This is a genomic window from Microcoleus sp. LEGE 07076, assembly GCF_015207455.1.
In the GTDB taxonomy this organism is placed as follows: domain Bacteria; phylum Cyanobacteriota; class Cyanobacteriia; order Cyanobacteriales; family Microcoleaceae; genus Microcoleus.
Genome location: NZ_JADEWV010000001.1, coordinates 1 through 57,671, shown reverse-complemented (window position 1 = coordinate 57,671; position 57,671 = coordinate 1). Strand labels below are relative to the sequence as shown.

Below are 57,671 nucleotides of genomic sequence, written 5' to 3'. Positions count from 1 at the left end.
AACCGTCTTCCCAACCGGAAGTCATTCCTCTGGCGCGTGTGGAACTTTTGGCGTGGGCTGCATCTCCAATTAAGATAACGCGCCCGTCATAGATTTTTGGTAGGGGGTCAATGTCGTAGGAAAAACGACAAACAATGTTTTCTAAAGGGGTTGATTCTATCAGTTTTCTGGCATCTTCTGGGAGTTTTGCTAGTTCTTGGGGAGGCATGGTAGTATTGGTAGGTTGCAGTTTCCCGAGTTCGGAGCTGCTGCGCTCTTTTTCTATAAAGAAACCCCAATGGGTTCGACCTCTACCTATGTGAAAGAAGTTGGCATAAATTCCTCTACCGCGTACATAAACAAAAAAGTTTCCTTCGGGACAGAAGCTATTATCTTCGACTATTCCTCGCCAGACGACATCGCCTAAATAAAATAGTTCTACATCTGGAACTATAGATTGACGAACTTTTGAGAGGATTCCATCGGCACCTATTAACAGATCGCCTTCCCATTTAGTGCCATCTTTAAAGTGGGCGATCGCACTGCGATCGGTTTGGGCGATCGATGCTAATTCCCCATTAAAATGAATGCAGTCAGCCGGTAACTCGTCGAGGATTGCTTCTAAAATAGCTTTGCGGTGTACCAGCATTCCGGGGAGTTCATTTTCTTCGTAGGTGACGGGTTCGGAATTGATGACACCGCCGCGGAGGTTGCGAAACTCGAATACTTTGACAGCATCGCCTGAGTCGATAATTTTTTGGGTAATTTTCGGGTTTCCTTGATGCAGTGCTTGCATACCTGCTTGCACGATCAGGATACCGCAGCCGTCGGTGCGGGGATGGGGTGCTTTTTCAAACAAGTCAACTTGAAACCCTTGTTGAATTAGCAACACTGCTAGATAAGCTCCTGATGTTCCGGCGCCGATAATACCTATCCTGCTTTGGGACGGAACCATTTGTGCTGCTCCTGATTTTAAGATTGCGATCGCTCTTCAACCAATATTATAATTACATAAAATAAGATTTGGGCTAGGTCTGGATGGGCGATCGTCTTCTGCAAGCTTCGCTAACGAGCTTTTGCTGATAGCGACAGGTTTCAAGCTGCCGCTCAAATCAGTATCGTTGGCGAGCCAAAATTAATAATTAATATCATGTCAGCTCTAACGACAATAATAAAATTTGTTCGCTCGTTCGGACTTTAGTCCGCATCAAAGAGAGGACTGAAGTCCGAACGATCGAACCGTTACAGATTGTGGTCAATTGACCGGACATAATATAATGGGTGAGTTGAAAATTTTCGCCTTCAAAAATTAAGCATACTTTAAGCTTCAGTATTTTTAATTAAAGCCAATTCAATTTTTTCATCAGGCTTTTGACTCACTTGTGCGTGCAAACCGGGTCCAAAAAAAGTGGCTATTTTTTCTTGCTTTTCTTTCCAGACTTCGATCGCTATCAGCGGCGAATAAAACTCTAGAATTAACCCGTAAGCACCATCCACATCTACTTCCCGCAACCCTTGGAGGACAGGCCGTTCCTCGTCTGTCGGGGCCAGCCCCAAGCGCTCGAGAGCATCATCTAAGTGCGCGGGTTGGCCGTAGCGAAATCGGGTGATATCTTTGCGGACTTGGTTTTGAGTATCTGTGGCCTGACTTTCTCGCAGCAGGAGAACTTCGGGAGGAGTTGGTTGGGTAAACTCCGCTGGTTCTAGTTCGGCGGCTTTCAGGGCCAATCCTCCCAACAACAGCGGAATTCCATAAAAAAACCCGGCTAGGTTTAGGGTTGGTTTGTCGGTGAAGTAGGCATAGAACCCGACTACTGCTAGGATACCGCCCACAACTAAGGCTAGGCTTGCTAAAGAAGTTTTACGTAACATATTCGTGAGGTAAGTAGTCGGACAGAAACAAGATACTTTAATTATTATCGGCCAATAAGTCTTGAATAAATTTAGTTTTTTGCCAAAATACTTGTAAAAACTGCTAGCGTCAATGAGGGCGGGAGCCCTGTACTCGCACAATTTTGCTTCTGGCTGCAAAAACTTATCCCGCCGGCGAGACGCCCCGCAGGCCACTGGCAAATATCTGTGTAAATTGTGCGGCGCCTGTTCCAGAAGGCAATCGAGATCGGCAGTATGATTAAATTATAGAGAGTTGAACCCGCGATCGACCATCTTGCCCTTTCAACCAATTTTCGGACATGATCGAAGACGAAGACAGAAAAACTGCGGTCACAAACAAGTCGGTTCTAGAGCAGATTAACTCGCTCAAACGCGAAGATGAAAGGCTTTATAATATCTTAGCGATCGATGTCTGGGCCCTAGCCAAGACGATGGATGAATATCAACCGGGATTTTGGTCGGCTTTTATGAAAAACCGTGAGAAGGCTCTGAAGCGATTTTTAACCGAAGTGATGAAAAATAAATCTGCAGATAGTAAACGTCCGCCTTTTCTGCGCTGAAGATTGGCTGAAGTTTTGATGTAAGATCGAACTATAGCACCGACTCAAAAACTCTGAGCAAGTTCATCACTTACAATATGAAAACAGTGAGGGCTCTGCCCAGAAAGGTATGTAGGTGAATTAAGAATCCTCGTCTGTTCGCAGGGGGGGGGAATGTCAAATATTTTTGTAAATAGTAGCAAAGGCAGAAAACAATGGATGCACAGACAATCAAAGAACGCGTAGCAGAGATCGAGATCAAGCGGGAATCTCTCCTGCTGCTGTTGGACCGCTCGGACTTGGGAGCTCTGAGAATCGATGTCAGTCAGGCGATCGAGGAAATTGACGATTTGTTAGAAGAATTTAAGCGTACTTTTAACAGTTAAGTCGTCATTAGTCATTGGTCATTAGTCATTAGTCATCAGTCATTAGTCATTAGTCATTAGTCATTAGATCGTAATCTGTTTTGCATTTAATTTGTATCGTTGGGGCTGACAGGATGCGTCGGTATCAACAAGCTTATTTAACCCGGAACCCGCCAGGGGTTTCAACCCCTAGCGGATTGTGGGAAAGCGGGTTGTTAAGTGGGCACTAAGTATCAGATGCCCACCCACACAAGTTTAAATAAACACAACTGTGAAAATTAGATGCGCGACAGCTTAACTAATGACTAATGACCAATGACCAATGACTAATGACCAATGACCAATGACCAATGACTGATGACTAATGACTAATGACGCTTGAGGGCCCGCACGCACCATCCACCGCCCCTACTGACTAACAACTAACAACTAACAACTAACAACCAACAACTAACAACTAACAACTAACAACTAACAACTAACTCAAAGCCATATCCATCAAAATTTGTTGGGAACTCACCTCCGGGTTATTCGCAGGCGGCCGCCGCTGAGAATAGTGTCCTCCAGATTGCAAATCCCAAGCTTGGCGGTTGTCCGCCAGCATCACGCCCAAAATTTCTTGTAACTCCATCACTATAGTCGGATCTTCCACTTGGACGATCGCCTCAACCCGTCTTGTGAGATTGCGCTGCATCCAGTCAGCAGAACCAATATACACCTCTTCGTCGCCACCGTTGAAAAAATAAAATATCCGCGAGTGCTCTAAAAAACGGCCGATAATACTGATAACTCGGATATTTTCGCTGACACCTTCAACGCCAGGACGCAAACAGCAAATCCCCCGCACAATCAAATCAATTTTCACTCCCGCTTGCGAAGCTTCGTACAAAGCAACAATAATTTGAGGGTCAACTAAAGCATTCATTTTAGCGACAATCCGGCCGCAGCTATCCGTGCCATTTTCGGCATTCAAGCGGCAGAATTCTACCTCGCGACGGATTAAAGCTAAAAATCGATCGCGCATATTGACCGGCGCAACCAACAATTTTCGATAAGATACCTGTCGCGAATAACCGGTTAAATAATTAAACAAGTCCGTCAAATCCGCACCCAAATCTTCGCGACAACTCAACAAACCCACATCCGTATACAGTCCAGCCGTTTTCGGGTTATAATTTCCCGTGCCGATGTGGACGTAGCGACGAATAAATCCGTCCTCGCGGCGCACTACCATCACAATTTTTGTGTGGGTTTTGAGTCCGACCAAACCGTAAACAACGTGGACTCCAGCTTGTTCTAACTTGCGAGCCCAATTAATGTTATTTTCTTCGTCGAACCGGGCTTTGAGCTCTACTAAAACGGCTACTTGCTTGCCGTTTTCCGCTGCTTCAATCAAAGAACTGACGATCGGCGAATCTCCAGAAGTGCGGTACAAAGTCATCTTAATCGCTAACACGGAGCGATCGCGCGCCGCCTCAGTAATAAACCGCTGCACCGTCGCGGTAAACGAATGATAAGGATGGTGCAGCATCACATCTCCCTGGCGGATCGTCGTGAAAATATCCTCACCATCCTCGATATCCAACATCGATTTGCCTAAAACTATTGACGATTGCGAGTTCCGCAAGCGTGGCGGCACCACCGGAGTCCAGGGGGTGTCTTTCAGTTCCGGCACTGGCAGCCCGACCAAAGACATCAAATCCTTGAGGCCTAGCAGCCCCTCTACCACGTAAACATCCTGCTCGCCGAGATCCAACTCATCTCTGAGCATATCTCGCACAGCAGGCGGCATAACCGCTTGAATTTCCAGGCGCACCGCAGAACCTGTAAACCGGCGCTTGCGGAGTTCCTGTTCTATAGCTAGCAACAAATCCTCCGCCTCATCTTCCTCCACGGTCAAATCCGCATTGCGAGTAATGCGGAACGGGTGATATTCCTGAATGTCCATCCCCGGAAACAAAGCCTCTAAATTGTGAGCGATTACCTGTTCCAGAGGTACTCCCGTCCACACAGAAGACTTGCCTTTTTGCTGCCACTGCAAATCCTCCGGTAGTGGCAAAAATCGGGGCAGCACCTGCGGTACTTTGACGCGGGCAAACAATTCCTCTCGGGTGTTGGGGTCTCTGACAACTACTGCTAGATTGAGGCTGAGGTTGGAAAGGAACGGGAACGGATGGCTGGGGTCAACGGCTAGGGGTGTGAGTACGGGAAATACTTGTTCTTTGAAGTAGCGGTGCAAGTAATTCCGCTGTTCTTGATTGAGGTCGATGTAGTCGAAAATGTGGATGCCGTTTGCTGCTAATTTCGGCCGCAGGGTTTGGTCAAAATAGGCGTGTTGCTGAGTCACCATCGGCAAAAGTCGCTTGTTGATTGCATCTAGCTGTTCTTGGGGCCTCTTGCCGTCGGAGGTCAATTTGCTGACTTTTGCTTCTACTTGCTGTTTGAGCGCCGCTACTCGCACCATAAAGTATTCGTCTAGGTTTGAGCTAAAAATAGCCAGGAATTTGAGTCTTTCTAGGAGCGGCGTGCGGGGGTCGAGGGCTTCGTGGAGCACGCGGTTGTTGAACTCCAGCCAGCTTTGTTCTCGGTTGAAGTAGTATTCGGGGTCGCTGAGGTTGATTTGGGGCTGGTTTTTGGCGGGGGTCTTTTTTGGCTTGGACATGGTTCGGGAGTCTTGGGGAGGCTCGGTGGTATCTGTACAATTTAGTATTGCAGCAGTATTGCCGTAGCGGCTCCGCAGCGGGCGATCGAATTCGCGGGCCAAGACATACAAAACCCGATCGAACCCGGGGCTTGCCTGTGGAAAACCCCTAACTATAGCAGGAGGCAGTTCGGCTTGAGGAAGAGGCAATAATAGCCATGATTTGAACACTCGAAAATGCCCGCTCGCGTTGTGGCGGTTGCTATAAAATCAGCAGTTTCAACTAAGGACGCGCTGATTTCTCGGCACTGCGTATACAAAAATAAGACCTCTTGCAAAAGTCAAATTCACCCCCCGCAAGTCCCCCCGGACGCGGGGAGAAACAAGAAGAGACCTCTTGCCTCAGTCCTTTTCATCAATTGAGCGGACGATGCTCGGAGCAACGTCCCACAAGAAAAATAACTCTTGTGGGACGTTGCTCCGAGCATCGTCCTAACTATTTTTGCAATTACGTCTAATAATCTTGTCCCCTCCCCGAACTCGCGGGGAGGGTTGGCGTGAGGTGCACTGTATTTTTGCAAGAGTTCTATACAGTAAAAATACAGTGGGGTGCGGGAACATCACATCTCCCCCACATACCGCACCCCACACCCCCTCCGGCCCGACGCGCCAGAAAGAAGCAAAAGTTAACACAAACAAAGCAACTGCTTGCGCTCGCGAGATCCCCGCCTCTGATAAACTTGATGGCTGGGAGTGCTCTAGAGCACAGGCAAGCATCAGCATTTGGGAGGATATAGTTCGTGGACAATGTAATCGGTTTAGAGATTATCGAAGTAGTCGAGCAGGCAGCCATCGCCTCCGCTCGCTTGATGGGCAAAGGCGAAAAAGATGAAGCCGATCGCGTAGCCGTAGAAGCCATGCGCGAGCGTATGAACAAAATTCATATGCGCGGCCGCATCGTGATCGGCGAAGGCGAACGCGATGACGCACCCATGCTTTACATCGGGGAACAAGTAGGTATTTGTACTCGCGAAGATGCCAAAGATGTCTGCAATCTAGATGAATTGATCGAAATTGACATCGCTGTTGACCCCTGCGAAGGTACTAACTTAGTTGCTTACGGTCAAAACGGTTCGATGGCAGTTTTGGCAATCTCGGAAAAAGGCGGTTTGTTTGCGGCTCCGGATTTCTACATGAACAAATTGGCGGCTCCTGCGGCTGCTAAAAATCATGTAGATATTCGCAAGACGCCAACCCAAAACCTCAAAATCATCTCAGATTGCCTAGGTCGCAGTATTGAAGATTTGGTGGTGGTGGTGATGGATCGCGATCGGCACAAAGGTTTAATTAAGGAAATTAGGGAAGCGGGTGCAAGAGTTCGGCTGATCAGCGACGGCGACGTTTCGGCAGCAATTTCTTGCGCGTTTTCTGGTTCCAACATCCACGCACTTATGGGTATTGGCGCTGCACCAGAAGGTGTGATTTCGGCAGCGGCAATGCGCTGTTTGGGCGGTCACTTCCAAGGTCAGTTAATTTACGATCCGGCTGTTGTCAAAACTGGTTTGATCGGTGAAAGCAAAGAGAGCAATCTCGCCCGTCTTAAAGAAATGGGCATCACAGATCCAGACAAGATTTATAATGCTGAAGAGTTGGCATCTGGCGAAACTGTGCTGTTTGCAGCTTGCGGAATTACTCCCGGAACGCTGATGGATGGAGTTCGGTTTTTTGGCGGCGGCGCTCGTACTGAAAGTTTGGTAATTTCTTCTCAGTCGAAGACGGCTCGGTTTGTGGATACAATCCATATGTTTGACCAGCCGAAATCTCTGCAATTGAATTAGTCATTAGTTAGCGGTTAGCTGTTGATGAGTGTTGACTGTTGACTGTTGACTGTTAACAGTCACCCGTGATTGGTAATTAGCGATAAACTAAGAACTAATAACAGGTGACTGTTAACAAGTAAGAAATAAATAGTGACAAATCACAGATATGAATATTGCAGTCGTAGGTCTCAGCCACAAAACAGCGCCGGTTGAAGTTCGCGAAAAGCTGAGCATTCCAGAACCGAAGATTGAAGCGGCGATCGCCCAATTGCGCGGCTACCCCCACATTCTTGAAGTTGCCATCCTCAGCACTTGCAACCGCTTAGAAATTTATATTGTTACCAGCGAGTCGGAACCTGGTGTGCGAGAGGTGATTCAGTTCCTTTCCGAATGCAGTAAAGTTTATGTGCAGTCTTTGCGCCCTCACCTGTTTATTTTGCTGCACGAAGATGCGGTGATGCACTTGATGCGAGTTGCTTCGGGCCTCGATAGTTTGGTGCTCGGAGAAGGACAAATTTTGGCTCAGGTGAAACAAACTCACAAACTAGCCCAGCAGTACAAAGGTGTCGGCAGAATTTTAGAGCGTTTGTTCAAGCAAGCTCTCACAGCAGGGAAGCGAGTTCGCACCGAAACTAGCATCGGTACGGGTGCGGTTTCGATCAGTTCGGCGGCGGCAGAATTGGCTCAATTGAAAGGTCAGCATTTAGCAAGCAGCCGCATTGCGATTATCGGTGCCGGTAAAATGTCGCGGCTTTTGGTGCAGCATTTGCTCTCGAAAGGCGCTAGCCATATTGCGATCGTCAACCGCTCTGTGCGGGGGGGTCAGGAGCTAGCAGACCAGTTTAAAGAGGCACAATTGCACCTGTATCTGCTCTCGGAAATGATGCAGGTAATTGCAGATTCTGATTTGGTTTTTACCTGTACGGCTGCTACAGATCCGCTGTTAAATAAAGCTAAGTTAGAAGCTGTTTTAGACTTGAGCCGCCCTTTGATGTTGGTGGACATTTCTGTACCGCGCAACGTTGATTCGGATGCGAAGGAACTCGCTAATGTGAAGTCGTTTAATGTAGACGACTTGAAGGCCGTGGTAGCTCAAAATCACGAAAGCCGCCGCAAAATGGCAATGGAAGCTCAGGGCCTGCTGGAACAGGAAGTGGGGGCTTTTGATGTCTGGTGGCGAAGTCTGGAAACTGTTCCTACTATTAGCTGTTTGCGGGATAAGATAGAATTGATTCGGGAACAAGAGTTAGAAAAAGCTTTGTCGCGTCTGGGCTCTGAGTTTTCAGAGAAACATCAAGATGTGATTGAATCTTTAACCAGGGGGATTGTGAATAAGATTTTGCACGATCCGATGGTACAGTTGCGCGCTCAGCAGGATATTGAGGCGCGCAGGCAAGCGATGCAGACTTTGCAAACGCTGTTTAATTTGGATGTGGATGTCAATCAGCAGTACAGCTAGTTGGTCATTAGTCATTAGTCCAACGTCATGTTTTGCTGTCCCCACTGGCGAACTTTATTAGTCATTGGTCGCTTGTTATTGTTGAAGATTATTAATGATTCCCAACTAATGACTAATGACTGCTGACTAATGACTCTTATAAACTAATGACTAATGACTCTTATAAACTAATGACTAATGACTATTAAGCGAATTTATCAATTAATTTTAGGGCTGGTAGGGCTGTGGTTATTTTTTGAGTTTTGCTCCCGCATTGCGGCAGAAATTCTCTGGTTTGAGGAAGTTGGATATCTTCAGGTTTTGCTGTTAAAGCTGAAAACTCAAGGGTTGCTGGGGACGATCGCAATTATTGTTTCTTCTGCCTTTTTGTTCGGAAATTTGGCTTTAGCTCGCCGCCTGGAACATCCGGCACAGGAAACAAAATCGCCGGTGGCGACGGCGCTATTCGCTTCACTGATGGGGAACAAAACGGGAAAGAATTACGAATCACCTGTTGCTAAATCTCCAATTAGTTTTTCGTGGCTGCTGTTGGCGGTATTCGGATTGAGTGCGATCGCCACTTTGACGGTAATTCACTGCGGGCTGTTAGCTGCAAACAGCCTCACCTATCTCGGTATAGGGGGCAATTTGCCTCCAATACCCGTACAGTTAGGCATTGAGTCAATCCAGCCTGGGGCGGTGCAGCTATTTTCTGAGTGGTGGCAGTTGGGCTTGCTGCTGGGGACAATCTTGGCTGTAGCAGTTAAGCCGGATTTTTGGCTGCGGGCGATCGCTCTTTTTCTCAGTTTGGCGATCGGGCTAATTGCCGTCAGTAGCTGGACAAAAGTCTTGCAATATTTCCGCCATGCTGATTTTAACACGACTGACCCTATTTTTAACCACAATATTAGTTTTTATGTATTTGTTTTCCCAATTTTGGAGTTGCTAAACTTAGGGCTGACAGTTGTATTTTTGTACGGTTTAGTATCTGGCGCTTTAACATATTTGCTGTCGGGAAATAGCCTGAGTAAAGGCATATTCTTGGGGTTTTCGCGATCGCAGCAGCGGCACTTGTACGGCTTAGGTGGAGCTTTCATGCTAGCCACCGCACTCCGGTACTGGCTGGGGCGCTACGCGTTGATGTACTCGCGCGGAGACGTTACCTACGGGGCGAATTATACTGACGTGACAGTGCGGTTGCCCGTCTACGGATTGTTGAGTATTTTGGCGCTGGCGATCGCACTTTTGATGCTGTACCAGGTTGGGCAATTCAAAATTAAAAATAAACTGATAAAACAGATTATTTTAACGTGGCTGAGTTTGAGTTTTTTGGGAGGTTGGCTGCTGCCAAAAATTGTGCAGCAACTGATAGTCAAGCCCAACGAATTAGCGCGAGAACAGCCGTACATCCAGCGCAGCATTGCCTTTACTCAAGAAGCTTTTGACCTCAAAAAACTCGAAATCAAAACTTTCGATCCAGCCGGGAAACTGACATATAAAGATTTAGAAAAAAATCAACTGACTGTTAGCAACATCCGGCTGTGGGACAAGCGACCGCTGCTGCAAACTAACCGACAGTTACAGCAAATCAGACCTTATTATACATTTCCTGATGCGGATATCGATCGCTACACGATCAAAAACAAAACAGCAAAAAAGGGAGATACTGAAAGCCAGCAAGTAATTCTGGCGGCGCGGGAACTAGACTATACAGCAGTTGCGCCGGAAGCTCAAACTTGGGTGAACGAACATCTGGTGTACACTCACGGTTACGGCTTTACTCTTTCTCCGGTAAACACAGTCGGTGTCGGCGGTTTACCCGATTATTTTGTTAAAGATATTGGAGTTGCAGCCGAGACAGGAGAAACTGCTTTAGATGTAACTAGCGATCGAGTTCGGGTGAGTATCCCGATCGGCAATCCGCGCATTTACTACGGCGCAGTCACAGATACAGACGTGATGACACCCACACAAGTCAAGGAATTTGACTATCCCAGCGGCGAAGAAAATGTTTACAACAATTACAGCGGTAGAGGCGGAATTGCGATCGGTTCTCTGTGGCGACGCTGGCTGTTTGCTGGGTATCTCAAAAATTGGCAAATGGCGCTGACTCGCAATTTTACGCCCGAAACTAAATTGTTGTACCGCCGCAACATTAACAAAAGAGTCCGGGCGATCGCTCCTTTTTTGCGCTACGATTCAGACCCGTATTTGGTAGTAGCAAACGCCAATCTTAATAAAGGTGATATAGAAAAAAATAACAATAATAACATTGGCAAAAAAAATCAGCAGGCTTCGTCAAAAACTAATAATCCTCCTAACTATCTTTACTGGATTATCGATGCCTATACAGCGAGCGATCGCTACCCGTATTCCGATCCGGGCAAAAACGAATTTAACTACATCCGCAACTCCGTAAAAGTAGTCATTGACGCTTACAACGGATCAGTTGAATTCTATGTTACCAATCCCTCAGACCCGATTATCGACAGTTGGATTCGGATCTTTCCCGGAGTCTTCAAACCCCTTGACAAAATGCCTCCAGCTATCCGCAAACATATTAGATATCCCATAGATTTGTTGAGCTTTCAATCGGAACGCTTGCTAACTTATCACATGGAAGATCCGCAAGTATTTTACAATCGGGAGGATTTGTGGCGAGTTCCCAATGAAATTTATGGCAGCGAACAGCAGGCGGTAGCACCTTACTATTTGATTACGAAACTGCCGACGGAAACTTCCGAAGAGTTTATTTTGCTGCTCCCATTTACACCAGTAAGTCGCAACAATTTAATTGCTTGGATTGCAGGGCGATCGGACGACGAAAATTACGGAAAATTGCTGTTATACCAGTTTCCCAAACAGCGATTAGTTTACGGGCCGGAACAAATAGAAGCTTTAATTAATCAAGACCCGGTTATTTCGGAACAAATATCTCTCTGGAATCGCCAGGGATCGAAAGCAATTCAAGGAAATTTATTAGTCATTCCAATTGAACAATCTTTGCTGTACGTAGAACCTCTTTATTTAGAAGCAGAGCGCAATAGTTTACCAACTTTAGTTAGAGTTATTGTTGCCTATGAAAACCGCATCGTCATGGCCGAAAATCTGGACTTGGCACTCAAGGCACTTTTTCAAGAAAAGTCTATCAATAAACCGGCAATTATTCGGCCTGTAGAATCAACAGCCCCGGCTGTGAATTGATGGGGGATATGTATATAGCCTTTCTCACAAAGATGAGGTGCTAGGAGTGGGAATTGGGAATAGGGAATTGGGCCTAAAAGCATCGGGCCTAAAAGCATACCTCACCTTTGTGAGAACCGCTATATATAGCCTTTCGATATCTCATATGAGGTGCCGCTGGCATCCGTGGGCATAGGCCAAACCGGGCATACGGTATATAGTAGACAAGATTGCAAAAATCCTTTTAATCAAATTTTGGGACGATGCTCAAAGTCCATCCCACAATAAAAAAAGATTTTTGTGGGATGGGCACTTTCGGAGCGGGTCCTAACTATTTTTGCAAGAAGTCTGGTATATGGTAAGCTGTTGCGGCATTTAAACTGTATGTCACAAAAAAATAAAATTATTCGGGCCCTGAATCTGCAATGTTTATTTGCGCGACAGCTTATACCTCACCAAGCTTGAGAACCGCTATATAAATTTGTGTTAATAAAGGCGGGACGACTGTGATTTTTAATAATAAATACTTGTATTAAAATCTCAAATTATGCTTGAGTTTTTGCTTCACTAACAATTGGCGGCGGCCGTTGAGAAAAAAGTTCATAAATTGGCAATTACCAACCGGGAAACAGTTATGCAAAAGTCAAAACATCTACATTTTTCAATACAATTGGTTTACTTTGCTGACGATAAACTGTAACAGTTTCTAAGTCTTTGAGTGTCATCCTACTGATTGTTCCTTGGCCGAAAAGGAGTTGCCGCAGCTACAGCTTTGGGCTGCATTGGGATTGTGGAACCGGAAACCTCCGCCCATCAAGTCTTCTGAATAATCCAAGGTGAGCTCGTCGAGATATTTTAAGTGCTGGGGGTCGATCGCAACTCGGACACCTTCAGACTCGCATACAGCATCTTCCGGGCCTGGTGCATCTTCAAAACCCATAGTATAAGATAAACCGGAGCAGCCGATCGACTCCACGCCCAGACGAAAGAAAGCATTGGGGTTGGAATGCTTTGACTTGAGGCGCTTTACTTCTGTGGCTGCTGTTTGAGTCAGATGAATCATTAATTTTATTGGGTTATTGGTTATTGGTTATTTGTTATTGGTTATTTGTTATTAGTTGGGGGTTATTAGTTCAGTCCTGCACGGGTGTCTAATGCCTCCAGGACTATGGTTATTAATCGATGCGAATAACCAATAACCAATAACAAATAACTAATAACTAATAACTCATTACCAGTTTAGATGGTTACTTCGCCTTTGTGGCTGCTGTTTGAGTCAGATGAATCATTAATTTTATTGGGTTATTGGTTATTTGTTATTGGTTATTTGTTATTAGTTGGGGGTTATTAGTTCAGTCCTGCACGGGTGTCTAATGCCTCCAGGACTATGGTTATTAATCGATGCGAATAACTAATAACTAATAACCAATAACCAATAACTAATAACTCATTACCAGTTTAGATGGTTACTTCGCCTTTTCTGTGCGGGCGTAATCGTCTTGAAAGCGGACAATATCATCTTCTCCGAGATATTCGCCGTTTTGTACTTCAATTAAAATCAGGGGAATAACTCCCGGATTTTCCAGACGGTGATTGATGCACTGGGGAACGTAGGTAGATTGATTTGTAAACAAAACTTGTTCTGTTTCACCGCAAGTAACTTTTGCGGTACCACAAACTACGATCCAGTGTTCGCTGCGGTGGTGGTGCATTTGCAGGCTGAGGCGGTGTCCGGGCTTAACTTCGATGCGCTTAATTTTATATCCCGGGCCTTCTTCAAGGGTGGTAAAGGAGCCCCAAGGGCGCAATTCTGTAGCGGCTATTCCGTTGGATGCTGCTGATGCCAGCAGAGTAGATATTTGAGAAATTTCTTGAGTTTGTACCATGATTTTCACTCCTTGAGGATTGTTTGCGGAATCCTGTGGTAAACGACGTTGGGTTTTGAGGCCAGCTAATTTGTTGTAAAAATCGCAGCCCACCCGCGCGGACGAGTTAGCGAACTCTACACTTTTACCGATAAATCTTGTCAGCCCGATCGACCCGCCTTAATAACCATAGCAAAATTACCCTAGCTGTTGTCACCCGGTATTCGATCGAACTTACCAATCTACATCAACTCTTCACAGAACTTAAGCATTTCAACATAATTGTGATTAGTCACGCAGTCAAGGCCGCGTACAGAATCTCACAATTGCTGTGGATTTAACCAGGGCGCGCCCTGGCCCCGCAAGCTACGGCTTTTTTTAGATCGAAGGACGGTTAACTCTAATCAATTTACCACTCAAAGTATCCAGGGTAGAAATAGCATCATTAATTCGGGTCGCCTGTCTTTCCCAGTTGTTATCTTGAGTACAAATAATAATACCAGCATGGTCGGGTTGCGATCGATGCAGTCGAATAAAATCCCCTCGATTGAGAGTCAAAACTGCTCGCTCATTACTCGCTGCAAAAGCCAATACATCCTCATCAGGAATTCCTAATCCTGCGTTTCCGGCTTCTTGAACTGTTAAAACATCGTGACCTAAAGGTCGCAGAAACTCAACTACTGGCAACGGATACTGTTCGTCTGCATAAATTCGTGCCATGTTTTAGGCTTCCTCATTTTCTTTAATTGCTAGTTCAATTTCGTCTGGGTAAGCATCAGCATAAGCCCAAGCATTGACTAAATCAGCCGCAGTCAAATGGGGATAGCACTTAAAAAGTTCAGCATCGCTGCATCCGAGACGGCGATAACCCACAAGTACCCAAACTTGTATGCGAGTATTGCCAACACAGGCATCGCCGCCACACACGCCGGGAGTCTTTTTAATGCCTATAGCACCAGTGCTTAAGGTTTGAAGTAAAATTTCTATAGCCGCTGCTTTATCGGCTGAATTTAAGGAGGCTAGATCGATTTTTAATTCGGTGAGTGTCATAGTTTATTCCTATTTATTGGGGAATATATGTTTAATATTTTAGCTTAAATCTAGATTTGGCGATAGCCCAAGCCCCGCAAGCTACGGCTTTTTTTCACATCGAAGGACGGTTAACTCGAATCAATTTACCGTTCAAAGTATCCAGGGTAGAAATAGCATCATTAATTCGCGTTGCCAGCCTTTCAAAATTCGGGTCTTCCGTGCAAACAACAATACCACTATGGTCAGAGTTTTGAATGTGTAATCGCATGAAATGACGGCGATTTCGCGTTAAAACTGTTCGGTAATTGCTCGCAGAAAAAGCTAACACATCTTCGTCAGGAATTTGAAGATTTGCATTCCCTGCTTCCCTCGCTGTTAATACATCGTGACCCAAAGCCCGCAATAATTCTACGACTGCTAGCGGGAAGTTTTCATCTGTGTAAAAACGTGCCAACTTTTAATAAACCTCGCTTTCTTCCATAACTTCATCATTTTCTTTAATTGCCTGTTCAATTTCCTCTGGATAAGCATCAGCATAAGCCCAAGCATTTACCAAGTCAGCGGCGGTTAGATCGGGAAATGATTCTAGGATGATAGCATCGGAAGCACCTAAACGTCGATCGCACACCAGTGACCAAACTGGTATGCGAGTATTGCCGATACAAGCATCGCCTCCGCACACACCGGGAGTTTTTTTAATGCCTAGAGAACCGTTGGTTAAAGTTTGAGTTAGGATGCTGATGAGTTTAGCTTTATCAACGGGATTTAAGGTTGAGACTTGAGTTTCTAATTCTTGTATAGTCATAAGTGCGATCGATCGGATCTGAATATATTAGTTAGATTATAGCAAATTTGCGCCATGTTTTAGGCTGCCTCATTTCTAGCGATCGCAGCTTCAATTTCCTCTGGGTGTGCCTCAGCATAAGCCCAAGCATTCGCCAAATCCGCTGCACTCAAATGAGGAAAGTCTTGCAAAATTCGCACATCATTTGCACCCAGAAGGCGATAATTTACCATCGACCAAACAGGTATGCGAGTCTTAGCAATTCTAGCATCGCCGCCACACACGCCCGGAGTTTTTTCGATTCCTTGCCAAGTATTGCTTAAACTTTGGACTAATAGCTGTATTGCCTGAATTTTTTCAGCGGGAGTTAAGGCAAGGAGTTGTTTTTCTAATTCTTTCAGTAGCATTATTTACAATCTCAATCATTTTTTCTAATTGTTTGTTCAATTTCGTCTGGGTAAGCATCAGCATCAGCCCAAGCATTTATCAAGTCAGTGGCGGTGCGATCGGGAAATGATTCTAGAATTATAGCATCGGAAATACCTAAACGTCGATCTCACACCAGCGACCAAACTGGTATGCGAGTATTGCCGATACAAGCATCGCCTCCACATAGCCCAGGAGTCTTTGACTTGTGATATAATCTCATATATGTAGTCAACTCTTCCAAGTAGTTATGAGTTTAACAGCCAAAATACAAGAAACTAAAAAAATATTAGATGCTCAAGATTACAACAAGGAAGAACACAAAAGTTTAATATTAGACAAGTTTACAGATACCCCTTGTATTCATGTTTCAGGGTATGACAGAAAAACCCAGTATGGCTATACGACAAATGTAAGATCGCACTTTCGTTCAACTTATACGGGAGAATTTCCTCTAGATATTGAATTTTCTGATGAGTATTTTAAAAAAGGCGAAAAATACTCACCAGGGGAATCAGAAGAACACCGAGAAGGCAAACGATGGATAGCTGAAAAGGTAGAAGAATTATCGAAAGGTTTTTTATCCAAAGAAATTTTGGAGTTTGAAAAGTTACTTAAACTGGAAAACGGCAAATATAGAATCTGCGATGTAGCTTTTAATTTTCCTGGCGGAGAACTTTTTGTTTTTGAGTGTCAATTATCTGCAATTACTCCAGAAACGTTAGAGTCACGGTCTGAAGATTACCGCAGTTTAGGTGTTACTTTTGACTGGTTGTTCGGAAAAAGTGCCCATACAAATGATAATATTAGTTGGTATTATAACTATTTTGGCAAATATCCCTACATTTTAAATTTTGAAAGAACCATACAAGACTCGGAGATTACATAAATGAAAATTTCCTTAAACACTCATTTCTTAAATTTAGGTAATTTAGAAATACAAGCTACTCGTGACGAGACAACATTAAATGTAGTTAAGGAACCACTTTGGATTGAAAAACCTATTGATTGGTGCGTTCCATTTTTAAAACACTCTATTGTATATAAATCTAACTTTTTAGAATTTAGTGACTTACTTTTTGACGATCTTGGTTTTTTAAGGACTCTTTATAAACAAGAAAAGATTCACGGTGTAATTAAGTATCTAGAGAGATTACACCAAAATTATTATTATAATTTTTGTAATGAGGATAAAAAAAAGAATGGCGTGTACGAACCATCAGTAGTTAACTTATGTTTTTATTGTACTGTTTATCAATTAATACAAAATCAATGGGTTAAGAGTTGGGAATTTTATGAGCTAGATAAAAAGCAAACTAAAGCTGTGTTATCACTTTCGTCTGTCGAAGCATTAAAAAAGTATTGCATGAAGCTGATTTGCGAATTAACATCCAATTATCATGAAGTCAAAAGAATTGATTTAAAGTTAAGTCTAACACATACAGGTAACGTGACTTATTTTGAAGACTTGAAACCTTTAGATCGTGATGTATTTTATATTGATACCCAAAAATTAGTTTTAAATTTGTTTCAAGTATGGGGGAGTTTAAATTATCAACAAATATTGAGAGGACTTAAAATCTCTGATAAACCGCAAGCTGTTTGTAGTGAGATTCAAACCTTAGAAAAAACCGGAATAATCAAGAGGACTGCTGGGTTAAAAATTAAGGATGGTCATTGGGAATTGGGAGAACTTAGTAACATAGACAATCTCCCTATGTACAAAAAAGAACAGGTGCAAATCTTAGACCAAAACAGAATCATAGCAACTAAACTTAGAGCTAGGGAGCTTACCTTAAGGTAGATTTATATACACCCATCTTCACTGGCTATTTGAACCAAACCCTTAGCTTGCGGGGCGGGACACCATCGCCCATCTCCACCGAACAGCGAAAAATGTGATATAATGTCAATTAAAAATATAAATAATCAACAATTATGCAATTAGAAGATTACTTTAAATTTTCAACACCAGAAGATATCCGCATCAAAGGAACCCGCGTCGGTATCGAACACATTCTCTACGAATACATCCACCGCGGCCAAACTCCAGAAGCCATAGCTCAAAAATTTCGGACAGTGACGATGGCTCAAGTTTATGCTACGATTTTGTACTATCTGGAAAATCCAAAAACTGTAGGTAAATATGTAGGAGATTGGTTAGAATATTGCCTCAAAGCTGAAGCTGAATACGATCGCAATCCATCACCTTTTGTCTTGAAAATGCGTCAGCTTAAAGAGCAAAATCAGAAATCTCAACAACTGGATCGAGTTTATTAATGAGTGTTAAATATCTGTTAGACGAAAATATCGATATATCAGTTATAAGAGCTGTATACTCTGCTCTCATGCAATTCCTCTTCTTGGCTAAACTCAGCTAATTCCTTGAGAATTTCACGGCGCTTAACACTACGCTGCTGTTTGTATGCGATCGCACTTGCCAAACTAATCCGCCGCTGGTTTCCTACTTTTCCATAGGTAATTTCCCCGTCATCGTTTCTTCAACAGTCATATCTTGCTCAATCGGCACTAAAGATACTGCTTTATCAGCCGCCATCAAATGTGCAGCTTGACACAACAATTGATAGAGAGATTCAGGAAGTGCGATTTCTTCCCCGCCCACTTCCACAAGTTTTACTTTTAATGTCTCAGAATCACCATTTTCTATCTTGATGCTTAACATTTTATCCAACAACTTGATAGCAATTGTTTCTGCTTCTGTCGGTAAAACCGGATCTAGGAGTATTGTTTTCCCGTTCATAAAAATGATGCAAGATGTCAGTTTAAATCCTAATTATTTCTCTCTCTTCTCTGACTCTGCGTTCTCTGCGTTCTCTGCGGTTAAATCATTCCAATCTAGACGCGCTAATAATTAGATATTTTTTCAGCATAAATATTTAGCCCAGAATTCCTAACACTTAACTCATCGATTGTAACTATTTTTGCACGATCGATCGCACTAGCTTTAATTTTTTCGCGCACCTACCCAATGTAGTAGATCCACATATAATAAATGATACTAGATCGATCGCCATCCCGCGCTCTGCTCTAGAGCGCAATTTTTTGATCACTTTGAGAGACTTATCCAAATGAATAGCAACGGATTGCCACAAAAACAAGGCCTGTACGATCCCCAGTTCGAGCACGACGCTTGCGGAGTCGGATTCATTGTACACGTCAAGGGTAACAAATCTCACGAAATAGTCGAACAGGCACTGACAATTCTACTGAATCTCGACCACCGAGGTGCGTGTGGCTGCGAGCCCAATACCGGAGATGGCGCGGGCATTTTGATGCAAGTGCCCCACAAGTTTCTCAAGAAAGCAGCCGCAGCCGAAAACATCGAACTTCCAGAAGTCGGCGAGTACGGCGTTGGTGCAATTTACTCATCGCGAAATCAGACGGAACGGGAAAACGGCAAACGCATTTTTGCCGAAATCGCAGCCGAAGAAGGCTGTCCCCTGCTAGGTTGGCGCGATGTCCCCACGGATAATTCATCCCTGGGCGATACCGCCAAAGCCAGCGAACCCTTCATGCAGCAAGTGTTCGTCAGCCGCCCCGCAGCTATGGACGAGGCGGCTTTCGAGCGGAAACTTTACGTGATCCGCAAACGCGCCCACAACGCCATCCGCAGGACGGAAGTAGACCCCTACTGGTATAATTCCACACTCTCCTGCCGGACGATCGTCTACAAAGGAATGTTGATGCCGGTGCAAGTGGGAGATTACTATCCCGAACTGCACGACCCCGACATGGAAAGCGCCTTAGCCCTGGTTCACTCGCGCTTCAGCACCAATACTTTTCCGAGTTGGGAACGATCGCACCCTTACCGCTACATCGCCCACAACGGCGAAATCAACACGATGCGCGGCAACATCAACTGGATGCACGCGCGGCAATCGATGTTCGAGTCGGAACTTTTCGGAGACGATTTAAAGAAAATCCCGAATTTAATCAACATCCAAGGTAGCGACTCGACAATTTTTGACAATGCTTTGGAATTGCTGTATTTGGCCGGGCGTTCTTTACCCCACGCCGTGATGATGATGATTCCCGAACCTTGGACAGCCCACGAGTCGATGAGTGACGAGAAAAAGGCTTTCTACGAATACCATTCTTGCTTGATGGAACCTTGGGATGGGCCGGCTTCGATCGCATTTACCGACGGAACATCGATCGGCGCTGTACTCGATCGCAACGGTTTGCGTCCTTCCCGTTACTGCATCACCAAAGATGACTTAGTAATTATGGCATCGGAAGCGGGAGTTTTGCCGATCGCCCCAGAACAAATTCTCTCAAAAGGTCGCTTGCAACCGGGCCGGATGTTCTTAGTTAATACAGCAGAAGGCCGCATCATTTCTGACGAGGAAATTAAACATCAAATCGCTTCGGAACATCCGTACCGCGAGTGGATTGATAAACACATGGTAGAAATTGCCAAACTACCAGATGCGGAAGTAGTGGCAGAATCTCAACCCGAAACTTTATTGCAGCGGCAAATGGCTTTTGGCTACACCTTTGAAGAACTGCGGATGCTGTTAGCGCCGATGGCAAACAATGGGGTGGAAGCTGTCGGTGCGATGGGTGCGGATACGCCGCTTGCTGTTTTATCGAACAGGCAAAAGTTGCTTTACGAATATTTCCAGCAACTTTTTGCTCAAGTTACGAATCCGCCGATAGATTCGATCCGCGAAGAGATTGTCACTTCTGCGGAAACGACGATCGGATCTGAACGCAATTTGCTCAAGCCTGAACCAGAAAACTGTCATTTAATTGAGTTGAAAACACCAATTCTCAGCAACGAAGAACTGGCGAAACTAAAACAGGTAAATCAGGGTAATTTCAAGTCTATTACTATACCGATTTTGTTCGATCCCAAAACTGGTGTAAAAGGTTTGGAACAGGCGTTAGAAGATGTTTTCGCAGCCGCAGACAGTGCGATCGCCTCTGGGGTGAATATCATCATTTTGTGCGATCGGGGAATCAATGCCGAAAATGCCCCGATTCCGGCGCTGCTAGCAGTTGCAGGCTTGCACCACCACTTGATCCGCCAAGGTACGCGGACGCGGGCGGGACTGGTGCTCGAATCCGGCGAACCGCGCGAAGTTCACCATTTTGCAACTTTAATCGGCTACGGTTGCGGTGCGATCAATCCGTATTTGGCTTTTGAGACGATCGCAGATTCGATTCGCGAAGGTTTGCTGGTAAACGTTGATACCAAAACAGCTTGCAAAAATTACGTGAAAGCCGCAACCAAAGGTGTGACCAAAGTTGCGTCGAAAATTGGGATTTCCACAATTCAAAGTTACCGCGGCGCGCAGATTTTTGAGGCGATCGGCTTAAACAAATCCGTAGTCGATAAATACTTCACTTGGACAGCATCGCGAATTGCCGGAGTTGGCCTCGAAGTCATCGCCCAAGAAGCGATTTTACGCCATACCCACGCCTTCCCCGATCGCCCATCCAGCGGACACACCCTCGATGTCGGCGGCGAATATCAATGGCGCAAGGAAGGCGAAGCCCACTTGTTCAGTCCGCAAACAATTCACGCCCTGCAACAAGCCGTGCGCGAAGGAAGTTACCCGCTTTTTCAAAAGTATTCCGGGCTGGTTAACGAACAAAATCAACAGCATTTCACCCTTCGCGGTTTGTTGCAATTCAAGCAGCGAGAATCGATTCCGATTGAAGAAGTCGAACCAGTTGAAGCTATTGTCAAACGCTTCAAAACCGGGGCGATGAGTTACGGTTCAATTTCCCAAGAAGCCCACGAATCTTTAGCCGTGGCGATGAACCGCATCGGTGGTAAATCGAACACTGGTGAAGGTGGCGAAGATCCCGATCGCTATACTTGGACAAACGATCGCGGTGACTCAAAAAACAGTGCGATCAAACAAGTTGCTTCCGGGCGTTTCGGCGTTACCAGCTTGTATTTATCCCAAGCGCGGGAACTCCAAATCAAGATGGCGCAAGGGGCAAAACCCGGAGAAGGCGGACAATTGCCTGGTAAAAAAGTATACCCGTGGATTGCCAAGGTACGCAACTCGACTCCGGGTGTGGGTTTGATTTCGCCTCCGCCTCACCACGACATTTATTCGATCGAAGATTTGGCCGAATTGATCCACGACTTGAAAAATGCCAACCGGGAAGCGCGGATTAGCGTCAAACTCGTGTCGGAAGTGGGAGTTGGGACGATCGCGGCTGGGGTTGCGAAAGCCCACGCCGATGTCGTACTGATCTCCGGCTACGACGGCGGTACCGGCGCGTCGCCGCAGACTTCGATCAAACACGCCGGTTTACCTTGGGAGTTGGGATTGGCGGAAACTCACCAAACCCTGGTACTCAACAATCTCCGCAGCCGGATTGCGGTGGAAACCGACGGACAACTGAAAACCGGCCGCGATGTAGCAATTGCTGCATTGCTTGGTGCTGAGGAATTCGGTTTTGCGACTGCACCGCTGGTAACTTTGGGCTGCATTATGATGCGGGTTTGCCATCAAAATACTTGTCCTGTGGGCGTTGCGACACAAGATCCCCTGTTGCGGAAAAACTTTACGGGAGATCCGCAACACACGGTAAACTTTATGACTTTCGTCGCCCAAGAAGTCCGCGAAATCATGGCGCAATTGGGCTTCCGCACGCTGAATGAAATGGTGGGGCGCACCGATGTTTTGGAAGCGCAACAAGCGGTGGAACACTGGAAGGCTAAGGGTTTGGACTTCTCGAACATCCTGTATCAGCCGGAAGTTGGGGCGGATGTCGGGCGCTATTGTCAGATGGCGCAGGATCACGGTTTGTCCAAGTCGATCGATCTCAGTGTACTGCTGGATTTGTGCAAAAGTGCGATCGAAAACCGCGAACCAGTCAAAGCAACTCTGCCAATTACCAACATCAACCGCGTTGTCGGCACAATTCTCGGCAACGAAATCACCAAACGCCACTGGGAAGGTTTGCCCGACGACACCGTGCACCTGCACTTCCAAGGCAGCGCGGGGCAAAGCTTTGGCGCATTCGTACCCAAGGGAGTCACCCTAGAGCTCGAAGGCGAAGCCAACGACTATCTGGGCAAAGGCCTCAGCGGTGGCAAAATCGTGCTGTACCCGTCGGCAGCTTCTACCTTTGTCGCAGAAGAAAACGTAATTGTCGGCAACGTAGTGCTTTACGGAGCCACCGCTGGCGACGTTTTCATCCGAGGGATGGCGGGCGAACGTTTTGCGGTGCGGAATTCCGGCGTCAACGCAGTAGTCGAAGGTGTGGGCGATCACGGTTGCGAGTACATGACTGGCGGCAAAGTTGTAGTTTTGGGCGCGACCGGGCGCAATTTTGCAGCGGGAATGAGTGGCGGCGTTGCTTACATTTTGGATGAAGCGGGGGATTTTGCAACTCGCTGCAATATGTCGATGGTGGATTTGGAAAAACTGGAGGATGCTGAGGAGATTAGCGATTTGCGGGAGTTAATTCAGACTCATTTCGATTTGACTGGAAGTGCGAAAGCATCGAAGGTTTTGGCAAATTGGGAGTCGATGCTGCCGGTGTTTGTGAAAGTGATGCCGCGGGATTATAAGCGGGTATTGCAGGCCATTGAAAGGGCGATCGCATCGGGTTTGAGCGGTGATGATGCGCTGACGGCGGCGTTTGAAGAAAATGCTCGCGATGTCGCTCGAATTGGGGGTAGTTAGGGTTCTGCGTTAGAATTCTACTCATGTAACAAGGGTCTCTCTTGTTTGTAGCGAAGTCTAGATCCCCCCTAACCCCCCTTAATAAGGGGGGGACAAGAGCATTCTCTCAAAGTCCCCCTTCTTAAGGGGGATTTAGGGGGATCTAGACTTTGCATAAAAGCGACATTTATTGTGGGTTTCAGTCTTAAATTTTCACCGTTCACTATCAACTACAAATTACCATGTCACAAAAGTTACCACTCTCACAAAATATCAGTATTGCTGTTGTTGGCCATACAAACACCGGAAAAACTACTCTGATTAGAACTTTGATGAAAACTTCTATTGGAGAAGTTGGAGATTCAGCTAATGTTACAAAAAAGGTCAATCTTACTTTTTTGAAGGTCTCCAAGCAACATTTATAGATACTCCAGGATTTCAGTATGCCTCTAATTTAATGATGCACCTTGACTTATTGAAGGAAAATCCCGACTTCAAGACGTCACAGAGTTGGCAAGAAAAAATGGTCTACGATTTAGACGCAATAGCTTCCATAGAATCCACCGATGTAGTTTTATATGTAGCCAGTCTAACGATTGTACCTGATGATAATTATAAGGAGGAGATTTCACTTATTCTAAAAAAATGTTCAAAAGTTGTAGCGGTTATTAATCAATACAAAAAGGAACTAACAGCAAGCGATAAAAAATCTGTTAACGACAGACTAACTCAATGGAAAAATCTCTTTCAAGACCACTCAATTGATGTGATTGTTTTTGATGCCCATTGGGATAGTCCTGTCAAAGTAAAGGGGATTTATGACAGTATTCTCAATATACTTGATTCCGAGCAAAAATTGCGTTTTACGGAGGGCTTAAAACGATTTAAGGAGAGAGAGTTAGAAATCAGGAAAGAAGCTTGTAATTTGTTATCGGTTTTTATTATTGAACCCTATCAAGAAAACCAAATTTTGACTATTCCAAAGGCAGATTGGAATAATGAGTATAAACTGGAAATAGCAAGGCAAAAAATCGCAGACAAGATCGACAAATCTTTTGCTACATTCCTTCATAATATCACTTATCTATACAAGGTAGCAGCAGACAATCCCACTACTCCTAAAGATCAGTTATGTTTAGATTTCAAGACAGATAATAAGTTGATGAATCGGGTAAGCCTTGGTTCTGCAATGGCAGCAGTTGGAGCAGGTTTTGGTTCTTTTTTGATGGCTATTGTTGGAGCAGGAGTTGTGGGTGTATTGACTGGCGGTACAGGTATTGTAGCTGGAGCAATGACAGGGGCGCAGATAGGAGCATCTGTGGGGGCAGTTATAGGTAGCTTTGCTATTTTTTATGAGGCTGAGGATACTGTGAATATCAACATTCAAGTAGAGCAAATGAAAATTCTTTTAGTTAAAGGAGTTGCTCTTATATGGGGCTCGTCAAATAATGGTTATGGACGAGGTAAAAATCTTACAGCTAATGAGGCTGAGCAAATTGAAAAGCAAGTTTCTCAAATACAAAATTTATGTCCTCAAATAAACTTAGCTAGGGCTGATAAAAACACTATCATAAAACATTGTGAGAAAATTCTTGACCAGCTTGAAAACGAAATTGAGTAATTGAGCAAGCTATGACTACAGCAGCTTTAACTGGTTCACAGGCTCTGCCTGGGAACCGATGTCCAGAGGCTCTGCCTCGCTGGCAAGCAGGAAAATTGGAGGCAGAGCCTCCGGATCTGCGTTACCAGGCAGAGCCTGGGAACGAGTAAAATTCACAGGTTCAAGTCTAACTAACTCAGATTAAAAATATCTTGGATGCTAATTATGAGTGATTGTCAATCTGTAGATTCTCTACTCTCAGACAATGGTGCCGATTACACTATATTACGCAATTTTTTAGCAGAGGGAAAGTTTAAAGAAGCCGATCGCGAAACCAAGAAAATTATACTTTGGGTAGCGTGCTGTGAAAAATTAGGTTATTTAGAGTATTCAGATTGGAGAAACTTTCCTTGTACCGACCTCCAAACTATTAACCACCTTTGGGTGCAATACTCAAATGGGCGTTTCGGATTTTCAGTACAAAGGTCTATTTGGCAACAAACAGGCAAAGATTATAACAAATTCTGCGAATACGTTAAATGGGATTCTATTAGTAATATTAGAATGACCTATGAACTCCGCGCTCCCCTCGGTCATCTCCCCCATACTTTTGTATATTGGTTGGGATATAAAACAGTCATGGTTCCTGGTGGAAATAGCTGGGGATTGGGATTAAAATGGCTTGATTCAAAACTATCTGCTTGTCATATATAGAAGACTCATATACTACTGTTAACTCACGCCGAGTACAATAAGTAAAACTGGGAAAATGACGATTACTTTTGATGCAGATATTTGACTGTAAGTGCGATCGCATCGAAGGTTTTGGCAAATTGGGAGGGTTCTGCGTTATAATTGTACTCAAGTAGCAAGGGGCTTAAAGCCCCTTGCTAGGTGACAGAGAAAGAGGATTATTGAATGGTAGACAAAGAATGGGAAACTGATGAAGATGAACTAATTTATCATTTGGAAGCTCACAAAAATTTGATTGGATGGGTTATGGATAAATTGCAAGCAGCAGGAATTCCCTGCGAAAGAACCAGAGGACGTAACCCGCATGGAGATATTCTTTACTATAGAGCAGAAGATGAAGCACAAGTCAAGGAAATAGTTCGCGAAATCAATGCCAACTACAATCAATTGTAAATACCAGACAAAAATATAGGGATGCCATACATTGAAGTCAAAACTCGTAAAAAGATCGGTCTGACTTTAGCGAGAAAAATAGTAAATAAAGGCAATGTATCTGCCGTTTTGACTACTGGAGAAATTACAGACAGAGCCAAAAAAATGTTTAATGAAAATGACATCGCCTATGCCGAAAATATTCCAGATACCGAATTTATGAGCTGTGAAGCTGAGGAGGACTAATGTTAGATATTGCATTTTACTCGCAGGATAAAGAAGAAGCCGAAGCTATTGAGGTTTCAAACGATTTTTACGAATGGCTAGCTCGTTCCGAATTTGCTAGAATTGGCAAATCCGAAGTAAAGGAGATGAAAGTTGATGGAGAACCCGTAGAAGTTCCTGTCATCGCATTAGAAGGAATCAATCGCCGTCAGCTTAGCGACTTCTTTCGCAATGCAATTGTGGAGGAGAGTGATGCCATGTTGGAGCAATTAAGTAGCTCTCTATCCAAGGAGGAATATCAAGACGTTACCCACAGATTGTTCCTGCTGCAACAGTTGCGGAAGCAAATAGAAAACGAGCAGTACAAATATCTACAACGCTATTGAACGCGATCTATGATGAACGATCGAACTTTATTCAGATGTCATTTTGTTGTGCAACCTTCCTGAAGAAGAACTTTATGCCGGTGATATACGAAAATGGCAAATGCTACTTCGCAGCCCCCGATTCGAGAAGTCTGGCTGAAGAATATAACAATCATTACCAGCAAGGAATATTGGAGGTAATAATAGACAAGCAAACCTACGAGATAACATTTAAGCCACTGGAAAAATTATATCAGGGCGGCCCAAGTATTGAACTAGCAATCCCGCAGAATCTTTTTCCCATTTTGAATCAGTTTCCGAGAATCCTAAAACAGCAATAGTTGACTATGAATCAAGAAGTTTGGAACTCGATCGAATCCAAGTATCCACTTGGAAAACTCATATACGGCAAGATTGAATTTCATGCACCTTTTGGAGTATTTGTCAATCTTGGCGATGCAGAAGTAAAAGGACTTATTCAAATTTCCGACTTTCTTGATACGGGATCGATGACACCAGAAATGTATCCCGATATTGATTCGCCTGTTGGTGCTGTTGTCATTGGCTACACTAAAGACGATCGCCAACAAGTTTGGTTGAGCGTTAAACCCAGTGTTTTACAAAAAGCCCTTGTCAAGTTAAAAATTCCTGTGGCAAATCAATTATGAGCAGCCACGTTAGGATTATTGTTATAGTACCGGAACATACTGACATCGATCGCGATGATGACCCCACTGAAACAGTCCTTGAAGGGATTCAGCAAGGCTTCCATGAGGCAATTACCGGACAAACTCTCCCTTTGTCTCAACTGTGGGATGGCATTGATGACAGCGGAACAACCCATTGCTGCTGAACTGCCGGGACAGAAACTTGTAGCTGAGAGGAAATAGTACAATGGATAAATTAACTGAGTATCCCAAGCTAATCAAACGGATTTTAACCGAGTATGTAGAATTGTCTAATCGCCGTCCTCAAGCAGACATCGAAACATTCTTAATTACCGATGAACAAAACGGTCATTATATGTGGATGAATCTGGGCTGAAAAAAGGGGAAAACGTATTACTGGTATGACTGTATATATTCGGATTCGCGATCGCAAATTCTGGATTGAGGAAGACTGGACAGAAGATGGGATTGCAACGGATTTGGTGCGTGCAGGAGTTCCCAAGGAAGATATTGTCTTGGCATTTCACGAGCCTGGAATGCGGCAATACACAGATTTTGCAGTAGCTTCCTAGCAGTTTATGAAACTTTGAATTGCTATCAAGCTACCCGTGCGATATAATGTTGTTACTAGATTGTAGAATAGCAATCAAAAAAAAGGATAATTATGACTGTCGAACAAGCCATTTTGGAAAATGTGAAGGTCTTATCGCCAGATCAGCAACAAGAAGTCTTAGCTTTCATCAAATTCTTGCAGTCCGATAAATGGGAAGATATCTATAAAGGACGCTTCAAAGAACTCCAGCAAGAAATTCGTCTGGGAATGGATGCGGCCGGGAGGGGTGAAGTAATCGATGCTGAAGATATGTTTCGGAATTTGCGCTTAAAGCTACAACAACGTCGAACGCAAGCAGATCAATGAATCAGATTTGTAGATTTACAGTTCCGGCAAGTCGGGATATAGAAAGCATTATGGACTATATTGCCGATCGCAGCGGTTTTGATGCAGCAGAAAGCTTTCTGGAAAGAATTAACAATAAGTGTCAAACTCTCTCAAAGTTTCCGAGTATGGGACGCAATCGGGATGAGTTAATGGAAAATGTACGGAGTTTTCCGATCGACGATTACCTCATTTTCTACAGTCCGATAGAAGCAGGAATTGAAGTTCTGCGGGTTGTTAGCGGCTACCGAGATTTAGAACATTTATTCTCTGAGTGAATGGACAAACTAACTGAGTATCCCAAGCTAATCAAACGGATTTTAACCGAGTATGTAGAATTGTCTAATCGCCGTCCTCAACCAGACATCGAAACATTCTTAATTACCGATGAACAAAACGGTCATTATATGTGGATGAATCTGGGTTGGCAAAAGGGCGAACGTATTACCGGGATGACTGTATATGTTCGGATTCGCGATCGCAAATTCTGGATTGAGGAAGACTGGACAGAAGATGGAATTGCAACGGATTTGGTGCGCGCTGGGGTTCCCAAGGAAGATATTGTGTTGGCATTTCACGAACCTGGGATGCGACAATAGACAGATTTTGCAGTAGCTTCGTAGTATTTTATGAAACTTTATTCTGATGTCATTTTGCTATGCAACTTTCCAGAAGAAGGACTTTATGCCGCCGATATCGGTACGGTTGTAGAACAGCATCACGTTAAAGGACTAGAAACAGGTTATAGCGTTGAGTTTTTCGATTTGTTGGGAAACACTGTAGCTGTTGCGACGCTACCTGGAAGTTATTTGCGATCGCCCACAAGTGCAGGCATACCTACAGCCACGATATTATCCGAAGGCGATGACCCCTAAAATATTTACAAAACTCAAGGAGATTTTACGAAGAAATCGGGTTTCTGAGCCCTGCGCGATCGTGCGATTTGAGCAAACTCCCCGCATCGGGCCCAGCGGGGATAATGCAGCCGGGATTCAACGGAAACAAATTGCCATAATAATCGCGTTTTACAGCCTCCAAATCGCAAGTATCTGCAACTCTTGGTAATTGATACAAATCGCGCAAATAAGCCCCCAAATGCTCGTAATCCTCAATGCGGCGCACATTGCATTTGAACAAGCTGTAGTAAACTGCATCAAAACGAAATAGAGTAGTAAACAGCCGCACGTCTGCTAATGTCACCCGATCGCCACAAAGGTAACGACTCATCAACAGCGATCGATCGATCTCGTCCAAAACAGCAAACAATTCACTACAAGCCGAGTCATAAGCAGCCTGAGATTGGGCGAAACCGCAGCGATACACACCGTTATTCACCGATTGGTAAATCTTGTCATTCCACTCGTCAATTTGCGATCGCAAATCCACAGGATAAAGATCCATTTCAGGATTGCTAGCAAACTCGTTAAACTCCGAGTTTAGCATCACAATAATTTCCGAACTTTCGTTATTGACGATCGTCTTTTTTGAGTCATCCCACAGTACCGGTACCGTACATCGCCCCTGATAGCCCGGTGATGCCAACTGGTAAATTTGCGGCATCGTATTGCAGCCAAAAGTCTCCGACTCCAGCACCCACATTCCCCCTTCCGAAGGATAGACAACCGAAACCGATATCGCATCTTCCAGTCCTTTAAGCGCCCTCGTCACCAAAGTGCGGTGCGCCCAAGGACACCCTTTACCCACAAACAGGCGATATCGTCCCGTGGCGGGCCCGTAAGGGTTGTCTGCTTCTGTGCCGACAAAATTGCGGAAACTGCTGCTGGGGCGAATGTATGCTCCGGTGCGATCGGGCGGTGCTAGTTTTGACATCATCAACTGCCACATTGATGTCCAGACAAATTTGCCCAGCTTGACTGTTAGTGATGGAGGAAGCGATTTGTTTTTCACGGCGATTTAAACAGTAGACAGTTCACAGTTGGTAGTTAGTAGTTGGTAGTTGGAATTTAATACTGCGGACAATTATCAATTGTTAATTATTTGCTGTTAAAGTGGTTTGCTAAACATAATCTGCTTATTTTAACTCATTCTTCCTTAGAAGATTGGCAAACCATCCTGAAATACCAGCAATTGTCCTGGTTGAATTTGCGTCCAAATTTCGTTATCTGTAAGTGGCAAAGTAGCAATAACCGCCACCCGATCGCCCTCCTGTGTCAGTTCCCGGAAATCGACAGTCACATCTTCATCGATCGAATGAGCGCTAGCAAAAGGTGCTTGTCGCACAATATAATGCAGATTAGTAGAACAATGTGCAAATAAGTGTTCTCCATCCGAAAGTAAATAATTAAAAATTCCGTGGGCTGCCAAACTTTTAGTAATTTCATTCAGTACCGCGTAAATTTCCGTCAAAGCAGGCTTGTTTAGAGGAAAGCTCGATCGCAATTTTTCTAATATCAAACAAAATGCTTTTTCACTATCCGTTTTGCCAACCGCTTGATAAAATCCAGTGCTTTCAGGATGAAAATTCTCCAAATTTCCGTTGTGAGCAAACACCCAATAGCGTCCCCAAAGTTCCCGAATAAAAGGATGGCAGTTTTCCAGAGCAATTTCGCCTTGAGTAGCTTTGCGAATATGAGCAATCACATTAGTTGAATGAATGGGATAGCGGCGAACTAATTCAGCAACCGGAGAAGCAATAGCAGGTTTGGAATCTATAAAAACGCGACATCCCAAACCTTCAAAAAAAGCAATTCCCCAACCGTCTTGGTGAACATCCGTTCTGCCACCTCTTGCAGAAAAACCCTCAAAAGAGAAGCAAATATCTGTTGGAACATTGCAGTTCATTCCTAGTAATTGGCACATAGGTTTTACATTTCTGAAGTTTGGATTGATATCAAGTCCGGTTGCACTCCTCCGGAATTGTTTACTGTTTACTGTTTACTGTTGACTCGCGGATCGAAAAAATGAATAGTTGAGTGTTAAATGTTGACTCGACTTTATGATTTCGATGCCAGCGAAAACGATAAAATGCCGCAGCTACTGGTAGCTACAGATTGGCTATGATAGTATTATAGTATAAATTGATTTAGCATCCTAAAAAAAAGAATAAATTGGAATTTTTACCGCAATGCTACTGAACTTAAAAAATGCGTGAATCGAACCCTTCCGGTTCGGTGAAGGGCTGGGTAAGGAATCGCCCAAAATTCGATCGCCTTCCCCGGAAAAAAGTCTTCATCGTTCCATTTGTCAGGCAATTTTTTTATTAACTTCCTGTAATATTAAATTTTATGGGGGGAAATCAGAAAATTGTTTGAGGTTGTTTAAAACTATTTGAGGCTTTCCTTTGTATTGTTCTACCTTGCCGCTGACATACACATATCCCCGTCCCCTACCCGCATAACGCTTCTCGATTAGTCGCTTCAAGGGAGCCATTTCATCAGTTTCAGCATTAGGTATCCACAAATCTAATTTATGATACGATGAACCCGCATAAATCACAGCATGGCTGCCTATCCATTTATTAATTCCCGCCTGCAAATCGCAAAAAATAGTAATAGGTTTAGCCGTTTCAGCAGCCGCTAATATTTTCGGGTAATCCAACCTCACAGAAAGCGCTCCTGCTGTTGCTTCCGCCAAGCGAAAATCTTCAACAATAGAGCCGCGCATCGACCACCAAGGCAGTAAATTAGCATAGTTGCGACAGGGAATTTTGGCATTGGTAATCGGATTCCAAATCATCAGGTTATAAGCTTTTGCCACCGATTCTGCCTCAGTCATTTGTCGGTGATACAATCGGGAACGCCCGTATTTCAAAAAGTAGGGACTCCAGCCTTCTACAATCAGTTTAAGATTGTAATTTTCTCCATCTTTATGTACGTAACACAGCAGGCGACCGTAGTTATCGCGGTGTTTTTCTACAGCAATTTCTATGGGGTCATCTGTATCAAATTCAATGTCAACTTTAGCAAGTCCACCATCTGCTGTCGCAAAATATTGTTTAGCCATTTCCGAAGCTGCTTTCCCCGCCACAGTTACAGGTTTGGTTCCTCCCGAATGACTTTCTTCAGTATCGACGCAAATCAGGCGCAGAGACTCGGTTTTGCCGTGGAGAGAAATTTTGATGCTGTCGCCATCAACTACTTTAGTTACTTGCAGGTTCTGAATTCTGGTTGCCATATTTTCAACCCTGTTACACTTGACATTTAATGCACCTATTGGCTATATTCTACATGAGTTAGCTGTCTGTTGACACTGATATATGTATTTTTATATTAATTTTTGCAAATTGTTGCACGATCGATAGTAAAATACGTCTATCAAATCTTTTTGCTTTAAATAGTAGAGAATATTAGTGCCATACAACTATTATTTTAGTTATGATAAATTTATTCAATAATTAACTAAACTATCGCTCAGTTTATGACTGACATAATTTCCGAACTAGATCCAGAACAAAAAGCTCTCATTCCAATTTATATGAAAAAGTGGGAACGGATCGTTCTTTCTACAAAATCTATTGACTATCAGAAAGCTACAGAAGCTATCAAACTTGCTTACAGCATGGTGGGGAGAAAAAAACCTATAATTATTTTTTGTACTAGCCCTTTTACTGCTTTGTCGCGAATTATCGAAATTCAACTATCAATTCAGTTTGGTCATCGCTTACAAGCATTGACAGATATATACTTCGATCCATACTTCCAAGCAATGTTTAGAGTACGTGGAGAAATGGACAAATTAAACAGAAAAAATGATAGGGATATCTGGTCATTAATGGAATGGCACTATAAACTTTTATCAAAAATACAACTTTTATATAGATTGAAAATGAAGAAGAAACTCAAAACAATACCTGAATATGACCTCAACTTTTACTTAGATAAATATCGTAAAAACTCAAATATAATTCCAATAAATTGTGCGGGGAATTATATAAGTGGAAAAGTAGAGTTATGGTCTGGATCGATTGATTATTGTGTTGATGTTTTGAATTTGTACGATCGCACAAAATGGCAAGTCATTAGATCATTGATTCAGGAATGTGGCTGGATTTTCGCTTTTGAAGAGATTGCAATTGTCTGCGATCGCCCGCTAAAAATATCTTTTGACATTAATAACCACCTCTATGGAGAAAGACAATATGCTATTCAGTTCGCCGACGGCTATGGTCTGTTTTTTATAGGGTATTAACGCTTGAATTTTATTGCAGAATTTATCAATTCAGGGAAAAAAGCTTGAAAATTCAATTCCATTATACCGAAAATTAAGCCGCAGATAAACGCGCCTTGGCAGAATGTTACAGCACCATGCCAAGACGACTTCCCCAAAGTTGAACGTGCAACAAAAAAGTAGTTTAATTCGGAAATTAACAGCGATGCCGTTCATCTGTGGCGAGGTAAATAAGCTGTTTTTGCTATAACCGTGAATCTTGGATAGCACAAGAGCGATCGTCTAACTGTAGTATGCAGGCGATCGCATCACCCACGCTCACATCATGTCCGGTCATATAACCATCATAAAAATGGTTTGTAGTGAGGACTTCAGTCCTTCTTCTGTCAAGGACGTGCATTCCGATGCGGAGAACATTGTACATCGCGGGTAATCGATCGGACATGATATCAAATATTGCTTGCGATCGGCTACATCTCTCGACGGAACGCTCTAATAGCTTCCCCAGTATCAGTTTCCGCCATCAAAATGCAGCGTTTCAGCAAATCTAGATCGAGATTGCTAAGTCCGGGTAGCTGACTGCGATCGCTCTTTTCATAGCTACCGTCATGGAGATGATATATCTTCAGTAATCCATCTTCCCAAAACCAAACCTCTGAAACACCCAAAGCTTTATAGCGCTCTAACTTACTGATTCCTCCACTGGTAAAGACAACTTCGATCGACAAATCCGGCATCGGTTTTACACTCTCAATGCAGTATGATTCGTCTGCTTGCACAGAGACAACTCCCGATCTTTCCTGCGTCATTGCCCCTGTAGGCTTGAAGAAAATTCCCTGTTCGACGAGAAAAGTAGTCACTAAGTAACCGATAATATGAGCAAAAGTTTCGTGGTCTTCTCCAGGCATCAGAATCTCGATCGTCCCATCATAGTAAAATAGTCGCACTCTAGGGGAGCCTTCAAAGCCTTTTTGGATAAATTTAAACCGTTCCCACATTCCATGATGAACAATTTGCTGATCTGTGGTTTTGCTAAGTAGTGGAGGCATCGCGCTCAGATCCCATTCCAGAAGTTATGTTGATTGTAGCTTATATTTTTAACGTTCAACCAATAACCGTCCGTTCTTCCAACACGATAAAAGTTCTGGATAAGTCATAAACGAATGCGAATATCTCCCTCTTTAGCATAGATAACAGCTTGCATAGGAGTCAGAAAATCCATCCCTAACAAACCGTCTACAAAAGTAGTCGCAGGTAACGTGTAGGCAACTATAGGAAAGTTTTCTAAACGCTCGCCCAAACAATTAAACCAAGGCACAGCTACTACTGGTGCTTCGACAATACCGCCACCTGCTGATCTCCTAATTCTGCGTAGAGGATTTTGGATATCGCAACCAAGAGCTTCTAATATATTTACCCGCAAGACGGTATAAGTTGAGCCTGTATCAACTAATAATCTGAATTGTCTGACAGTATTACTTGTGCTAGAGGCAGCAGCTTTTAAGACGAGTAAATTTCCGTAACGCGAGCACCGATAAAGTCTTTGTGAAGTCACGAGATCACTGAATAGTCATCAGGAATAGGGCCAGTGTATTCTATAGAAATTGACCGGACATCTTTAAACTTTGTCAAAGCTTGGTCTATTTCCTCTCGCTCCGGTGAATGAGCTAAGACTTCACCGCTAATCACATTCCATAAATCGTCGGATTCAGTGTCAGCAATTAGAACCCACTCGCGGGGATAGCGATCGCGTATTTCTGCGGCAGTCAAGATTTCCCCTGTGGGTTGGTAATCCGATCCGTTGTTATTTTGGATCGGGACTTGAGAGGGTTGGTTGGTTTCTGCTTGAGTAATTTCTTCATTTAAGAGTTGCCAAAGTCGGCGTTTTTCTTCGAGTTTGAGGGAGGCGATCGCATCTACTAGGATTTGAAAAGGAATTTGCAACTGTACGGTTTCTGGGAGCATGGCGTGTCTCAAGGGATGTTGAGGTAATTTCTATGTATAATATTCTAACAAAACCGCATATAAACCAGACTATTATCCACGTTAGCCTGCGTTGATCTGCGGTTAAACAATCGCCCTCACCTCAAGTGTACCGTTTAGCAATTCTCAAAGACGAACAGCATTCTGAAGCAGTCGAGGATGACTACTTGCTAGAAGATTGGCTGCAATTAAGGTCGCAAATCAACAGCGATGCGGTTCATCTGTGGCGAGGTAAATAACGGAATTAACAATTAAACCGCAGATCAACGCTGATGTAATTTTATCTGCGTTCATCTGCGTTAATCTGCCTATATCTGCGGTTGCAAAAAGACCCCTAAGAATCAGCCCGCAACTTATCCAAAACAGTCCGATCTTCCAAAGTAGAAGTATCCCCCGTCACCTCCTCTCCAGCCGCCAAAGAACGCAACAAACGCCGCATAATTTTGCCGCTGCGAGTCTTCGGTAAAGCATCAGTAAATCGAATTTCTCCCGGACGGGCGATCGCCCCAATCTCCTTAACAACGTGCTGCTTCAATTCCTTAGCCAATGCGTCGCTAGGTTCCTGCGAGTTGTCCAGCGTTACAAATGCCACAATTTCCTCACCCTTAATCTCATCCGGTTTCCCCACAACCGCAGCTTCCGCCACCGCTGGATGAGACACCAAAGCCGATTCAACTTCCATCGTACCGAGTCGATGTCCAGCCACATTAATTACATCATCAACGCGGCCCATTACCCAGAAATAACCATCTTTATCCTTGTGCGCGCCGTCCCCTGCAAAGTAGACAAATTCCCCATCTTTTGGGTGCAAATATTCCCAATAAGTGCGACGGAAGCGGTCTGGATCGTTGTAAAGAGTTCGCATCATTCCCGGCCAAGGATGTTTTACAACTAAATAACCCCCGCTTTCATTAGTTACCGGTTCACCTTCTTGGTCAACAATATCAGCAACAATTCCGGGAAAAGGAAGGGTTGCAGAACCTGGTTTTGTCGGAATTGCACCGGGCAAAGCGGTAATCATAATGCCGCCTGTTTCGGTTTGCCACCAAGTATCGACGATCGGACAATTCGAGTTACCAATTACCTGCTGATACCACATCCAAGCTTCGGGATTAATCGGTTCGCCGACAGTTCCCAACAACCGCAAAGATGACAAATTTCGCGCATTTGGCAACTCTTCTCCCATCTTCATAAACGTGCGAATTGCAGTGGGTGCAGTGTAGAAAACAGTGACACCATATTTTTCAATGACATCCCAAAAACAGCCGGGATTTGAAGGGCGGGGAGCACCTTCATACATTAATGTTGTCGCACCGTTGGACAGCGGCCCGTAGACAATGTAACTGTGTCCGGTAATCCAGCCAACATCAGCAGTACACCAGTAAACATCGGTATCTTGAAGGTCGAATATCCACTTGGTTGTCATGTGGGTATAAAGGTTATAACCACCCGTTGTATGGACGACACCTTTCGGTTTGCCGGTACTTCCAGAAGTGTAAAGAATGAACAGCATATCTTCGCTATCCATCGGTTCGGCGGGACAATTTGCCGATGCACCTTTTTGCAATTCATGCCACCAAACATCGCGCCCAGATTCCATGTGAATCTGCTGTTTGGTGCGCTGAACTACGAGGACGTTGGTAACGCTGGGTACGGCGTTATTTGCTAATGCTTTGTCTACTTGTGTTTTGAGACCGACGGCGGTATCTTTGCGGAAGCCACCATCAGCGGTGATGACGAGTTTTGCTTCGCCGTCGTTGAGGCGATCGCGCAATGCTTCTGCACTAAATCCGCCAAACACAACGCTGTGTACTGCACCGATTCTGGCACAGGCTAACATGGCGATCGCAGCTTCGGGAATCATCGGCATATAGATACCGACGCGATCGCCCTTTTGGACTCCCAAATCCTTGATGACGTTAGCCATTTGGCAAACTTCGCGGTGGAGTTGCGCGTAGGTGAGGGTGCGGGAATCTCCGGGTTCGCCTTCCCAAATTAAGGCGGCTTTATTTTTTCGCCAAGTTGTCAAATGTCTGTCCAGACAATTGTAAGAAATGTTAATTTTGCCATTGACAAACCATTTCGCAAAAGGTGGCTGCCAGTCGAGCACGGCATCCCACTTTTGGAACCAGTCCAATTCCTGTGTAGCGAGTTCGGCCCAGAATGCTTGGGGGTCTGCTTTGGCTTTGTCGTAGAGGGCTTGGTACTCTTCTCGGCTTTTGATGTGAGCTTTTTCGGAGAATTCAGCGGGCGGCCCAAAGAGGCGTTTTTCTTGGAGGATTGATTCGATCGTATCTTGTGACATGGTTGTTAATTTTAATTTCGGTTAGTCTTTGTAACTATTGTTTGCATAAGTTGGGGCAAAAGAATGTTTATTTTCCTTAAGACTGGGGGGATTTTGTCAATCTTGGAACGGCGCGATAAATTATAGCACTGGGAAATTGTAAATTCTATCTTGGTACTCATTATCAAATGACGCTTCATAAATCAGAAGCAGTACCTCAATATTTTGACCGATACTTAACTTGGCATTCAGGATAAATATTCCTGGGATATGGCTATTTTGCTCTAAATGCTCTGTTAAATGAACTGGCATAGAGCGGCGGTTGTTGGTAACAAGAATGAAATTGTGGATTTCACACCAAATAAGAATTTCGGGGTCGAGAGTCCCTTTAAAAGGTGCTGTTAGTTCTCCCACTGCTAGAACAACTATATCGGGATTGCGCCTGCGAATTTGGTTGACATACGCAGGATCGACATTTTCATCAAAGAGATACTGGATTGGCATCAGCTTTGCTCCTTGCATCTCTTTCTGCTTTAAATTTGCGGAGTTTTTCTGTCACTGGAGGAGGATTGCGACGTTGTTCTTCTCGCATTTGATCGCCCCATTCCAGCCACTCGGTTATGTACTTACCGACTGCTTCTTTGTTGTGCAGGTAATACAAAATTGTCGCATAAACTTGTTCGAGGGTGAGAGATGTATAAATGTTAGCAATTTCTTCAGCAGTTCGAGCGCGAAACAGGTATTCATAAAGAATGGTTTCGATGCCAATGCGGGAACCTTTGAGCCGAATATCGTCAGGTCTTAGGAAGTTGAAATAGTCTTCAAGTTGCATAGCTGGTTCGGGGTGATATCTGGTATCATTGTATCACATGAATAGAAGATGGTTTGAGTTTTAGGATGTTAATAAACAAAACTTACGCATGGGAGCCAGAAACCGGGTTTTTCGCCGAATCTGCTGCCTCCAATGCGTCTTTTCGTGAAAACCCGGTTTCTAAACACTCGCGCATAAGTCCTATTTTATGAGAATTGTTTTATAATATAGTTGAATGGATAAGCCACACTAAAGCCATGAATCAAAATTTAGAAGCAAGCCAACTTTCGCTAAATGACGTTCGCCGCCTTTTCAAACTCGAAGAGTTAGAAGGAGAGGGCTTCAGTGATTTTTTCTCTCTGGAACCGCTGACACAATCCGAACAGCAGGAACTATTGAAACTTAGAAATGACTTTCGACGATACCTATCCGCCGGAAAAGTTTCAGAAGAACTCGTTAAGTTTTTATCACTTTCGCCGTTGATGAGATTGACGGGATTTTTTAAGGTTCCTGTTGTATTGACAATGGAGGATAGCATACCCATTGAGGTGGAGGATGGGGATACTTTAATTAAAGGGCGGTTGGATATTTTAGCGGTAAACCAGCCGGATGCGGAGATAGGGGCGGCGCATTTCTGGATTTTGGTGGTGGAGGCGAAAAATAGTACGATCGCCCCTTTGGTCGGTTTGCCGCCACTCCTGACTTATACTTATAAAAGTTTGCAGCAGCAATCGTCTGTTTGGGGATTGACTACGAATGGGGAAAGTTATCGGTTTGTGCGGGTGACGCGGGGGAATCCTTGTACTTATCAGATTTTACCGGAATTGAATTTGATTGATAAAGAGCGATCGCTCTTATTAGCGCAAGTCTTGAAAGCGATTTGGCCAGTTGCAGAACGTGCAGTTACAATTGGCGTAAAATGATACAATTGGTGGCCGATCAGTTATCTTGTGAATAGGTGACGTTTTGACGAATTACTAAGTTGAGTTTAAGCCGAAAGCAGTCAAAAATTTAGAATCTTTGCCAGCAGAGGTACAAAACCGAGTTTTGACCAAAATTGAGTTAATCCAAAATAACCTAGCAGGAGATGTGAAACGCTTAACTAATTATACGCCCGAATATCGGTTGCGGGTAGGAGATTACCGAGTTTTGTTTGAAATTGAGGGAGATATTTTGGTAATCTACCGCGTCAAACACAGAAAAAATGCTTATTCTTAAACGATAGAAGGAAATACCTATGATTGAGTTACATCCTGAGTTTATTACCAAAAATGGCAAAAAGGAATTTGCGGTGATACCTTATGAAGAATTTGAAGCACTGCAAGAATTAATTGCTGATCTAGAAGATTTGATGGATTTGAGAGCAGCGAAGGCAGAAGAGGCAAATCAGCCTTATATGCCGCTAGCAGAGGTTAAGAGACTGTTAGAATTAGAGACATAAATTCGCGATCGATTCTGACAGCACAGCCAAATTGTGGGACTTGCAGAGAAATTTACTGGCGGATTTTAGTGGCTGTAGCGCCCCTAGATGATTCGCAAAATTTGTAGGGGTAGTTCCAAGAATGCCTACCACCACGGATCGGGTTCTTCAGGGGGGGGAAGAACCCTACAATAAGTTATACAAATGATTTTGTTGAGGAACGAACCCTACGCGAAACCCAACGAAATGAACCCCATAGAGTTGGGTTTCGCGTTTGCTAAACCCAACCTACGATCGGATAAAGCGATCGCACCCACGCAGATTTTCACACACATTCAAGTCAAGATTTGTTAAAAAACTACAATTGGCCGTGACATCAGGCAAACTATTATCTTACCATAAGAAACGGCTCAAATCTGAAACAAAAGGTAAGAAAATGTCTGAAATTAGACAAAATATAATTACCAGAGATTGGGTAATCATCGCGACCGAACGGGCGAAAAGACCAGACGAATTTGCTAATAAGAAAAAGTCGCTCGCAGCAGTGCCGCCGCACCGTGCCGATTGCCCGTTTTGCGTGGGAAATGAGGAAGACGGAACCTTAGAAACTTGCCGTTTGGCAGACGATTTCCTACAGGATAGTTTCGCTTTACGCACCGCATGGAAAGTCCGCGCAATTGGCAACAAATATCCCGCCCTCTCACCGACAGCAGAACCAATGAGGATATCATCGGGAATTCACCGCATCATGTCGGGAATCGGCTTTCACGAAGTAATTGTCGAACACCCGCGACACGATTTGACGACCGCTTTGTTGACCGTTGAAGAAGTAACTGATATACTTTTTGTATACCGTCACCGCTATTTAGAAATCAGAAAATATCCCTACGTTGAAACAATTGTAATCTTCAAAAATCACGGGGAAAGTGCCGGAACTTCTCTCGAACACCCTCACTCGCAGATAGCAGCTACGCCTGTTGTTCCCAACCAATTTCGCACTCGCATCGACGAAGCTATTAGATATTTTGATGACACTGGAGAATGTATGTTTTGCCGGACTTTGGAAGATGAGTTAGCGGCGGGTGAAAGAGTGATTTTTGAAAGCGAACATTTTGTTGCTTTTATCCCTTTTGCTGCACTTTCGCCGTTTCATATTTGGATTTTTCCGCGCCGACATTCGTCTTCCTTTGATGACATCAACGATGCGGAAATTACGGATCTTGCTGATACTTTAAAAACGGTACTTGCTAAGCTTTATTACGGATTGAACGATCCTGATTACAACTATAATATTCGCTCGGTTCCAACAGCCGAACGGGCAACAAAATACTTTCACTGGTATATCGCAATTATTCCCAGAGTGTCGAAGCAGGCTGGGTTTGAACTGGGTAGCGGGATGTTTATCAATACAGCTTTGCCAGAGGAAAGTGCCCAGTTTTTGCGATCGACCGCAATTCCTGGCGATCGCAATTTCGGCAAACCTAAAGTATAAAAAGTTACAACTTATCAAACAATGTCCCAGACGAGGACGGAAGACAATTTAATGATTTTCAATCATCGGTTGAAATAGACAATTTAAATCTGCAACAGCTTAATTGACGCTCAAAATTTATCAACCTACAAATATTGATAAATTTTATTAAACTCACAATAAAGCTTCGACATACTGCCAGCCGTCATCGCTAAAAGTAGCTTTCAAAATATCTCTAATTTTACTGTCGATCGACAATTTCGCCTCGCCCGACTCGCCACTCTCGCCAATTTCCCAACTCTGATCAGATAAATGTTCTTGGAGGTTGGCTACTGTATTGGCGAAATTAGCTAGAAAATAATGTTCGTCTACCCACGCCGTCGGATCGGGAATTGCTGGGTTCCCAAAAGCCTCATCCACTAAATCCTCTTTGGCAAAATCGTCAGTATGGTTTTTCATGCTGAGGTCTATTGAGATATAATTTGCAAATTACTCGCATTCTAAGCTGAATTTTGAATTATTGTGCGATCGCGATCGGTGCACCGCAGTGACAAATTTGTGTAATTTGTGCGATCGCGATCGAGGTTGTTTTGTCCGTCGCGTGCTATCATACTACCTCACATTAGGCGATCAAGAATTTTCACCTCCGGCAAAATAGACTTCGGCACCATTCCGTGAACTCCTTTTTGGGGATTGTTGACAGCCTGCGTCATCCGAAAATTTACCGCGATAGAACACAAAACATAAGCATCTTCCTCTTTCAAACCTGCAAAAGTTTGCAACCAATAAACCGTCTGTTTTACCGCCATTTCTAAGGCATCATCTAATGTTCTACCGAATCCCATAATCACAACATGAGTAGGCGTTTCAGCAAACGGAAATATCAGAAATAAATCCTGACGCAAAATGATTTTCACAGTCCCCTTCATCGAAGTCTCAATCGCAGTACCGTTAACTTCCCCATCTCCTTGTGCCGAATGTCCGTCGCCTACGGACAGTAAACCGCCGCGCACAGAAACAGGTAAAAATAACCGCGTTCCCGGTTGCAGTTCCTGATTGTCCATATTGCCACCATAGCGTTCTGGAGGAATAGAAGAACGGTTAATTTCTGGATTGGCAACCCCGATAATTCCGAAGAATGGATGCAGGGGAATCTTCGCGCCGCTACCTACGGGAAATTCCGCAGTTCTTTGCTCTAAATCTAGGGAAATAAACCGCAACTTAGATTCGGGAAAATACTCAGGTAAAACTCCCCATCCGGCGCGAATTGCATTGAATCCTACTGATAAACTGGGGTAAACCTCCTCTATCTGTATTTCTAAAACGTTTCCCGGTTCGGCATTGTTAACATAAATCGGGCCTGTTAGCAAGTGCGGGCCAGGGCCGATTTTGCGGTTGGTAGGCAAATTCTGACAAATATCTAAAAATTCGGGGGTAAGAAATTCCGGCGGGGCCTTGTCAGCAACATAATATCCTGAATAGGTTTCGATGTCGATGCGATCGCCCGAATCCACAGTTAAAGCAGGTTCGAGGTTGGGAGAGAAACCGCCTAGGTGTACGGTTTTGCAGTTAGCTTTGAGAAGGTGGCGGGTCATATCTATTTGAGATTTTAGGTGTCAGATGGTGGTAACATTTGTATGTAGCAAGTCTAAATCATTTTTGCAAAAGATTTTTTTATGAACCGCAGAGAACGCAGAGGGCGCAGAGAAAGAGAATGCAGAGATCACAAGAGGTAAAAAAAATGGTTTAAGTTTGTTAATTGTGAGATATTTTACTGATTTCTTAACTTTTTGATAACGTTGGCAGTTGATTTTTTCAAAGGCGGGGCGGGTTTATCTGTATTTGGATTGGGATTTCTGTTTGGCTGGTGAAACTCTCCCCTACAAACTAATAACTAATAACCTATGTTAACACCATTGCCCGACAAAGTAGAAATTCCCAAAAGTGAGTACCGCAATCCTTGGTTTTTTGCCGTACTCTTTCTGATTCTCCTATTACTCGGTTTGATTATGCAATTTTACCTCAACAAACCTCAACTTTTAACCGATCCGTTTCTACAACTCCCAACAGCAAACTCTGTGCGAGTTGTCTGGTTTACCGAGTTTCCCGGTACTTGCAATACTGTGGCTTATGGCGAAAAATTAAATCAAATAGCCGCTGCAAATACTACCAAGTTAAGCCGCACTCGCGAAGACAAAGACTCGCAGATATCCGATAGCATCAAACAGCGCATTACTCGCACCAATCCCCTGCTCCGCGACATCTGGCGGCACGAAGCAGAAGTCCCCAATTTAAGGCCCGGTGTTCGGATTCCTTATTCAGTCACTAGCCAAAGAAAAGACGGCACATCTGTTAGTAGCAAAGTTTTTACACTTTCTCCGATACCAGCAGCAGGAATTGGGCTGAAAATTCTCCTCACTTCTGACCATCAATTGATGCCGATGACAGCGGCAAATCTCCAGAAAGTTGCAGAAACAATTGACAAAATTGATGCGGTTTTCATGGCTGGGGATTTAATTAATATAGCCGATCGCGCTTCCGAATGGTTCGACGATTACCGAGGCCGCGCCTTTTTCCCCGCTTTGCAAGGCCGCGCCTTCTCGGAACTCGACAAAAACGGCATCAAAACATTGTACAGCGGCGGCGAACTGATCCAACACGCGCCTTTATTTCCGGCGATTGGGAACCATGAAATTATGGGGAGGTTTTCAACTACCAGTACCCTCAACGACCAGTTTAACGATTCTTTCCCCCGCGCTGCTGCAGAGAAAATATATCCATACCTCACTCAAACATATGCAGTCAAAGAGCGAGATATTTTGTTAAAAAACAATACTTTTAACAGCGATACATACAACGAAATTTTTAGCTTTCCCGCTGACAAAAATTATTATGCTTTGACTTTTGGAGACGTGCGGTTAGTGACTTTGTATGTTACCAATATCTGGCGGACTCCGAATTTAGATCCGGATGCCAGAGGCAGGTATCGGGAACGGGACGAAGACTTGGATCGCCCTGAAAAATGGGGATACGGACAGCATATTTTCGAGCCAATTTTTAAGGGTAGCGCTCAATATAATTGGCTGGAACAAGAGTTAAAAAGTGCGGAATTCCAGCAGGCAAAATATAAAGTTGTGATGTTTCACCACCCCCCTCATTCTCTGGGCGACAATATTGTACCTGCTTATACTGACCCCGTCCAAATAGTCGATCGCACTTCCGATGGCGAGATAAAAATGGTGCGTTACGAGTATCCCAAACAACAAGATTATCTGATTCGGGATGTAGTGCCGCTGCTAGAAACAGCCGGGGTGCAGTTAGTTTTTTACGGACATTCCCATTTGTGGAATCGGTTTGTCAGTTCCAGCGGAATGCACTTTTTGGAAACTTCTAATGTGGGCAACAGTTACGGGGCTTTCACGGGGGAAAAACGCCGGTTTGTGCCGCCAGGATATCGGGAAGATTACAGCGCTACTGGAGATCCCAACGGATTGGAACCTGTGGTGCCGACTGTGGCGCCACTGCTGGGAAAAGATGGGCTGCCGCTGCCGTATATTGAAAGCAACGATATTACGGCTTTTAGTATTTTTGAGACGGAGAACGGTACGGTTAGCAGCTATTATTTTGATACGCGGAAACCAAAGTCGAAAGTGGTGAAGTTTGATGAGTTTAAGTTGCAAATTCCCTAATCTGTAATCGGTAATGCGTCATAAATCATAGCTGGTAGTTAACCCGATCTCAAATTATACCAAATCTGGGTTTGTTATCTTTTTTATCGCTGGTTTATAAAGGGTATCCAAAACCCGGATTTTGTATTCCCAATCCTGCAATTAACCATTACATCGTTTCCGGTTGCATCGGAATAATAAAATCGAGTCAACAGTTAACAGTCAACCCTTCAGTTTTTCTTAACTTGTCACAAATGGGAGTGCAACGGAAATTGATATTACCTATTACCGCTATTTGAGCGTACCTCATCTTTCTGAGAAATGCTGTAAATCATTATCTACAGCCAATTGCCGACTAGAATATATGTCCCCCAAGTCTTAACCGCCTGATATCTTTCAAACAGCGATTGCTGTGCAAGATGCAGCGCTTTTGCCCTAGTTGTTCCGGGTTTTGCAAGTTCTTCGTAAAACTTTAACATCAGTTCGGTATTGGGTGTATCTTCGGCTTCCCACAAAGTTGATAAAGTGCTGCGGGCTCCCGCACGCACGGCAATTCCCGCAAGTCCTAAAACTGCTCGGTTGTCTCCTGATGCTGTCTGACAAGCACTCAAAACTAGCAGTTCAATATTGATTGACTGCTGCGGAGTTTCTACTTCAATTAAGTTGGCGATATCTTCACCTTTTAGCAACTGTTTGTAAGCGACAATATATGTTTCGTCGGGATCGGAACTAAATTCGCCGTGAGTCTTTAGGTGTACTGCGGAAAAGCTGCCTATTTGGAGTTGATTTTGAATGTTGGCTTTCGTAAAGTTTGTTTCTAGCAGGGGTTTACTGGCGGGAACTTTTGTGGCTATTCCTTCTAATTCTTCTTTTAACTTCTGAATGATTTGAAAGTTTTTACCGTCAATATTTTGCGCTTCACCTATCCCGCCTGTAAAGACTTTTAATCTTTTTTGTAACGGTTGAGGTGCAAAAAGTGTGAGTCGCGGGGAAATGGCGATCGCATATTTATTTTGTACTAAATACTTCTGTGTTTTCCGATCGTGAAGCACTGCCATTGGAATGTTTCGCAAGCTTCCATCTAACACAAATACTAATGTTTCAATTTGAGTGTTTTGTGCTAGTTCCGCTTCTAAAGGCTCAATCAACCATTTGTAAACCTTCTCCGATTCAGCTATGGCTTGAGGATTTTTCCCTGGTTCAGCCAAGTTCGATCGCAGTTTTTGCAGAGTAGTTTCTACTGTTTGGCGCGGTACAGAAGTTTCGTAATATGTCAGCGGCTGTCCGTAAACTTGCAAAATAACTGCTATTCTATCTTCTAAGATAATTGGATAAATCAGCGCGGCTCGATTGTCTGCTATGCGATCGATTGCTACGGTAGCCGACAAACTGCACCGCAAAAAGTTTTCTATTTCTGCTAGTTGCAGGGCATCTATTTCTTGAATTGCTTGTTGGAGATTATTTTGATTTGGCTGAGATTTGCCATCTGTTGTTAGCAATAAATCTACGAATTCGCGGTAAACTGGTTCGGCGTTGTCTCGGAAGGAAAACTGCACGTCTGGATTGACGGCAATTAAATCTTTTCGCAGAGATTGGAGGGTTTGAACTGATGCTTGATAAGCTGCGATCGCCCTTGTTTTCTCTCCCTTACTTTTCACCGTCAATCTTCCTAATTGCCACTGCCACCGATAGGCAATATCCGCCGCCTGGATTGACTGTGCAATGCCTAAAGCTTCACCGGTTAATTGTTTGGCATCGGATAATTGTCCGGTGATTTCGTACAATTCGCCGAGACTGCCTTTGGCATAGGATTCTGCTCGCAAATTGCCTAATTGTCTAGCATCTTTTGCTGCGGATGCCAACAGTTTTGCAACATAAATTAATTCTGGGTTTGCTGCGGTTTGAGTCTTGGCTGCGACAGCACAGTGTTGGACTGCGGGCGGCAAAGGTAGTAAGATTTTCTCGATGTGCGATCGCCCCATTGTTTGCACTTTCAAACAAGTCAGACTTTCAGCAAAGTCGATGCGGGCGTAAATAGATTCAGTAGTGACGGGCAAATTGTCAACTTTTGACTTGATTTCTGGCCACAAATTGCCGATATCTGAGTCGGGTTGAGTTTCGACAAGCAGGCTGAGTTTATTTAATTTAGCTTGTAACTGTTCGGTTGGGGCAGATAGGGCGATCGCCCTTTCGTAAAAATTCAAAGCTTTGAGATAATTATTCTCACCATTTTTCCTAATATCTTCTTGCCGCTTACCCCTTGCCCGCTGGGTATTTCCTAAACTGAGATAAACTGCGCTGAGAGTGCGATCGTTCCGCAAATTTTGTGCTATTATCAAACTGCGGTTTAACATGATTTCCGAATTTTTCAAAGCACCTGTCAAACGCAGCACATCGCCTAAAGTTCTCAATCCCGATGCTGCTATTTCGGTGTGCGGTAATTTTTCAATAGTTGCTTTTTCGGCTGGGGATAATTGATTGTCGATTAAGGTTTGGCAGTTGAAGTTGGTAAATCCTAAAACAGAAAGCAAACTCTCGCAAGCTTGGCGGTATTGTCCCGCCGATTGCTGATTTTGGGCGGCGATTAGTTGGGTGTTGGTTTGAGGGGCGATCGACCGTGCTATTCGAGCTGAAATAGGTATTTGCAAGCAGCATAAAAATGCTGTTGTTACTGCTATTAACCAGATTTTCCACTTTTTCATATTCATCTGCTTTTTGGGCGGGCTAGAAGCCCACCCCACAAGAAAATTGAGTGATGGTGGAACGGGCCGGAGAGCCCGTTGAACCCACAAGAAAATTGAGTGATGGTGGAACGGGCCGGAGAGCCCGTTGAGCCCAGTAGTTAAAACTTCCAAATTTACCGATCGCACTTCGCCGGAGTTTGCCCGTTGCTGTAAGGTGTAACAGTGCGCGATCGAGCCACCAATCTAATTGTACCGTCAGCATCTCGTTCCCATCCTTGAGCCTCCACTAATTCCGTTTCTAAATTATCCCCCGAATTGGCTCCCGAATTACTGACAATTTCTCTCGGATTTGGCGGCACCCCGCCGCGGCCGACATTCACAAAACTGCTGCGGTTTCCCCGACTGCAAGGGCTTTGAATAATCGCGGTAACTCCCGGCTGCGGGACGGCAATTAAGCCGGAACTCGGGTCAATATCGGGCGTTGTGATTTCGACTGTACCGCTGAGATTGGGGTTGGTGAGAGAAATCGCGGTAATGTCGCTGCTGGACAAATTTTGCGAGTCAAATTCTGTTAAATTGTCCGTGCCTAATTGAGTTGCCAAATCTTGCCTGGTTGGTGTTTGAAATCCTAAAACAGCTTGGGCGTTTATCTGGATTCTACCACCCGCGCCCTCAAAAGCGTTAGCAGAAATGTCGCTATTTCTCACCCCGGCAAGTGTATCCGTGTTGATGTTAATATTACCGCCATTTCCCGGTTCCTTAGCAGTGCCTGCGCTTGTGGAAATGCGACTGTTTCCTCGCATCTGGATATTGCTCGCATTGATGCGGATGTTGCCGCCTTCGCCCACATTAGTTTCCGCCGTCAGAACGCCCCTGTCGAGCAATCGAATTTCGCGCGATCGAATTTCCAAATTTCCCGCGTCACCGCCCCCCAGACGCGCGTCAACCGCTGCTTCTGCGCCGTTGCGAACCGTCAGGCGATCGGTAAAAATGTTGACGCCCCCGGCATTTCCCGAACCGCGAGTGCGGGCAAACAAGCCGCTGGTAAAAGGGCGATCGGTCTCAGGGTCGATCGTATCGGAAACGCCGCTTAATTCCACACTTTCTCTAGCATTGATAGTAACATTGCCGCCGCTGCCAATACCACGAGTTCCTGCCGAGATTTGCGCGCCGTCTAGCACTCGTAACTGTCTAGTTGCCACAGTCACATTGCCACCGTTTCCTGTTGCAGTTTCCTCATCAACTTGAGTTAATATGCTGCTAGAAAAACCATTAGATGAACTTCCTCTTAGCTCAATAGAATTCCTGGCAGTTACAATAACATTCCCGCCTTGACCTGAACTGAATGTACCCGCTATTATTTGTGCGCCATCTCGAACTATTAATTGTCGGGTTGCAACAGTTAAATTGCCACCGTCTCCCGTGGCTATAGACTCTACTTGTGTAAATATGCCACTTCGTCGTTCGTTGCCACCACTAATTACGATTGACTCGGAAGCATTCGCCTGCAAATCTCCAGCTTTCCCAGCGCCAGATGTAGAAGTAAACACCTGTGCGCCATCTCGAACAATCAATCTTTTGGTATCAATTCTCAAGTCACCTCCTGCACCCTCCCCTTCAGTCGCAGAAGACAAACCCGAACGCAGCGGATTACCGGGAATGTCAATTCCGATGACTTCAATCGATTCAGAAGCATTGACGGTAAGATTCCCGCCATTGCCGCTGTCGAAGGCAGTTGTTGATACCTCTGCCCCCTCAGAGACAAGCAAACTGCCTGTATTTATTGTCAAATTTCCTGCTGCACCAGCACTTTCCGTTTGAGCAAATAAGCCACTAGGTTCCCCAGTGGGGGTTGCACCAATGGCTGCTATCAATTCAGATACATCTACTCTCACATTACCTCCTCTACCGTTACCGAATGTAGAAGTAGTTGCCTGTCCGCCATCCCGCAGCAGCAAGCTGCGCGCCGCAACCTGCACATTCCCGCCGCCACCTTCACCGATAGTTTCCAGCAAAAAACCGCTGGGCTGCCCCTCTGGACTGCCTATGGCTTCCACAGCTTCGGAGGCCGTAACAGTCAGATTTCCTCCCGCTTCCGCTTCTCTCGTCAAGCTCAAAACTGCCGAACCTTCCGTCAGTCTGATGTTGCCGCCCGCAAGCTGAATGTCTCCCCCCCGCGTCCCACTAGCGTCAACCGTTGCTTTTTGGGACATTTCGATATTGCCAAAGGAGGAAGCAGCCAGAGGCACAATGTCAGAAGTGAAAAGAGATTCACTGTTAGGAACTCTCACTTCTGAGTTTCGCACCGCTAACAGCGAAATGCGTCCCGCCGGTGCTGTCAAATTGCCACCTTGAAGCTGGATATCGCCGCCGACTAATACCAAACTTCTGCCAGTTTCTACAGCAAGTCCTACAGTCTCATCGCCCCGGACAATTGCGCCTGTTTCTTCATCTGGTACTAAATCTTGACCTGGCCCCTGAACGACAATTGGGTTCGCTGTTCCCAATTGCAAACCGATTGGCACGCTGATGGTTAATAGAGGAGTTGTTTGGGGATTTTTGGCACTAAATTGCGTGCCGTCAGCAAATATCAAACTGTCAGCAGTGCTTGCCAGAAAGGAACCGCCGAGCATAAGTCGAGCGTTTTCACCAAAAATAATCCCGTTAGGATTTAGCAGGAATAAATTAGCGCCGTTAGCTTTGAGAATGCCGTCAATGTTAGAAATTGAGCTGCCAGTGACGCGAGTAATAATATTTTGAACATCTAGAGAGTTGTTAAAAAAAGCTGTACCGCCGGTGGGGACAGAGAATTCTCTAAAACTGTGAAATAAGTTATTGCCAGCGTTAGTACCGCCGTTGATAATATCGGTATTGCCGTCGATTGTAACTGTAGAATTATTTGGGAGAGTTGTATCGGGGACGATTTGAGCTAATGTTGGGGGAGCGGTTAGGTAGGAGCAAGCGAGGGCGGTGACAAGTTGGAAGAGGAAGGGCGATTTGTGCATCGCGGGTTAATGCATGGAAGACCAAAATATTTTATCATACTGCGATCGATCGCAACATCAATTACCCAAATATCTGTAGGGGCTCTTTCACCAACCATCCCTGACAATAACCAACAATCTCCAAAAACCCGCCCCCACCCAATGAAAAATCACCAAGCACATTTTTCCTATGGGTCATAATTTAAGGTTCATGTAGGTTATTGGTGTGGTGGGGGCGGGTTTATCAATATTGTTGGTGGGTATCAAATATTGTTGGTGAACCCGCCCCTACAGGTATGTGAAATTTGCGGCAATTTATTTGCGCCCAGCTTTCAATTTACCCCGCTGTTTCCGCATCCAAATACTGACAGCACCAAAAGCCAAACTGCTGAAAACCAAACTCGGTTCCGGCACAGGTTCAGGTGGATTAGGAAACCCCGGCCCGTCCCCCGGAGGAACGCCTATCCCCGGTACTGTCTTCACCTGAGAAACCGTATAAGGTTGTTTGACTATCACATCAAATACAGCATCATCGAGACTCGGATTGCTGCTAGTGAACCTTCTAGTTATCCTATCTAGAAACACAACATTCGGCTCGACATTTCCCCCCAAAGCTAGATAGAAAACATCGCTACTAGAAACAGTATTTCCATCAGTAGGTATCAAGCCAATTCCTCCATCGGATGGCGGACTTCCCGGACCCGATTGAGAGCGAACTTGCCACCAATTTAACTGACTGGGAGGTTGCTGAAACAATCCAGCAGGAATGTCAATATCTGGAGGGTCGATCGGTTTCATTCCCGAACTGAACCTGCTTCTCCTTCCCCACAAGAAATCCAGAGATATCTCTTGCAGGCTGTTCGAGGTTATGGAAATAGCACCGCCTCGAACTGTCTGAATTTCTTGACCGTACAAACCTAGATAGGTAGTCCGCTGAATTTGCCAATCTAAGTTTGTTTGTTCATCAGCCATTGTTGTTATCTCCCTGTAATTAATGAGTGAAAGTTCTCTGCAAATACAATCCAGTTTCGATCCCCCTCGCATTCCCCTTAAGAAGGGGGACTTTGAAGAGTCCGATCGCCCTTTTTTTTCCGACAGACTCTGAATACTCCAGTCCCCCCCTTTCTTAAGGGGGGCTAGGGGGGATCGAATCAAACTAAGATAATTTAGCTATCCAAGCATCATCACCTCCCAAATTATTTCCCTCGACATTCCCGGAGGTAACGCCGCCGATATAAACCCCGGCACTGCTAACAGCAATACCGTTAGAAACATCGTCACCAACTGTTCCTAACTGCTGTTTCCACTGCAATGCACCGTTGACGTTGTACTTGGCAACCCAAGCATCATCGCCACCGCTGTAGTTTTCCCCCAATTTGCCGCGGGTGCGCCCGGTAATGTAGGCGTTACCGTAAATATCGGTGGCAACTCCAGTGGAAGAATCGTAGGCGGAAGTTCCTAACTGCCGCTTCCAATTCAATGCACCATCTGCTGCCTTAAATTGGGCAACCCAAGCATCTGTACCTCCGTAATAAATGCCACCTAATTGAGAGTTATCATTTTGATAAAAGGCATTCCGCATAGCCTCGAAATCGCCAATCCATTCATTGACATTCCCGACAAAGCTCTCTCCCAATTTATTCTGGGTGTGTCCCGACAGGTATACATGACCGTTGTTACTAACTGCAACTCCAAAAGCTTGATCTTCCGCAGTCGTCCCTATTTGTTTCCTCCACATTTCATTGCCTGTGCTGTCATATTTTGCCAACCAAGCATCAGCATCACCAGCATTGGTTCCTTGCAAATTGCCCTTAGTCGAGCCAGCAATGTAGATATTGCCCGCACTGTCAGAAGCGACGCTTTTAGCTTCATCCCAAGCAGCAGTTCCAAGTTGTTTCACCCAAATTTGGTTGCCGTTGCTGTCGTATTTTGCCACAAAAGCATCGGTAGTAATTTCACCGCTTCCCGGTGCATTGCCTATCGTGCGGCCGACGATATGTATGCTGCCATTGCTAATAGAAATTCCACCCTGGGCAACGTAATAATCTGGTGTTAGTAAATCGCGCTTCCAAAGTAGATTGCCGTCAGTACCGTACTTTGTCATCCAGGAAGTGCGATCGCTCGTATTTCCCAAACCGCCGTCAGTGGAGCCGATCGCATATACATTGCTATTATTATCCACAGCAACACCGCTAGCAGCATCATAAGCAGTAGTTCCGATTTGTCGCTTCCAAATTTGCTGTCCCGCGCTGTCATACTTGGATACCCACGCATCATACAGTCCCTGATTGGTGCCCTCTAAGTTGCCAGAAGTGCGGCCGACGGTGTAAATGTTGTTAGTGCGATCGACTGCGATACCATTCGACGAATCGTAACTTGCGGTTGATATCCCAGATTGTCGCTTCCACTCAACTGTAGGATTGTCGTTGTCAATAATCGTCACCTCAGCACCTTCATCCTTGGATATCGAATATTGAGAACTCTCTTTAATCAATAAACGCACCAACTCTTTTGATTCCGATTCGCTGTCATCAATAGGAAATACGTCAATTGTGACTGACGAAGCACCAGCAGGAATCACGATTTTATCATCTAAAAAATTGTAATCTATACCATTTTTAGCGCGCGGTTCCCACACAGGCTCTACCCAGTAATCTACTGTTAGAGGGTTAGCTGTACTGCCCGTGCGAGTAATGGTAAATCGACCCGGATCGCCGTATTCAGAAGCTGTGTTATCTGTAGCTACGATCGAAACAGTTGGTTGATCATCGTTATCCGAAATTACGGTATTTAATACTCCACTATTCCACACTTTGTAATTAGCATCGGGAGTTAGTGTCAGTATAGCTGTTTCTTGCTCTTCCACTAACGTATCGTCGATCGCTTTCAATGTCAAAGAAGCGTCATGCTGACCAGCACGAATGACTGTGCTTCCATACTTATTTTGGACAATGATATTGCTGCCAGACTGAGGATCGTAAGTGTAATCTGTACCCTCAATAGCAGTTCCTGTCAGCGAGTAATTTACCGTTAAATCTTGGGCTAAACTACCGATGCGCCGGAATGTGACAAAACCAAGATTCCCCGATTCAGAAACGTAATTTTCCCGTTGGTAATTGCCAATTTTCCCAGAATACCATTCTGCAAAAACTTGAACTTCAGGTGTTTCATTGTCCCAAAGTTTCACCGTATCACTATTAGCCACTCCAATTTGGTAAGAATTATCTGTCTTTAAGTGCATTCCGACTTGTTCCGGCCATTCAGCAATCGTGTCTTCAATAGTTTCGATTGGGATTTTGACAGAAGATTGACCCGCTGGAATAGTAACAATGCCACTTAAAGAGTTGTAATCAGTGCCATTAATTGCTTCTGGGGACGACCAATTATTAGCTGCTTGCATGACGTAATTCACCGTCAGGGGCAATTTTGTATTCCCAGTGCGAGTAACAGTAAACTCCCCCGGATCTTCCCCTTCCGTAGCATCGGGGTCAGTCGCAACCAGTGAAACCGTCGGTTTAGTTCCGAAAAGATTCAATTGCCAAGAATTCCAAGTACCTGTTTCTTGTGTCACCTCATCCGAAACTCTCAGCTTCCAATCTCCTACCGAAGACTCTCCCCAATTGCGGGCAGAAGTAAACACCCATTTGCTGTAATTATTCCCCGGTTCGTCATGCTGTTGAGCTAAATTCGATTCTGTACCGTCAGGAGAAATCAGCGTTACATTCAAATCTCCCCGCCGCGAATGAGTCGCATCAAACATTACTTCGGCCCATTCTACAGTGATATTTTCCTCGACTGTAGCGGTCATTTCCAGTCCCGTCTCGGTAGCGTCAGGAATCGCTGCATTCACAGATATCTCTGGAGAACGAAGGGCTATTTCAGTACCAACTGGTGTCCATGTTTTAGCTTTTTCAACGGCGGCTGCTACCTCAATTGCCCCAAATCCGTATTGATGGTTCACCCATTTTCCCGCCCCATTTTGCATCCAAGTTGCAGTTCCCCAGATATCAGTATTATTTGGGTCATTGTGAGTTGCAGTATCGACTAAAATGTGCTGAATATCACGTCTTGTCAGCGTCGGATTTGCTTCTAACATCAACGCAATCTCCCCGGAAACTAACGGTGCTGCGGAGGAAGTGCCACCAGCATTGTAAGTGTAATTCCCCGGACTTTTGCCGTCTGCACCGATTAAATCAGTGGTAACAACGCCGTTTGTACCGATATTTAATCTCCAATAATTAAGTGTGCCAGTTTGTCCTACTTCGTCATCAGTAATTTCTAATTTCCAAATGCCGTTGGGGTCTTCACCGACAAAATCCGATAGCCGTCCTTCTGGGCGGAAAACAGTTTGTGAAAATGGTGCAACTCCCTCAGTAATCGATTTTTCTCCATCGTCAGATAGCCAAGTCTTTGTGAAGTTGCGACCGTTCCCGCCAACATCGGTTAAGAGTTCTACTCTTTTACCGGATGGACTGATGAGAAACATATCTAAATCGCTGTTGCGAAGGTGATTGATATCGAAATTGACGGCTAAATCAGTTAAAACTCCTGTTAAATCGCTAACTGTGAGGTTAGATGTAACTGTCTGATTGTCGGGAATAGTTAGATTTGCAGTTTTTTGGAATGGATACTCTCGATCGCCCTTAGAATAAGCTGATACTAACACGGAAGCGCCCGGTTCGCTGTAAGTAGTTGACTTGGCGTTGTGGTCGATCGCAGCAACGGCGATCGCGTGACGGGAATTGGCAAAACTGTTATAGTTAACATTGCTGCCAACTTGCTTGTCGTTCCCCGCCCCAAATACAAAGTTGCTGCCAAATCCATCTCGACCTTTGGTAGCCCCCATTTCTAATTCATATTCTGCCATCGGTAACGCCAAAAATGGTTGGTTTGCTTTCCAACTGTTGTTGTAAATGTCGATGTCATTGTTGAGATAAGACAAAGCATCGGCAATAACTGTGTCATTCACTTTTTCCGCAATCAATCGCAAACCCGCTAGCGATGCTTCCGGTGCAACGCCGCTAATTCCCAGGTTATTGTTGCCCGTAGCTGCCGCAATTCCTGCCATCGCAGTCCCGTGCGGATTGTTGGCATTTGGCATCGGATCGCTGTCATAAACGCCGTTACTGATCTCATTAAAATCGCGGCTCAAATCAGCCCGATACCTGTCTTGCAAATCCGGGTGAGTGTGTTGCAAACCGTCATCGACAATGCCAATTACAACTCCTTTCCCTTTGGTAGTATCCCAAGCTTTAGTAACATTAGCATCCGCGCCGGGAGTGCCGCCGGTTTGTCCGGTATTTTGCAAGTTCCACTGCTGCTTGAATAGAGTATCGTTGGGTATCGATTGCGGCTTGAGTTCGATCGCAACTAGCGGATAAGCAAACTCAACACCGTTGAGATTGTCCAATCGAGTTTGTACTTGTGCTGGCGTGACATCGGCAGGCAATTCCCAAATATAAGTGTTAGGGATATGTCCCGTCGCACCGAGGTTTTTCGCTTCAAATAAGTTGGCAAAATCTGTCGCAGATTTGCCCGGAGTAACGCCAACAACCCACTGTTTTGTTTCCGCCAAGGCTTCGGGTTGGTAGTTGTCGAGAATTTCGGCTCTTTGCACGCTGTAATTTACGCGATCGGACAAACTTTTCGCAATAGTATCGTTAGTTCCTTTGAAATCAACTTCCGATTTAGCGTACTTAATTAAGTCTTCACCAAAAGTAGTTTTAGTCCAATCGCGACTGGGGTCGATCGCCCCTGCAAGCGAGGGAGCTTTTCCAATAGCACCGCTGACTTTAAACGCAATATCATTATAATCCCTGTCCGTCCCAAAATCCGCCCGCAAATCTTCCATCGCAAAGGTGTTGCCATCACCCGTAACATCGGCAATTTGCCTCAGCGAAAATTCATCGTTGGGATTCGCCGTCCCCAAGGAAAATAAAGGCCGCAAGTTACCGCCAATACTGGGATTTTGCCATACCTGCTGCACAGTTCCGTTGGGAACTAACATCACAGCAAATTCGTCCCCTTTTTGCATCGCAAAGGTTTTAATTCCTTGATAATTTCCCTGGTTGTAATTGTCCTCGTAGCTAACTTTTCCGCTAAATCTTGCACCTTCATTTAAGTCATTAATGACGACATAACCTTCGGCAGAATTGCTGGCAGCGCGGCGTGCTGCTTCTTTAATGAAACTCTCTTGACTGTCGAAAACATCCATGCCTTTAATATTAAAAATCGCCAATTCTCCTTGATAGTCGCCGCCATCAAATAAATAGTCAAATTTGACTGAACCATCAAAGCTTGTGACCTCAAAAACACCCGTATTAAAAGTAAGATCCCACAGTTCAGGTGTCGGAGTTTCGACAGGCATAACATCTAATTCAACACCTTTTTCCGTCTCCCCATCGCCCGCAACACCAACAACTTCTTGATTAATTATTTTCTCTCTTTCTCCTCCCTCTGCGCTCTCTGCGCTCTCTGCGGTTGTTTTCTCTAAAACTTCCTTTTCAACAACATTAGCTTCCGGCTTTGTTTCAGGTACGATCGACTTTTCCTCTAAATTCTCAGTCGTTGCAGATGGAATTTCCGGTACGATCGACTTTTCCTCTAAATTCTCAGTCGTTGCAGATGGAATTTCAGGTACGATCGACTTTTCCTCTAAATTCTCAGTCGTTGCAGATGGAATTTCAGGTACGATCGACT

General features: G+C 44.6%; 59 protein-coding genes and 2 pseudogenes (1 of these 61 running past the window's edge). 31 read left to right on the top strand and 30 right to left on the bottom strand.

The window, feature by feature from the left end; translation table 11 throughout:
- Positions 1–934: the 5' portion of an FAD-dependent monooxygenase gene (locus tag IQ270_RS00290; RefSeq protein ID WP_193970827.1), read on the bottom strand. The gene continues 137 nt to the left of window position 1, outside the view; only the first 934 of its 1,071 coding nucleotides appear in the window; the start codon lies at positions 932–934; its stop codon lies beyond the left edge, outside the window.
- A 365-nt stretch (positions 935–1,299) separates the two neighbouring features.
- Positions 1,300–1,851, bottom strand: a complete 552-nt coding sequence (locus tag IQ270_RS00285; protein WP_193970825.1) for a DUF2854 domain-containing protein — start codon at positions 1,849–1,851, stop codon at positions 1,300–1,302.
- Positions 1,852–2,171: 320 nt separating this feature from the next.
- On the opposite strand from IQ270_RS00285, the gene IQ270_RS00280 reads away from it, so the two are divergent.
- Positions 2,172–2,432: a hypothetical protein gene (locus IQ270_RS00280; protein ID WP_193970823.1), complete on the top strand. Its 261-nt coding sequence runs from the start codon at positions 2,172–2,174 to the stop codon at positions 2,430–2,432.
- A gap of 194 nt (positions 2,433–2,626) precedes the next feature.
- The gene (locus IQ270_RS00275) at positions 2,627–2,797 is read left to right on the top strand and encodes a hypothetical protein (protein WP_193970821.1); all 171 of its coding nucleotides are present in this window, start codon (positions 2,627–2,629) and stop codon (positions 2,795–2,797) included.
- 457 nt (positions 2,798–3,254) lie between these two features.
- On the opposite strand, the gene ppk1 is transcribed toward IQ270_RS00275, so the two are convergent.
- Positions 3,255–5,438 carry a polyphosphate kinase 1 gene (ppk1, locus tag IQ270_RS00270; protein ID WP_193970898.1) on the bottom strand — a complete coding sequence of 728 codons (2,184 nt, stop codon included), beginning with the start codon at positions 5,436–5,438 and terminating at the stop codon, positions 3,255–3,257.
- A 779-nt stretch (positions 5,439–6,217) separates the two neighbouring features.
- Between ppk1 and glpX the strand changes: the two genes are divergently transcribed.
- From glpX to IQ270_RS00255, 3 genes are all read left to right on the top strand, one after another.
- On the top strand, positions 6,218–7,255 hold the full coding sequence (glpX, locus tag IQ270_RS00265; RefSeq protein ID WP_193970819.1) for a class II fructose-bisphosphatase: 1,038 nt from the start codon (positions 6,218–6,220) through the stop codon (positions 7,253–7,255).
- 148 nt (positions 7,256–7,403) lie between these two features.
- A complete protein-coding gene (locus tag IQ270_RS00260) occupies positions 7,404–8,696 on the top strand; it encodes a glutamyl-tRNA reductase (RefSeq protein WP_193970817.1) in 1,293 nt (430 codons plus the stop codon).
- Positions 8,697–8,873: 177 nt separating this feature from the next.
- A complete protein-coding gene (locus IQ270_RS00255) occupies positions 8,874–11,879 on the top strand; it encodes a UPF0182 family protein (RefSeq protein WP_193970815.1) in 3,006 nt (1,001 codons plus the stop codon).
- 700 nt (positions 11,880–12,579) lie between these two features.
- On the opposite strand, the gene IQ270_RS00250 is transcribed toward IQ270_RS00255, so the two are convergent.
- The 8 genes and pseudogenes from IQ270_RS00250 to IQ270_RS00215 all read right to left on the bottom strand — a co-directional run.
- The gene (locus IQ270_RS00250; protein ID WP_193970813.1) at positions 12,580–12,921 is read right to left on the bottom strand and encodes an iron-sulfur cluster assembly accessory protein; all 342 of its coding nucleotides are present in this window, start codon (positions 12,919–12,921) and stop codon (positions 12,580–12,582) included.
- Between the two features lie 403 nt (positions 12,922–13,324).
- Entirely contained in the window at positions 13,325–13,744 is a 420-nt protein-coding gene (locus tag IQ270_RS00245; protein WP_193970811.1) for a phosphomannose isomerase type II C-terminal cupin domain, read from the bottom strand.
- Between the two features lie 357 nt (positions 13,745–14,101).
- A complete protein-coding gene (locus IQ270_RS00240; RefSeq protein WP_193970809.1) occupies positions 14,102–14,443 on the bottom strand; it encodes a DUF5615 family PIN-like protein in 342 nt (113 codons plus the stop codon).
- Positions 14,444–14,446: 3 nt separating this feature from the next.
- Positions 14,447–14,773, bottom strand: coding sequence for a DUF433 domain-containing protein (locus tag IQ270_RS00235; RefSeq protein WP_193970807.1), 327 nt, complete (start codon positions 14,771–14,773; stop codon positions 14,447–14,449).
- A 94-nt stretch (positions 14,774–14,867) separates the two neighbouring features.
- The gene (locus IQ270_RS00230; RefSeq protein WP_193970805.1) at positions 14,868–15,209 is read right to left on the bottom strand and encodes a DUF5615 family PIN-like protein; all 342 of its coding nucleotides are present in this window, start codon (positions 15,207–15,209) and stop codon (positions 14,868–14,870) included.
- A gap of 3 nt (positions 15,210–15,212) precedes the next feature.
- The gene (locus IQ270_RS00225) at positions 15,213–15,560 is read right to left on the bottom strand and encodes a DUF433 domain-containing protein (RefSeq protein WP_193970803.1); all 348 of its coding nucleotides are present in this window, start codon (positions 15,558–15,560) and stop codon (positions 15,213–15,215) included.
- Positions 15,561–15,619: 59 nt separating this feature from the next.
- On the bottom strand, positions 15,620–15,946 hold the full coding sequence (locus IQ270_RS00220) for a DUF433 domain-containing protein (RefSeq protein WP_193970801.1): 327 nt from the start codon (positions 15,944–15,946) through the stop codon (positions 15,620–15,622).
- 11 nt (positions 15,947–15,957) lie between these two features.
- A pseudogene (locus IQ270_RS00215) lies at positions 15,958–16,170 on the bottom strand (DUF433 domain-containing protein); the annotation flags it as partial.
- A gap of 45 nt (positions 16,171–16,215) precedes the next feature.
- Between IQ270_RS00215 and IQ270_RS00210 the strand changes: the two are divergent.
- The 3 genes from IQ270_RS00210 (at position 16,216) to IQ270_RS00200 (ending at position 18,245) form a co-directional block, all read left to right on the top strand.
- On the top strand, positions 16,216–16,854 hold the full coding sequence (locus tag IQ270_RS00210; RefSeq protein WP_193970799.1) for a hypothetical protein: 639 nt from the start codon (positions 16,216–16,218) through the stop codon (positions 16,852–16,854).
- Positions 16,855–17,769 (top strand): hypothetical protein, encoded by a 915-nt coding sequence (locus IQ270_RS00205; protein WP_193970797.1) that lies wholly within the window; start codon positions 16,855–16,857, stop codon positions 17,767–17,769. It begins immediately after the preceding gene.
- A 134-nt stretch (positions 17,770–17,903) separates the two neighbouring features.
- Complete coding sequence (locus IQ270_RS00200; RefSeq protein ID WP_193970795.1) at positions 17,904–18,245, top strand: DUF433 domain-containing protein; 342 nt, start codon at positions 17,904–17,906, stop codon at positions 18,243–18,245.
- Between the two features lie 184 nt (positions 18,246–18,429).
- On the opposite strand, the gene IQ270_RS00195 is transcribed toward IQ270_RS00200, so the two are convergent.
- Positions 18,430–18,726, bottom strand: a complete 297-nt coding sequence (locus IQ270_RS00195) for a hypothetical protein (protein ID WP_193970793.1) — start codon at positions 18,724–18,726, stop codon at positions 18,430–18,432.
- Positions 18,727–19,054: 328 nt separating this feature from the next.
- Here IQ270_RS00195 and gltB point away from each other — a divergent pair, with 328 nt between their 5' ends.
- From gltB to IQ270_RS00180, 3 genes are all read left to right on the top strand, one after another.
- Complete coding sequence (gene gltB / locus IQ270_RS00190) at positions 19,055–23,641, top strand: glutamate synthase large subunit (protein WP_193970791.1); 4,587 nt, start codon at positions 19,055–19,057, stop codon at positions 23,639–23,641.
- A 221-nt stretch (positions 23,642–23,862) separates the two neighbouring features.
- Positions 23,863–24,045 carry a GTPase gene (locus IQ270_RS00185; RefSeq protein WP_193970789.1) on the top strand — a complete coding sequence of 61 codons (183 nt, stop codon included), beginning with the start codon at positions 23,863–23,865 and terminating at the stop codon, positions 24,043–24,045.
- 98 nt (positions 24,046–24,143) lie between these two features.
- Entirely contained in the window at positions 24,144–25,241 is a 1,098-nt protein-coding gene (locus tag IQ270_RS00180; RefSeq protein ID WP_193970787.1) for a glycine zipper family protein, read from the top strand.
- Positions 25,242–25,256: 15 nt separating this feature from the next.
- On the opposite strand, the gene IQ270_RS00175 is transcribed toward IQ270_RS00180, so the two are convergent.
- Positions 25,257–25,397 (bottom strand): hypothetical protein, encoded by a 141-nt coding sequence (locus tag IQ270_RS00175; RefSeq protein WP_193970785.1) that lies wholly within the window; start codon positions 25,395–25,397, stop codon positions 25,257–25,259.
- A 48-nt stretch (positions 25,398–25,445) separates the two neighbouring features.
- Here IQ270_RS00175 and IQ270_RS00170 point away from each other — a divergent pair, with 48 nt between their 5' ends.
- From IQ270_RS00170 to IQ270_RS00115, 13 genes are all read left to right on the top strand, one after another.
- Positions 25,446–25,934, top strand: a complete 489-nt coding sequence (locus IQ270_RS00170) for a GUN4 domain-containing protein (RefSeq protein WP_193970782.1) — start codon at positions 25,446–25,448, stop codon at positions 25,932–25,934.
- A 204-nt stretch (positions 25,935–26,138) separates the two neighbouring features.
- Positions 26,139–26,366, top strand: a complete 228-nt coding sequence (locus IQ270_RS00165; RefSeq protein ID WP_193970780.1) for a hypothetical protein — start codon at positions 26,139–26,141, stop codon at positions 26,364–26,366.
- A 21-nt stretch (positions 26,367–26,387) separates the two neighbouring features.
- Positions 26,388–26,591 carry a hypothetical protein gene (locus IQ270_RS00160; RefSeq protein ID WP_193970778.1) on the top strand — a complete coding sequence of 68 codons (204 nt, stop codon included), beginning with the start codon at positions 26,388–26,390 and terminating at the stop codon, positions 26,589–26,591.
- Entirely contained in the window at positions 26,591–26,956 is a 366-nt protein-coding gene (locus IQ270_RS00155) for a hypothetical protein (RefSeq protein WP_193970776.1), read from the top strand. Before IQ270_RS00160 ends, IQ270_RS00155 begins: the two co-directional genes overlap by 1 nt.
- Before the next feature lie 74 nt (positions 26,957–27,030).
- Positions 27,031–27,276, top strand: a complete 246-nt coding sequence (locus IQ270_RS00150) for a hypothetical protein (protein ID WP_193970774.1) — start codon at positions 27,031–27,033, stop codon at positions 27,274–27,276.
- A 6-nt stretch (positions 27,277–27,282) separates the two neighbouring features.
- The gene (locus IQ270_RS00145) at positions 27,283–27,603 is read left to right on the top strand and encodes an RNA-binding protein (RefSeq protein WP_193970772.1); all 321 of its coding nucleotides are present in this window, start codon (positions 27,283–27,285) and stop codon (positions 27,601–27,603) included.
- Positions 27,600–27,788, top strand: coding sequence for a hypothetical protein (locus IQ270_RS00140; protein ID WP_228055964.1), 189 nt, complete (start codon positions 27,600–27,602; stop codon positions 27,786–27,788). Before IQ270_RS00145 ends, IQ270_RS00140 begins: the two co-directional genes overlap by 4 nt.
- Before the next feature lie 41 nt (positions 27,789–27,829).
- Positions 27,830–27,979, top strand: coding sequence for an element excision factor XisI family protein (locus IQ270_RS31710; RefSeq protein ID WP_255532334.1), 150 nt, complete (start codon positions 27,830–27,832; stop codon positions 27,977–27,979).
- Positions 27,980–28,004: 25 nt separating this feature from the next.
- On the top strand, positions 28,005–28,175 hold the full coding sequence (locus IQ270_RS31705) for an element excision factor XisI family protein (protein WP_255532333.1): 171 nt from the start codon (positions 28,005–28,007) through the stop codon (positions 28,173–28,175).
- A 92-nt stretch (positions 28,176–28,267) separates the two neighbouring features.
- Positions 28,268–28,522 carry a hypothetical protein gene (locus IQ270_RS00130; protein ID WP_193970770.1) on the top strand — a complete coding sequence of 85 codons (255 nt, stop codon included), beginning with the start codon at positions 28,268–28,270 and terminating at the stop codon, positions 28,520–28,522.
- On the top strand, positions 28,519–28,818 hold the full coding sequence (locus tag IQ270_RS00125) for a type II toxin-antitoxin system RelE/ParE family toxin (RefSeq protein WP_193970768.1): 300 nt from the start codon (positions 28,519–28,521) through the stop codon (positions 28,816–28,818). The genes IQ270_RS00130 and IQ270_RS00125 overlap by 4 nt, the downstream gene beginning before the upstream one ends.
- The gene (locus IQ270_RS00120; protein ID WP_193970766.1) at positions 28,819–29,139 is read left to right on the top strand and encodes a XisI protein; all 321 of its coding nucleotides are present in this window, start codon (positions 28,819–28,821) and stop codon (positions 29,137–29,139) included. It begins immediately after the preceding gene.
- 30 nt (positions 29,140–29,169) lie between these two features.
- Positions 29,170–29,415 (top strand): DUF4926 domain-containing protein, encoded by a 246-nt coding sequence (locus tag IQ270_RS00115; protein ID WP_193970764.1) that lies wholly within the window; start codon positions 29,170–29,172, stop codon positions 29,413–29,415.
- A 25-nt stretch (positions 29,416–29,440) separates the two neighbouring features.
- Here IQ270_RS00115 and IQ270_RS00110 read toward each other — a convergent pair whose 3' ends face one another.
- The 4 genes from IQ270_RS00110 to IQ270_RS00100 form a co-directional block, all read right to left on the bottom strand.
- On the bottom strand, positions 29,441–30,385 hold the full coding sequence (locus IQ270_RS00110) for a glutathione S-transferase family protein (protein WP_193970896.1): 945 nt from the start codon (positions 30,383–30,385) through the stop codon (positions 29,441–29,443).
- A gap of 207 nt (positions 30,386–30,592) precedes the next feature.
- Positions 30,593–31,360: a class II glutamine amidotransferase gene (locus tag IQ270_RS00105; RefSeq protein WP_193970762.1), complete on the bottom strand. Its 768-nt coding sequence runs from the start codon at positions 31,358–31,360 to the stop codon at positions 30,593–30,595.
- A gap of 257 nt (positions 31,361–31,617) precedes the next feature.
- Positions 31,618–31,752, bottom strand: coding sequence for a hypothetical protein (locus IQ270_RS31700; protein WP_255532332.1), 135 nt, complete (start codon positions 31,750–31,752; stop codon positions 31,618–31,620).
- Between the two features lie 31 nt (positions 31,753–31,783).
- Positions 31,784–32,674 (bottom strand): thermonuclease family protein, encoded by an 891-nt coding sequence (locus IQ270_RS00100; RefSeq protein WP_193970760.1) that lies wholly within the window; start codon positions 32,672–32,674, stop codon positions 31,784–31,786.
- Between the two features lie 243 nt (positions 32,675–32,917).
- Here IQ270_RS00100 and IQ270_RS00095 point away from each other — a divergent pair, with 243 nt between their 5' ends.
- A complete protein-coding gene (locus IQ270_RS00095) occupies positions 32,918–33,688 on the top strand; it encodes a hypothetical protein (RefSeq protein WP_193970758.1) in 771 nt (256 codons plus the stop codon).
- A 223-nt stretch (positions 33,689–33,911) separates the two neighbouring features.
- On the opposite strand, the gene IQ270_RS00090 is transcribed toward IQ270_RS00095, so the two are convergent.
- The 4 genes from IQ270_RS00090 to IQ270_RS30525 form a co-directional block, all read right to left on the bottom strand.
- A complete protein-coding gene (locus IQ270_RS00090) occupies positions 33,912–34,112 on the bottom strand; it encodes a hypothetical protein (protein WP_193970756.1) in 201 nt (66 codons plus the stop codon).
- 25 nt (positions 34,113–34,137) lie between these two features.
- A complete protein-coding gene (locus tag IQ270_RS00085) occupies positions 34,138–34,716 on the bottom strand; it encodes a Uma2 family endonuclease (protein WP_193970754.1) in 579 nt (192 codons plus the stop codon).
- Between the two features lie 104 nt (positions 34,717–34,820).
- The gene (locus tag IQ270_RS00080) at positions 34,821–35,222 is read right to left on the bottom strand and encodes a retropepsin-like aspartic protease (protein WP_193970752.1); all 402 of its coding nucleotides are present in this window, start codon (positions 35,220–35,222) and stop codon (positions 34,821–34,823) included.
- Positions 35,219–35,632 carry a hypothetical protein gene (locus tag IQ270_RS30525; RefSeq protein ID WP_228055963.1) on the bottom strand — a complete coding sequence of 138 codons (414 nt, stop codon included), beginning with the start codon at positions 35,630–35,632 and terminating at the stop codon, positions 35,219–35,221. Before IQ270_RS30525 ends, IQ270_RS00080 begins: the two co-directional genes overlap by 4 nt.
- A 125-nt stretch (positions 35,633–35,757) precedes the next feature.
- Between IQ270_RS30525 and IQ270_RS31695 the strand changes: the two genes are divergently transcribed.
- Entirely contained in the window at positions 35,758–35,889 is a 132-nt protein-coding gene (locus IQ270_RS31695) for a hypothetical protein (protein ID WP_255532331.1), read from the top strand.
- Between the two features lie 95 nt (positions 35,890–35,984).
- Here the strand turns inward: IQ270_RS31695 and acs are convergent, their stop codons facing one another.
- From acs to IQ270_RS00060, 3 genes are all read right to left on the bottom strand, one after another.
- Positions 35,985–37,955: an acetate--CoA ligase gene (acs, locus tag IQ270_RS00070; RefSeq protein ID WP_193970750.1), complete on the bottom strand. Its 1,971-nt coding sequence runs from the start codon at positions 37,953–37,955 to the stop codon at positions 35,985–35,987.
- 120 nt (positions 37,956–38,075) lie between these two features.
- Complete coding sequence (locus tag IQ270_RS00065; RefSeq protein ID WP_193970748.1) at positions 38,076–38,438, bottom strand: DUF5615 family PIN-like protein; 363 nt, start codon at positions 38,436–38,438, stop codon at positions 38,076–38,078.
- A complete protein-coding gene (locus tag IQ270_RS00060; RefSeq protein ID WP_193970746.1) occupies positions 38,416–38,766 on the bottom strand; it encodes a DUF433 domain-containing protein in 351 nt (116 codons plus the stop codon). The genes IQ270_RS00065 and IQ270_RS00060 overlap by 23 nt, the downstream gene beginning before the upstream one ends.
- 236 nt (positions 38,767–39,002) lie before the next feature.
- Here IQ270_RS00060 and IQ270_RS00055 point away from each other — a divergent pair, with 236 nt between their 5' ends.
- From IQ270_RS00055 to galT, 4 genes and pseudogenes are all read left to right on the top strand, one after another.
- A complete protein-coding gene (locus IQ270_RS00055) occupies positions 39,003–39,668 on the top strand; it encodes a restriction endonuclease subunit R (RefSeq protein ID WP_193970743.1) in 666 nt (221 codons plus the stop codon).
- A gap of 70 nt (positions 39,669–39,738) precedes the next feature.
- A pseudogene (locus IQ270_RS00050) lies at positions 39,739–39,963 on the top strand (type II toxin-antitoxin system RelE/ParE family toxin); the annotation flags it as partial.
- 19 nt (positions 39,964–39,982) lie between these two features.
- Complete coding sequence (locus tag IQ270_RS00045) at positions 39,983–40,186, top strand: type II toxin-antitoxin system prevent-host-death family antitoxin (protein WP_193970741.1); 204 nt, start codon at positions 39,983–39,985, stop codon at positions 40,184–40,186.
- 415 nt (positions 40,187–40,601) lie between these two features.
- Complete coding sequence (gene galT / locus IQ270_RS00040; protein WP_193970739.1) at positions 40,602–41,657, top strand: galactose-1-phosphate uridylyltransferase; 1,056 nt, start codon at positions 40,602–40,604, stop codon at positions 41,655–41,657.
- A gap of 153 nt (positions 41,658–41,810) precedes the next feature.
- Here the strand turns inward: galT and IQ270_RS00035 are convergent, their stop codons facing one another.
- Complete coding sequence (locus tag IQ270_RS00035; protein ID WP_193970737.1) at positions 41,811–42,095, bottom strand: hypothetical protein; 285 nt, start codon at positions 42,093–42,095, stop codon at positions 41,811–41,813.
- A gap of 158 nt (positions 42,096–42,253) precedes the next feature.
- Positions 42,254–43,231 carry an acetamidase/formamidase family protein gene (locus tag IQ270_RS00030; protein WP_193970735.1) on the bottom strand — a complete coding sequence of 326 codons (978 nt, stop codon included), beginning with the start codon at positions 43,229–43,231 and terminating at the stop codon, positions 42,254–42,256.
- Between the two features lie 309 nt (positions 43,232–43,540).
- Here IQ270_RS00030 and IQ270_RS00025 point away from each other — a divergent pair, with 309 nt between their 5' ends.
- Positions 43,541–45,325: a metallophosphoesterase gene (locus tag IQ270_RS00025; RefSeq protein WP_193970733.1), complete on the top strand. Its 1,785-nt coding sequence runs from the start codon at positions 43,541–43,543 to the stop codon at positions 45,323–45,325.
- Between the two features lie 317 nt (positions 45,326–45,642).
- On the opposite strand, the gene IQ270_RS00020 is transcribed toward IQ270_RS00025, so the two are convergent.
- From IQ270_RS00020 to IQ270_RS00005, 4 genes are all read right to left on the bottom strand, one after another.
- A complete protein-coding gene (locus IQ270_RS00020; RefSeq protein ID WP_193970731.1) occupies positions 45,643–48,006 on the bottom strand; it encodes a CHAT domain-containing protein in 2,364 nt (787 codons plus the stop codon).
- 155 nt (positions 48,007–48,161) lie between these two features.
- Positions 48,162–50,993, bottom strand: a complete 2,832-nt coding sequence (locus IQ270_RS00015) for an S-layer family protein (protein WP_193970729.1) — start codon at positions 50,991–50,993, stop codon at positions 48,162–48,164.
- A 294-nt stretch (positions 50,994–51,287) separates the two neighbouring features.
- The gene (locus IQ270_RS00010; RefSeq protein WP_193970727.1) at positions 51,288–51,944 is read right to left on the bottom strand and encodes a hypothetical protein; all 657 of its coding nucleotides are present in this window, start codon (positions 51,942–51,944) and stop codon (positions 51,288–51,290) included.
- 184 nt (positions 51,945–52,128) lie between these two features.
- Positions 52,129–57,671, bottom strand: a 5,543-nt coding sequence (locus tag IQ270_RS00005) for a S8 family serine peptidase (RefSeq protein ID WP_193970725.1), incomplete at its 5' end; no start/stop codon positions are given.

Bases quoted from the DNA above. Each gene is read 5' to 3' on its own strand.
- IQ270_RS00285 (WP_193970825.1), bottom strand. From the start codon at position 1,851: ATGTTACGTAAAACTTCTTTAGCAAGCCTAGCCTTAGTTGTGGGCGGT.
- IQ270_RS00280 (WP_193970823.1), top strand. From the start codon at position 2,172: ATGATCGAAGACGAAGACAGAAAAACTGCGGTCACAAACAAGTCGGTT.
- IQ270_RS00275 (WP_193970821.1), top strand. From the start codon at position 2,627: ATGGATGCACAGACAATCAAAGAACGCGTAGCAGAGATCGAGATCAAG.
- ppk1 (WP_193970898.1), bottom strand. From the start codon at position 5,438: ATGTCCAAGCCAAAAAAGACCCCCGCCAAAAACCAGCCCCAAATCAAC.
- IQ270_RS00260 (WP_193970817.1), top strand. From the start codon at position 7,404: ATGAATATTGCAGTCGTAGGTCTCAGCCACAAAACAGCGCCGGTTGAA.
- IQ270_RS00255 (WP_193970815.1), top strand. From the start codon at position 8,874: ATGACTATTAAGCGAATTTATCAATTAATTTTAGGGCTGGTAGGGCTG.
- IQ270_RS00250 (WP_193970813.1), bottom strand. From the start codon at position 12,921: ATGATTCATCTGACTCAAACAGCAGCCACAGAAGTAAAGCGCCTCAAG.
- IQ270_RS00245 (WP_193970811.1), bottom strand. From the start codon at position 13,744: ATGGTACAAACTCAAGAAATTTCTCAAATATCTACTCTGCTGGCATCA.
- IQ270_RS00240 (WP_193970809.1), bottom strand. From the start codon at position 14,443: ATGGCACGAATTTATGCAGACGAACAGTATCCGTTGCCAGTAGTTGAG.
- IQ270_RS00235 (WP_193970807.1), bottom strand. From the start codon at position 14,773: ATGACACTCACCGAATTAAAAATCGATCTAGCCTCCTTAAATTCAGCC.
- IQ270_RS00225 (WP_193970803.1), bottom strand. From the start codon at position 15,560: ATGACTATACAAGAATTAGAAACTCAAGTCTCAACCTTAAATCCCGTT.
- IQ270_RS00220 (WP_193970801.1), bottom strand. From the start codon at position 15,946: ATGCTACTGAAAGAATTAGAAAAACAACTCCTTGCCTTAACTCCCGCT.
- IQ270_RS00210 (WP_193970799.1), top strand. From the start codon at position 16,216: ATGAGTTTAACAGCCAAAATACAAGAAACTAAAAAAATATTAGATGCT.
- IQ270_RS00205 (WP_193970797.1), top strand. From the start codon at position 16,855: ATGAAAATTTCCTTAAACACTCATTTCTTAAATTTAGGTAATTTAGAA.
- IQ270_RS00200 (WP_193970795.1), top strand. From the start codon at position 17,904: ATGCAATTAGAAGATTACTTTAAATTTTCAACACCAGAAGATATCCGC.
- IQ270_RS00195 (WP_193970793.1), bottom strand. From the start codon at position 18,726: ATGAACGGGAAAACAATACTCCTAGATCCGGTTTTACCGACAGAAGCA.
- gltB (WP_193970791.1), top strand. From the start codon at position 19,055: ATGAATAGCAACGGATTGCCACAAAAACAAGGCCTGTACGATCCCCAG.
- IQ270_RS00185 (WP_193970789.1), top strand. From the start codon at position 23,863: ATGTCACAAAAGTTACCACTCTCACAAAATATCAGTATTGCTGTTGTT.
- IQ270_RS00180 (WP_193970787.1), top strand. From the start codon at position 24,144: ATGGTCTACGATTTAGACGCAATAGCTTCCATAGAATCCACCGATGTA.
- IQ270_RS00170 (WP_193970782.1), top strand. From the start codon at position 25,446: ATGAGTGATTGTCAATCTGTAGATTCTCTACTCTCAGACAATGGTGCC.
- IQ270_RS00165 (WP_193970780.1), top strand. From the start codon at position 26,139: ATGGTAGACAAAGAATGGGAAACTGATGAAGATGAACTAATTTATCAT.
- IQ270_RS00160 (WP_193970778.1), top strand. From the start codon at position 26,388: ATGCCATACATTGAAGTCAAAACTCGTAAAAAGATCGGTCTGACTTTA.
- IQ270_RS00155 (WP_193970776.1), top strand. From the start codon at position 26,591: ATGTTAGATATTGCATTTTACTCGCAGGATAAAGAAGAAGCCGAAGCT.
- IQ270_RS00150 (WP_193970774.1), top strand. From the start codon at position 27,031: ATGCCGGTGATATACGAAAATGGCAAATGCTACTTCGCAGCCCCCGAT.
- IQ270_RS00145 (WP_193970772.1), top strand. From the start codon at position 27,283: ATGAATCAAGAAGTTTGGAACTCGATCGAATCCAAGTATCCACTTGGA.
- IQ270_RS00140 (WP_228055964.1), top strand. From the start codon at position 27,600: ATGAGCAGCCACGTTAGGATTATTGTTATAGTACCGGAACATACTGAC.
- IQ270_RS31710 (WP_255532334.1), top strand. From the start codon at position 27,830: ATGGATAAATTAACTGAGTATCCCAAGCTAATCAAACGGATTTTAACC.
- IQ270_RS31705 (WP_255532333.1), top strand. From the start codon at position 28,005: ATGACTGTATATATTCGGATTCGCGATCGCAAATTCTGGATTGAGGAA.
- IQ270_RS00130 (WP_193970770.1), top strand. From the start codon at position 28,268: ATGACTGTCGAACAAGCCATTTTGGAAAATGTGAAGGTCTTATCGCCA.
- IQ270_RS00125 (WP_193970768.1), top strand. From the start codon at position 28,519: ATGAATCAGATTTGTAGATTTACAGTTCCGGCAAGTCGGGATATAGAA.
- IQ270_RS00120 (WP_193970766.1), top strand. From the start codon at position 28,819: ATGGACAAACTAACTGAGTATCCCAAGCTAATCAAACGGATTTTAACC.
- IQ270_RS00115 (WP_193970764.1), top strand. From the start codon at position 29,170: ATGAAACTTTATTCTGATGTCATTTTGCTATGCAACTTTCCAGAAGAA.
- IQ270_RS00110 (WP_193970896.1), bottom strand. From the start codon at position 30,385: ATGTGGCAGTTGATGATGTCAAAACTAGCACCGCCCGATCGCACCGGA.
- IQ270_RS00105 (WP_193970762.1), bottom strand. From the start codon at position 31,360: ATGTGCCAATTACTAGGAATGAACTGCAATGTTCCAACAGATATTTGC.
- IQ270_RS00100 (WP_193970760.1), bottom strand. From the start codon at position 32,674: ATGGCAACCAGAATTCAGAACCTGCAAGTAACTAAAGTAGTTGATGGC.
- IQ270_RS00095 (WP_193970758.1), top strand. From the start codon at position 32,918: ATGACTGACATAATTTCCGAACTAGATCCAGAACAAAAAGCTCTCATT.
- IQ270_RS00090 (WP_193970756.1), bottom strand. From the start codon at position 34,112: ATGTCCGATCGATTACCCGCGATGTACAATGTTCTCCGCATCGGAATG.
- IQ270_RS00085 (WP_193970754.1), bottom strand. From the start codon at position 34,716: ATGCCTCCACTACTTAGCAAAACCACAGATCAGCAAATTGTTCATCAT.
- IQ270_RS30525 (WP_228055963.1), bottom strand. From the start codon at position 35,632: ATGCTCCCAGAAACCGTACAGTTGCAAATTCCTTTTCAAATCCTAGTA.
- acs (WP_193970750.1), bottom strand. From the start codon at position 37,955: ATGTCACAAGATACGATCGAATCAATCCTCCAAGAAAAACGCCTCTTT.
- IQ270_RS00065 (WP_193970748.1), bottom strand. From the start codon at position 38,438: ATGCCAATCCAGTATCTCTTTGATGAAAATGTCGATCCTGCGTATGTC.
- IQ270_RS00060 (WP_193970746.1), bottom strand. From the start codon at position 38,766: ATGCAACTTGAAGACTATTTCAACTTCCTAAGACCTGACGATATTCGG.
- IQ270_RS00055 (WP_193970743.1), top strand. From the start codon at position 39,003: ATGAATCAAAATTTAGAAGCAAGCCAACTTTCGCTAAATGACGTTCGC.
- IQ270_RS00045 (WP_193970741.1), top strand. From the start codon at position 39,983: ATGATTGAGTTACATCCTGAGTTTATTACCAAAAATGGCAAAAAGGAA.
- galT (WP_193970739.1), top strand. From the start codon at position 40,602: ATGTCTGAAATTAGACAAAATATAATTACCAGAGATTGGGTAATCATC.
- IQ270_RS00035 (WP_193970737.1), bottom strand. From the start codon at position 42,095: ATGAAAAACCATACTGACGATTTTGCCAAAGAGGATTTAGTGGATGAG.
- IQ270_RS00030 (WP_193970735.1), bottom strand. From the start codon at position 43,231: ATGACCCGCCACCTTCTCAAAGCTAACTGCAAAACCGTACACCTAGGC.
- IQ270_RS00025 (WP_193970733.1), top strand. From the start codon at position 43,541: ATGTTAACACCATTGCCCGACAAAGTAGAAATTCCCAAAAGTGAGTAC.
- IQ270_RS00020 (WP_193970731.1), bottom strand. From the start codon at position 48,006: ATGAAAAAGTGGAAAATCTGGTTAATAGCAGTAACAACAGCATTTTTA.
- IQ270_RS00015 (WP_193970729.1), bottom strand. From the start codon at position 50,993: ATGCACAAATCGCCCTTCCTCTTCCAACTTGTCACCGCCCTCGCTTGC.
- IQ270_RS00010 (WP_193970727.1), bottom strand. From the start codon at position 51,944: ATGGCTGATGAACAAACAAACTTAGATTGGCAAATTCAGCGGACTACC.